54 protein-coding genes, 1 tRNA gene and 1 pseudogene are annotated in these 45,451 nt (G+C 56.1%); 9 read left to right on the top strand and 47 right to left on the bottom strand.

The genetic code is table 11. The features are described from left to right. Positions 1–170, top strand: a pseudogene (locus tag CKW38_RS30505) (IS110 family transposase); the annotation flags it as partial. A gap of 31 nt (positions 171–201) precedes the next feature. Here CKW38_RS30505 and CKW38_RS28250 read toward each other — a convergent pair. Further along, positions 202–1,203, bottom strand: a complete 1,002-nt coding sequence (locus tag CKW38_RS28250) for a GlxA family transcriptional regulator (RefSeq protein WP_095114419.1) — start codon at positions 1,201–1,203, stop codon at positions 202–204. A gap of 101 nt (positions 1,204–1,304) precedes the next feature. On the opposite strand from CKW38_RS28250, the gene CKW38_RS28245 reads away from it, so the two are divergent. From CKW38_RS28245 to CKW38_RS28215, 7 genes are all read left to right on the top strand, one after another. Then, positions 1,305–1,859 (top strand): cysteine hydrolase family protein, encoded by a 555-nt coding sequence (locus tag CKW38_RS28245; RefSeq protein WP_095114418.1) that lies wholly within the window; start codon positions 1,305–1,307, stop codon positions 1,857–1,859. 145 nt (positions 1,860–2,004) lie between these two features. After that, positions 2,005–2,673: a YjfI family protein gene (locus CKW38_RS28240; RefSeq protein WP_007917215.1), complete on the top strand. Its 669-nt coding sequence runs from the start codon at positions 2,005–2,007 to the stop codon at positions 2,671–2,673. 17 nt (positions 2,674–2,690) lie between these two features. Beyond that, on the top strand, positions 2,691–3,389 hold the full coding sequence (locus CKW38_RS28235; RefSeq protein WP_038362095.1) for a PspA/IM30 family protein: 699 nt from the start codon (positions 2,691–2,693) through the stop codon (positions 3,387–3,389). Between the two features lie 199 nt (positions 3,390–3,588). Then, positions 3,589–4,239, top strand: coding sequence for a DUF2491 family protein (locus CKW38_RS28230; RefSeq protein WP_007917219.1), 651 nt, complete (start codon positions 3,589–3,591; stop codon positions 4,237–4,239). Between the two features lie 15 nt (positions 4,240–4,254). After that, positions 4,255–4,680, top strand: a complete 426-nt coding sequence (locus tag CKW38_RS28225) for a DUF350 domain-containing protein (protein WP_007917221.1) — start codon at positions 4,255–4,257, stop codon at positions 4,678–4,680. A gap of 17 nt (positions 4,681–4,697) precedes the next feature. After that, on the top strand, positions 4,698–5,396 hold the full coding sequence (locus tag CKW38_RS28220) for a DUF1190 domain-containing protein (protein WP_095114417.1): 699 nt from the start codon (positions 4,698–4,700) through the stop codon (positions 5,394–5,396). Positions 5,397–5,398: 2 nt separating this feature from the next. Further along, positions 5,399–6,556 carry a glutathionylspermidine synthase family protein gene (locus tag CKW38_RS28215; RefSeq protein WP_007917223.1) on the top strand — a complete coding sequence of 386 codons (1,158 nt, stop codon included), beginning with the start codon at positions 5,399–5,401 and terminating at the stop codon, positions 6,554–6,556. Between the two features lie 113 nt (positions 6,557–6,669). Here the strand turns inward: CKW38_RS28215 and CKW38_RS28210 are convergent, their stop codons facing one another. Together CKW38_RS28210 and CKW38_RS28205 are read right to left on the bottom strand one after the other, a co-directional pair. Then, on the bottom strand, positions 6,670–7,194 hold the full coding sequence (locus tag CKW38_RS28210; protein WP_008081898.1) for a single-stranded DNA-binding protein: 525 nt from the start codon (positions 7,192–7,194) through the stop codon (positions 6,670–6,672). Positions 7,195–7,203: 9 nt separating this feature from the next. Continuing rightward, on the bottom strand, positions 7,204–8,601 hold the full coding sequence (locus CKW38_RS28205; protein WP_095114416.1) for an MFS transporter: 1,398 nt from the start codon (positions 8,599–8,601) through the stop codon (positions 7,204–7,206). A gap of 191 nt (positions 8,602–8,792) precedes the next feature. On the opposite strand from CKW38_RS28205, the gene uvrA reads away from it, so the two are divergent. After that, on the top strand, positions 8,793–11,627 hold the full coding sequence (uvrA, locus tag CKW38_RS28200) for an excinuclease ABC subunit UvrA (protein ID WP_007918441.1): 2,835 nt from the start codon (positions 8,793–8,795) through the stop codon (positions 11,625–11,627). Between the two features lie 65 nt (positions 11,628–11,692). On the opposite strand, the gene bfr is transcribed toward uvrA, so the two are convergent. The 44 genes from bfr to tuf (CKW38_RS27980) form a co-directional block, all read right to left on the bottom strand. Next, positions 11,693–12,160 carry a bacterioferritin gene (gene bfr / locus CKW38_RS28195; protein ID WP_007918444.1) on the bottom strand — a complete coding sequence of 156 codons (468 nt, stop codon included), beginning with the start codon at positions 12,158–12,160 and terminating at the stop codon, positions 11,693–11,695. Between the two features lie 149 nt (positions 12,161–12,309). Further along, positions 12,310–13,764 (bottom strand): catalase, encoded by a 1,455-nt coding sequence (locus CKW38_RS28190; protein WP_007918446.1) that lies wholly within the window; start codon positions 13,762–13,764, stop codon positions 12,310–12,312. A gap of 240 nt (positions 13,765–14,004) precedes the next feature. Beyond that, on the bottom strand, positions 14,005–14,391 hold the full coding sequence (gene rplQ, locus CKW38_RS28185) for a 50S ribosomal protein L17 (protein ID WP_007918448.1): 387 nt from the start codon (positions 14,389–14,391) through the stop codon (positions 14,005–14,007). A gap of 42 nt (positions 14,392–14,433) precedes the next feature. Continuing rightward, a complete protein-coding gene (gene rpoA, locus CKW38_RS28180; protein ID WP_003186012.1) occupies positions 14,434–15,435 on the bottom strand; it encodes a DNA-directed RNA polymerase subunit alpha in 1,002 nt (333 codons plus the stop codon). A gap of 22 nt (positions 15,436–15,457) precedes the next feature. After that, the gene (rpsD, locus tag CKW38_RS28175; RefSeq protein ID WP_003176404.1) at positions 15,458–16,078 is read right to left on the bottom strand and encodes a 30S ribosomal protein S4; all 621 of its coding nucleotides are present in this window, start codon (positions 16,076–16,078) and stop codon (positions 15,458–15,460) included. Between the two features lie 18 nt (positions 16,079–16,096). Continuing rightward, entirely contained in the window at positions 16,097–16,486 is a 390-nt protein-coding gene (gene rpsK / locus CKW38_RS28170; protein ID WP_002555466.1) for a 30S ribosomal protein S11, read from the bottom strand. Between the two features lie 30 nt (positions 16,487–16,516). Continuing rightward, entirely contained in the window at positions 16,517–16,873 is a 357-nt protein-coding gene (rpsM, locus tag CKW38_RS28165) for a 30S ribosomal protein S13 (protein WP_009045849.1), read from the bottom strand. Positions 16,874–17,002: 129 nt separating this feature from the next. Then, the gene (rpmJ, locus tag CKW38_RS28160; protein ID WP_002555468.1) at positions 17,003–17,119 is read right to left on the bottom strand and encodes a 50S ribosomal protein L36; all 117 of its coding nucleotides are present in this window, start codon (positions 17,117–17,119) and stop codon (positions 17,003–17,005) included. A 27-nt stretch (positions 17,120–17,146) separates the two neighbouring features. Then, positions 17,147–18,475: a preprotein translocase subunit SecY gene (gene secY, locus CKW38_RS28155; protein WP_003228718.1), complete on the bottom strand. Its 1,329-nt coding sequence runs from the start codon at positions 18,473–18,475 to the stop codon at positions 17,147–17,149. Continuing rightward, on the bottom strand, positions 18,476–18,913 hold the full coding sequence (rplO, locus tag CKW38_RS28150; RefSeq protein ID WP_003228720.1) for a 50S ribosomal protein L15: 438 nt from the start codon (positions 18,911–18,913) through the stop codon (positions 18,476–18,478). A 3-nt stretch (positions 18,914–18,916) separates the two neighbouring features. After that, positions 18,917–19,093 (bottom strand): 50S ribosomal protein L30, encoded by a 177-nt coding sequence (gene rpmD / locus CKW38_RS28145; protein ID WP_003176408.1) that lies wholly within the window; start codon positions 19,091–19,093, stop codon positions 18,917–18,919. 2 nt (positions 19,094–19,095) lie between these two features. Beyond that, positions 19,096–19,596 (bottom strand): 30S ribosomal protein S5, encoded by a 501-nt coding sequence (rpsE, locus tag CKW38_RS28140; protein ID WP_003186035.1) that lies wholly within the window; start codon positions 19,594–19,596, stop codon positions 19,096–19,098. Between the two features lie 3 nt (positions 19,597–19,599). Continuing rightward, positions 19,600–19,950: a 50S ribosomal protein L18 gene (gene rplR / locus CKW38_RS28135; protein ID WP_003186037.1), complete on the bottom strand. Its 351-nt coding sequence runs from the start codon at positions 19,948–19,950 to the stop codon at positions 19,600–19,602. A 10-nt stretch (positions 19,951–19,960) separates the two neighbouring features. Further along, positions 19,961–20,494, bottom strand: a complete 534-nt coding sequence (gene rplF, locus CKW38_RS28130; protein ID WP_003176412.1) for a 50S ribosomal protein L6 — start codon at positions 20,492–20,494, stop codon at positions 19,961–19,963. A 12-nt stretch (positions 20,495–20,506) separates the two neighbouring features. Then, positions 20,507–20,899, bottom strand: a complete 393-nt coding sequence (gene rpsH, locus CKW38_RS28125) for a 30S ribosomal protein S8 (protein WP_007918458.1) — start codon at positions 20,897–20,899, stop codon at positions 20,507–20,509. A gap of 209 nt (positions 20,900–21,108) precedes the next feature. Continuing rightward, positions 21,109–21,414: a 30S ribosomal protein S14 gene (rpsN, locus tag CKW38_RS28120; protein WP_007918460.1), complete on the bottom strand. Its 306-nt coding sequence runs from the start codon at positions 21,412–21,414 to the stop codon at positions 21,109–21,111. A 13-nt stretch (positions 21,415–21,427) separates the two neighbouring features. After that, on the bottom strand, positions 21,428–21,967 hold the full coding sequence (gene rplE, locus CKW38_RS28115) for a 50S ribosomal protein L5 (protein ID WP_003176415.1): 540 nt from the start codon (positions 21,965–21,967) through the stop codon (positions 21,428–21,430). Positions 21,968–21,987: 20 nt separating this feature from the next. After that, on the bottom strand, positions 21,988–22,302 hold the full coding sequence (gene rplX / locus CKW38_RS28110) for a 50S ribosomal protein L24 (RefSeq protein ID WP_003176416.1): 315 nt from the start codon (positions 22,300–22,302) through the stop codon (positions 21,988–21,990). Between the two features lie 11 nt (positions 22,303–22,313). Further along, positions 22,314–22,682: a 50S ribosomal protein L14 gene (gene rplN, locus CKW38_RS28105; protein ID WP_002555479.1), complete on the bottom strand. Its 369-nt coding sequence runs from the start codon at positions 22,680–22,682 to the stop codon at positions 22,314–22,316. A gap of 23 nt (positions 22,683–22,705) precedes the next feature. Beyond that, a complete protein-coding gene (gene rpsQ / locus CKW38_RS28100) occupies positions 22,706–22,972 on the bottom strand; it encodes a 30S ribosomal protein S17 (protein ID WP_003176419.1) in 267 nt (88 codons plus the stop codon). A gap of 2 nt (positions 22,973–22,974) precedes the next feature. Beyond that, entirely contained in the window at positions 22,975–23,166 is a 192-nt protein-coding gene (gene rpmC / locus CKW38_RS28095) for a 50S ribosomal protein L29 (protein WP_002555481.1), read from the bottom strand. Further along, complete coding sequence (gene rplP, locus CKW38_RS28090; RefSeq protein ID WP_007896757.1) at positions 23,166–23,579, bottom strand: 50S ribosomal protein L16; 414 nt, start codon at positions 23,577–23,579, stop codon at positions 23,166–23,168. Before rplP ends, rpmC begins: the two co-directional genes overlap by 1 nt. Positions 23,580–23,591: 12 nt before the next feature. After that, complete coding sequence (gene rpsC / locus CKW38_RS28085; RefSeq protein WP_003176422.1) at positions 23,592–24,278, bottom strand: 30S ribosomal protein S3; 687 nt, start codon at positions 24,276–24,278, stop codon at positions 23,592–23,594. A gap of 13 nt (positions 24,279–24,291) precedes the next feature. Then, positions 24,292–24,624: a 50S ribosomal protein L22 gene (rplV, locus tag CKW38_RS28080; RefSeq protein WP_003103908.1), complete on the bottom strand. Its 333-nt coding sequence runs from the start codon at positions 24,622–24,624 to the stop codon at positions 24,292–24,294. 11 nt (positions 24,625–24,635) lie between these two features. Beyond that, positions 24,636–24,911 carry a 30S ribosomal protein S19 gene (rpsS, locus tag CKW38_RS28075; RefSeq protein ID WP_003228731.1) on the bottom strand — a complete coding sequence of 92 codons (276 nt, stop codon included), beginning with the start codon at positions 24,909–24,911 and terminating at the stop codon, positions 24,636–24,638. Positions 24,912–24,927: 16 nt separating this feature from the next. After that, the gene (rplB, locus tag CKW38_RS28070; RefSeq protein ID WP_003228734.1) at positions 24,928–25,752 is read right to left on the bottom strand and encodes a 50S ribosomal protein L2; all 825 of its coding nucleotides are present in this window, start codon (positions 25,750–25,752) and stop codon (positions 24,928–24,930) included. A gap of 14 nt (positions 25,753–25,766) precedes the next feature. Next, entirely contained in the window at positions 25,767–26,066 is a 300-nt protein-coding gene (rplW, locus tag CKW38_RS28065; protein WP_002555488.1) for a 50S ribosomal protein L23, read from the bottom strand. Beyond that, positions 26,063–26,665 carry a 50S ribosomal protein L4 gene (rplD, locus tag CKW38_RS28060; RefSeq protein ID WP_095114415.1) on the bottom strand — a complete coding sequence of 201 codons (603 nt, stop codon included), beginning with the start codon at positions 26,663–26,665 and terminating at the stop codon, positions 26,063–26,065. Before rplD ends, rplW begins: the two co-directional genes overlap by 4 nt. A 12-nt stretch (positions 26,666–26,677) precedes the next feature. Continuing rightward, entirely contained in the window at positions 26,678–27,313 is a 636-nt protein-coding gene (rplC, locus tag CKW38_RS28055; protein ID WP_003228738.1) for a 50S ribosomal protein L3, read from the bottom strand. Positions 27,314–27,393: 80 nt separating this feature from the next. Continuing rightward, the gene (gene rpsJ, locus CKW38_RS28050; RefSeq protein ID WP_003186070.1) at positions 27,394–27,705 is read right to left on the bottom strand and encodes a 30S ribosomal protein S10; all 312 of its coding nucleotides are present in this window, start codon (positions 27,703–27,705) and stop codon (positions 27,394–27,396) included. Positions 27,706–27,863: 158 nt separating this feature from the next. Next, a complete protein-coding gene (gene tuf / locus CKW38_RS28045) occupies positions 27,864–29,057 on the bottom strand; it encodes an elongation factor Tu (RefSeq protein ID WP_007918472.1) in 1,194 nt (397 codons plus the stop codon). Between the two features lie 31 nt (positions 29,058–29,088). Continuing rightward, the gene (gene fusA / locus CKW38_RS28040; protein WP_007950179.1) at positions 29,089–31,194 is read right to left on the bottom strand and encodes an elongation factor G; all 2,106 of its coding nucleotides are present in this window, start codon (positions 31,192–31,194) and stop codon (positions 29,089–29,091) included. 30 nt (positions 31,195–31,224) lie between these two features. Next, a complete protein-coding gene (gene rpsG / locus CKW38_RS28035) occupies positions 31,225–31,698 on the bottom strand; it encodes a 30S ribosomal protein S7 (RefSeq protein WP_007916467.1) in 474 nt (157 codons plus the stop codon). Positions 31,699–31,805: 107 nt separating this feature from the next. Beyond that, complete coding sequence (gene rpsL / locus CKW38_RS28030) at positions 31,806–32,177, bottom strand: 30S ribosomal protein S12 (RefSeq protein ID WP_003186084.1); 372 nt, start codon at positions 32,175–32,177, stop codon at positions 31,806–31,808. Between the two features lie 216 nt (positions 32,178–32,393). Continuing rightward, positions 32,394–36,593: a DNA-directed RNA polymerase subunit beta' gene (gene rpoC / locus CKW38_RS28025; protein WP_007916472.1), complete on the bottom strand. Its 4,200-nt coding sequence runs from the start codon at positions 36,591–36,593 to the stop codon at positions 32,394–32,396. Positions 36,594–36,657: 64 nt separating this feature from the next. Beyond that, positions 36,658–40,731: a DNA-directed RNA polymerase subunit beta gene (rpoB, locus tag CKW38_RS28020; protein ID WP_007950180.1), complete on the bottom strand. Its 4,074-nt coding sequence runs from the start codon at positions 40,729–40,731 to the stop codon at positions 36,658–36,660. Positions 40,732–40,952: 221 nt separating this feature from the next. Next, a complete protein-coding gene (gene rplL, locus CKW38_RS28015) occupies positions 40,953–41,318 on the bottom strand; it encodes a 50S ribosomal protein L7/L12 (RefSeq protein WP_007916477.1) in 366 nt (121 codons plus the stop codon). 78 nt (positions 41,319–41,396) lie between these two features. Further along, entirely contained in the window at positions 41,397–41,897 is a 501-nt protein-coding gene (gene rplJ / locus CKW38_RS28010) for a 50S ribosomal protein L10 (protein WP_007916479.1), read from the bottom strand. Between the two features lie 198 nt (positions 41,898–42,095). Continuing rightward, the gene (rplA, locus tag CKW38_RS28005; RefSeq protein WP_007916481.1) at positions 42,096–42,791 is read right to left on the bottom strand and encodes a 50S ribosomal protein L1; all 696 of its coding nucleotides are present in this window, start codon (positions 42,789–42,791) and stop codon (positions 42,096–42,098) included. Further along, complete coding sequence (gene rplK, locus CKW38_RS28000; RefSeq protein ID WP_003228756.1) at positions 42,791–43,222, bottom strand: 50S ribosomal protein L11; 432 nt, start codon at positions 43,220–43,222, stop codon at positions 42,791–42,793. Before rplK ends, rplA begins: the two co-directional genes overlap by 1 nt. Positions 43,223–43,339: 117 nt before the next feature. Then, on the bottom strand, positions 43,340–43,873 hold the full coding sequence (gene nusG / locus CKW38_RS27995; protein WP_007916492.1) for a transcription termination/antitermination protein NusG: 534 nt from the start codon (positions 43,871–43,873) through the stop codon (positions 43,340–43,342). A 9-nt stretch (positions 43,874–43,882) separates the two neighbouring features. Beyond that, positions 43,883–44,251: a preprotein translocase subunit SecE gene (gene secE, locus CKW38_RS27990; RefSeq protein WP_007916493.1), complete on the bottom strand. Its 369-nt coding sequence runs from the start codon at positions 44,249–44,251 to the stop codon at positions 43,883–43,885. 45 nt (positions 44,252–44,296) lie between these two features. Beyond that, positions 44,297–44,372 (bottom strand) — tRNA-Trp (locus tag CKW38_RS27985). 53 nt (positions 44,373–44,425) lie between these two features. Continuing rightward, a partial coding sequence (tuf, locus tag CKW38_RS27980; RefSeq protein ID WP_064121020.1) for an elongation factor Tu occupies positions 44,426–45,451 on the bottom strand: 1,026 nt, incomplete at its 5' end.

Genomic DNA, 45,451 nt, shown 5'->3' with positions numbered 1-45,451 from the left:
ACGCAGCGATGTCGGCTAGCCGTACGAAAGCCTGGAAAGGGTTTTACGAAGCCCAAAGAGCACGGGGTTTCAGCACCACGCAGGCGTTGGTGATGCTGGCTCGCAAACTTGCTCGGGTGGTATTCGCCTTGCTGAAAAGGCAAAGCGAATATCAGACAAAAGTCAGTTGAGGGCTTCCCCTCAACCATAGAATCTCCCACATTAGGTGTTCGCCGGTTTAGGGTTTGGGGTCACACCAAACCGCGCCCGGTAATCACTTGGCGCCAGTCCGGTAATCTTCTTGAATATCGCGCGAAACGCCCCCGGATCCTGATACCCAACTGTCCAGGCAATGTGATCGATCGTGCCATTGCTGAACTCGAGCATTTCCCGTGCCTTGCCCACCCGCAAATGCTGGCAGTACTCGGTCGGTTTCAACCCGCTCGCCGCGCGGAACCGCCGTAGAAATGTGCGCTCTTCCAACCCCGCCCGCTCCGCCATCGCCGCCAGGGAAACATCCGTCGCACCGGTGCTTTGCAGCCAATGTTGAACCTTGAGAATCGCCGCATCGCCATGACCGAGAATCGGCGCGAAATTGCTGCCGCATTCACTGGCGCTGTCACTGTGTTCCACCACCAGAAAGCGCGCGGTGCTGGTGGCGATGCTCGGTCCGAGCAACCTGTCGACCAGGCGTAATCCGAGTTCCGACCAAGCCATCAATCCGGCCGTGGTGATCAGGTCGCCGTCATCGACAATCGGCGTATCAGCCTTGAGCTTGATTTTCGGGTAACACTCGGCGAAAGCCTTGGCAGAGGTCCAGTGAGTGGTGGCGCTACGGCCGTCGAGCAAGCCGCTTTCGGCGAGCAGCAGCGAGCCTACGCAAACTCCGCCAAGCGTCGCACCGCGGGCATGCTGATCACGCAACCATTGCGTCAGACCGACCGGCATTTGCGCCGCCGAAAAACCGCCGATCGATGGCGGAATCAGCACCGCCAGCAAAGCGCTGTCGTGCCCTGGATGGCTGGCGTAAATCCGCGTTGGCGACTGATCACCTTCGACCTGCCAATGACTCACGCGCAGTACCGGCAGTTGCGCAGCCTGATGTTCGGCGGCAATCCGGTTGGCCACCGTAAACAGATCGGTCAGACCGTGCACCGCCGCCATTTGCGCGCCTGGATAGATCAGCACGCCCAACTCAGCGATGGCGGCCCTTTCTGCGCCCATTGTCAGTTTTCCCCTGTCTATTGTCGGTGCGGCCAATCCTCGAAGCGCTGACCAGGGCCAATACTGAAGCCACTTCCAGCCAATACATCGAGGACACACCCATGGCCAAGCAAGCGCTCATCGTAGTCGATATCCAGAACGACTACTTCCCCCAAGGCAAGTGGCCGCTGGCCGGTGCTGATGCCGCCGCCGACAACGCCGCCCGGCTGATAGCCGCGTTCCGCGAGGCCGGCGATTCGGTGGTACACATTCGCCACGAATTCTCCTCAGCGGACGCGCCGTTTTTCACCCCGGGCTCCGAGGGCGCCAAGCTGCATCCAAAGGTACTCAACCGTGCCGATGAACCGGTGGTGCTAAAGCACTTCGTCAACTCGTTCCGCGAAACCGAACTGCAAGCGATCCTCGACCAACAAGGCATCAAGGAACTGGTGGTGGTCGGCAGCATGAGCCACATGTGCGTTGACGGCATCACCCGTGCGGCGGCGGATCTGGGTTACGCCGTCTCGGTGATTCACGACGCCTGCGCCAGCCGCGACCTGGAGTTCAATGGCCTGACGGTGCCGGCCGCCCACGTCCACGCCGCGTTCATGTCAGCGCTGGGTTTTGCCTACGCCAGCGTGGTATCCACTGACGAATTCCTCGCCGCCACGCGCTGAGTAATATCCTGCAAGAAATCCGGGCCCGCGCTGCAGCGGGCCTTTTTTCGTCTGTCATAAAAATCTCACGCGTGAGCCATTGATGGCACTTTGAATTGGTTGTAGTGTGGCTCACGCGTGAGATGTCCATAACCGAGCTACTGCCATGAAAAGCCGTTCCCCCACCGCGAAGTCAGAGAGCCCCAAGGGAGAGCGCGCGAAACCGTCGGCGAAAAAACCGTCGAGCTTCTATATGAAGCAGATGCGCGCAGGCCTGGCCGCTGCCGGTTATGTGAAACACGAAACTTGGGTGCTTCCCGAAAACCGAAGCTTGCTCAAGCAAATGGAGCAACAGCTACGCCAACCGATTCTGGCTGGCTCTTTCATGTCGGAGAATTACATGAGCGCAGGCAACAACTGGACCATCGATAGCCTCTTCAACGCCCTCAAGGCACTGGACGAGGTGGCTTCGCAAGAGATCACGCTGTCGCTGATCCAGAGCTCCGAACCCAGCATCAAGCTGGAAATGAACGAATTCGGCGGTCTGCCGATTCACATCGCTCTGGCCGGCCAGCAGATCATCGTCGACACCGTGCTGGTGGACATCGATTCGATCAGCGACGTGCACGCCTTCAACGATGCCGTGTTGCGCAGCCGGGAAATGTTCCCACTGTCGTCGATCGGTATCGAGTCGATGCCGAACGGGCAGACCGTTTACAACATGTTTGGCGCCCTCAGCGCCGACTCGAGCCTGACCAACGTCGTCACCGAGGTGAAAACTCTGGTCGACAACGTGCAGCGCGCGAGCGAAGCCTTCGAACACTTCTTCAAGTAATCAACAGGGAATATCCAATGACTCAGTCCATCTGGAGCAAGTTGTTCACCGCACTGCGCGGCGGCGCCAATGAAGTCGGCGAAGCGATTGCCGACCAACAGGCCCTGCGCATCCTCGATCAGGAAATCCGTGACGCCGACAGCGCACTGTCGAACGCCCGTCGCGAATTGGTCACCATCATGGCCAAACACAAACTGGCCGCCGACCGCGTAAGCGAGTACGACGCCAAGATCAAGGATCTGGAAGCCAAAGCCGTCTCGGCGCTGAACGCCGGCCGTGAAGACCTGGCGCTGGAAGTGGCCGAAGCGATTTCGACCCTGACCAACGAGCTGGATGTCGAGAAAAAGCAGAGCGACGAGTTCGGCACTTACGCCGAAAACATGCGCAAAGACATCAGCAAAGCCGAGTCGCGCATCAAGAGCCTGCGCCAACAAGTGGACATGGCCAAGGCCCGCGAAAGCGTGCAGAAAGCCCAGGTCAGCGCCTCCATCGCCAGCGGCGGCGCCAATGGCAAACTGGAAACCGCCGTCGGTACGTTGAACCGTCTGCAGGCCAAGCAGCAGCAACGCGCGGCTGAACTGAGCGCTGCCGACGAACTGGCCGACGCTTCGACCGGCAACGATCTGGAACGCAAACTGCGCGACGCCGGCATCACGCCGAACGAAGGCAGCGCCAATGCGATTCTTGAGCGTCTGAAGCAAAAGTCCGCTCAGTAAGCACTGCGCAAAAAAACCGTGGGAGCGAGCTTGCTCGCGAAAGCGGCGTATCAGTCGACATCGTTGTTGACTGATACGCCCTCTTCGCGAGCAAGCTCGCTCCCACATGGTTTGCGGCGTGTCGTTCGCCGCTGAGCCCGGTACACTAGCGACGCTTTTTCGCCGACGAACACTTCCACCCGCTTCAAGGAACGTACCCATGGGATGGTTTAAAGACTTGCTGGGCACCAGCAACTGGCAGACCGCTGCGCCAACACCGACCGTTGCCAGTGGCCCACTCGGCATGGCCCAAGGCAAGGCTGTCAGGTTCGATACGACGCTGGCGCTGTTGCTCGATGGCTCGACCACAGTGCGAGTGCCCTTCGATCAGGCGATCTGGAGCCACGGCTGGGTCGACCTCGGCCAGTCCAATAAACTGCACCGCTATTACATGAACGACGAGGATTTCTGGCTGCAGATCCACGTCACCGGTGACGATCAGATCGAATCCGTCACCCTGTTCAACTACCTCAGTTACGTGACCGTCAACAGTGACGCCGAACTGCAGCGCCTGGCCGGCCCCGACAGCCAGATCGGCTTGCCCGGTTACAACCACGACGGTGTCGAATACAGCCGTGAGTGGGGCACCGAACAAGGCCAGACCGAACTTGTGCCGATGACCGAACAGGTGGTCAATCCGGACGAGAGCTACACCATCGAACATCACTCAATGCTTTATGCGCGCGAGACCGGCCTGACCGATCGCCGCGAATTGCTGCTGTTCTCCGTCGAACAGGACGAAGAAGGCACCGTCAGCCTGAGCACCTCGCTGGGCATTTCGCTGTACACGACAGATCTGAGCACCATTTAAAAAAGGAAGTTTTTCATGCTGGAAGTGCTGGCCGTTTCCCTGAACAAAACCGCACTGGTCGGTTTCGTCGTCTATCTCATCGGCGCCGTACTGCTGTTCATGCTGTTTCAATTCGTCTACACGCGCATCACCCCGCACAAGGAATTCGAGCTGATTCGCTCCGGCAACGTTGCCGCTGCCATCGCCCTGTCCGGCGCGATCATCGGCTTCGCGATTCCGGCCAGTAACGTGATTGCGTTTTCGGTCAACGTCCTCGACTTCGTACTCTGGGCAGTGATTGCCGCCGTGGTGCAACTGCTGGCATTCCTCGCCACGGGTCTAGTGCTCAAAGGCACCTCCCAGCGCATCGCCAACGGTGAAGTGGCTTCGGGTATCTATGTTGCTGCGGTCGCGATCAGCGTCGGCATGCTCAACGCCGCGTGCATGACACCGTCCAACTGATCGGCAGGAAGCCTTAGATGAAACGCAGCAAATACGTTCAGTTGTCCCTCGCCGCCTCGGTGGCCATGGCCATTTCCGGCCAGGCGGCAGCCGCAGATCAACCACGCAGTTTCCAGAATGTGGAACAGTGCGTCGACGCCGAAGTGGCCGCCGATGTCTGCTCCAACGCCTACGTCGCCGCCCTGACCGAACACCGGCGCATTGCCCCGGCGTACGACGACAAGGCCAAGTGCGACGCGGACTTTGCCGCTGACTGGTGCCAAAAGAATTCTGACGGCCGCTTCGTGCCGAAACTCGGCGGCTTCAAAGTGCCTGCGAGCGGTGAGCCGGCGCAGAACCTCGACGCCATCGCCGATGCTCAAATGCCTGCCGGTGACACGACAGCGCAGCATGTGCAAAGCACTTCGCATGTCTCCAGCGGTGGTGGCGGCGGAGGCGGAAATGGCTGGCTGACCGGTTGGCTGATCGGCAACGCGATGAGCAACAACGCCGAGCGCACGGTTTACCGCGATCGCGAAACGCGCCAGCCGTACAACACCTCGACGCAGTACCGCAGAGCCGAAACCACGACGCGCAGCCAAACGGATTACGAAAGCAGCAAAAGCAAACCGGTCAATGTGGCCTCATCGACGTCACGCGGCGGCTTCGGCAGCCAGTCCAGTGCCCGCAGCGGCTGGGGTGGTTGGGGCAGCAGTTCTGGTCGTTCGAGCAGCTGACGATGAAGAAGATCCTCTGCGCCGAGCGGCCTGACTGGAAACAGACTGCCGAAAGCCTCGGCTTCATGTTCCACACCATCGACGACGAGCCGTACTGGGACGAAAGCGCGTACTACCAGTTCACGCTCGCGCAAATCGAAAACGATCTTGAGGACCCGACCACCGAACTGCACGAGATGTGCATGGACCTGGTCGACCGCGTGGTCAACAGCGAAGAGCTGCTGGATCGCCTGAGCATCCCGACGCCGTACTACGACATGATCCGCACGTCCTGGCGGGAAGGTCATCCGCATCTGTACGGGCGCATGGACTTTTCCTACAGCGGCGACGGCCCGGCGAAATTGCTGGAACTCAACTACGACACGCCGACCAGCCTCTACGAAGCGGCGGCTTTTCAGTGGGGCTGGCTGGAACAATGCATCGAGCGCGGCACGCTGCCGCGCCATGCCGACCAGTTCAACAGCATCGACACCCAGTTGCATAAGGCCTTCGCCGAGCTGCAACTGAAGCGGCCGTTCTACTTCGCTTCGATGAGAGACTCGGTCGAGGACAAGGGCACCACGGATTACCTGCGCTTGATCGCCGAAAAGGTCGGCATCGAATCACGGCACATCGATATCGAAGACATCGGTTTGACCGCTGAAGGGCGTTTCGTCGACCTGGAAGATCGCTGGATCCCGCACCTGTTCAAGCTGCACGCCTGGGAATTCATCTTCCACGAGCCGTTCGGCGCGGCGATTGCCGAGTGCGATACGCAGTTTTTCGAACCGGCGTGGAAGGCGATCCTGTCGAACAAGGGCGCGTTGCCGCTACTGTGGGAGCTGCACCAGGGCCATCCGAATCTGCTGGCGGCGCATCTCGATCCGAATCCGGCCAGCGCCGTGCCCAAGGGATGGGTACGCAAGCCGTACTTCTCCCGCGAAGGCGCCAACATTGAGCTGCAAACGGCAGACGGTCTGATCGTCAAAGAGGATGGGCCCTACACGGATGCGCCATTTATCCTGCAGGAATTTGCACCGCTGCCGAAATTCGGCGACAGCTACACGCTGATCGGTTCCTGGGTGATTGGCGATCAGGCTGCGGGGATTGGTGTACGGGAAGACAACAGCCTGATCACCAAAGATTCCAGCCGCTTTCTGCCGCACCTGATCCTCGACTGAACCACTGATATCCCTGTGGGATTTGGGATAACCGCAGACGAAAAAAAGCCCCACAAAAAAGGCCCGTCGCTTCAGCGACGGGCCTTTTTACTTAGAACGGGTGCAGCGACAAATCAGAACGGGATATCGTCATCAAAGCTGTCGAAATCCGGAGCCGGTTGCGGTGCGGCCTGCTGTGGAGCCGGGGCCGAACGCTGCTGTGGAGCCGACTGCTGCGGACGCGGTGCCTGCTGACGTGGAGCTGGAGCCGACTGCTGGTAGTTGTTGCCACCGCCTTGTTGGTCGCCCTGTTGTGGACGGCCGCCGAGCAGTTGCATGGTGCCTTGCATGTCGACCACGATTTCGGTGGTGTAACGCTTGATACCGTCTTTTTCCCACTCGCGGGTCTGCAGCTTGCCTTCGATGTAGACCTGCGAACCTTTACGCAGGTATTCGCCAGCGATTTCAGCAACCTTGCCGAACATCGAAACACGGTGCCATTCGGTCTTCTCGACCTTCTGACCGGTTTGCTTGTCGGTCCATTGTTCGCTGGTGGCCAGACTCAGGTTGGTCACGGCGTTACCGTTAGGCAGGTAGCGAACTTCGGGATCCTGGCCGCAAGTGCCGACCAATATGACTTTGTTAACCCCACGGGCCATAACGTTCTCCTAGGCTTCGCAAGCAGCCCCGGCCGGGTTGTTCACCAGGCGTTCGAGGGTGTCGCGATCCACTAATTCTTTGTCCAGTTTGATGTAAACAGCCGCTTCGTCAGCAACTATCACTGCATCGGTTACCCCTACGAGGGCCTTGAGGCGCTCGACCAGACCCGCTTCGCGGATCGCCTCGGGCGACAACGGCAAGCGCAGGCTCGTCACGTAGGGAGGTTCACGCATGTTAACAGCAAAGGCCAACCAAAGTGCAGCCAGCCCGGCACATCCAAGGAACACAACCGACAGACCGCCATGCTGAAACAGCCAGCCGCCGAGTATCCCGCCGAGTGCCGAACCAAGGAACTGGCTGGTGGAATACACGCCCATGGCCGTGCCCTTTCCGCCCGCCGGTGAAACCTTGCTGATCAGCGACGGCAATGAAGCCTCCAGCAGATTGAACGCGGTGAAGAACACCACCGTACCAATCACCAGAGCCCGCAGGCTGTCGCCGAACTGCCAGAAGAATAGCTCAGTCAGCATCAGCGTCAGGACGGCGCCGAGCAAAACTCGTTTCATTTTGCGTTTCTTCTCGCCATAGATGATGAACGGGATCATGGCGAAGAACGAAATCAGCAGCGCGGTGAGATAGACCCACCAGTGCTGCTCCTTGGGCAAACCGGCTTTTTCGACCAGCGCCAGCGGCAGCGCGACGAAGCTCGACATCAGCATCGCATGCAACACAAAGATACCTAAATCGAGGCGCAGCAAGTCTGGATGCTTGAGCGTTGGCATCAAGGCCTGACGCGCCACGCCGGATTCACGATGCTGCAACGGCCCGGTGGAACGCGGCACCATGAACATGATGATGGCGATACCGACCAATGCCATGGCACCGGTGGCGAGGAACAGTCCGGACAGACCGAAAGCGCGGGTCAGCAAAGGCCCGACGACCATGGCCACGGCAAACGACAAACCGATGGTCATGCCGATCATCGCCATCGCTTTGGTGCGGTGCTGTTCGCGGGTCAGGTCGGAAAGCAGCGCCATGACCGCAGCGGAAATCGCCCCGGCACCTTGCAGGATCCGCCCGGCGATTACGCCCCAGATCGAATCGGCCTGAGAGGCCAGCACGCTGCCAAGCGCGAAGACGATCAGCCCGAGGTAAATCACCGGACGACGGCCAATGCGGTCGGAAATGATCCCGAACGGAATCTGGAAAATCGCTTGGGTCAGGCCGTAAGCGCCGATAGCCAAGCCGATCAGGGCCGGGGTCGCGCCCGCCAGGTCCATGCCATAGGTCGCCAGTACCGGCAACACCATGAACATGCCCAGCATACGGAAGGCGAACACCAGGGCCAGACCGCTCGCCGCGCGGGTCTCGCTGCCACTCATGCGTTCGCTGTGGGGATCGTGCATGGAAAAACCTCGTGTGAACCGGCGGCGATTCTACCAGTCCCATCGGTAGACGGGGTATATCGCGACGCTTTGACGCGTATAGATGAAACTCTCTTCATCCAGGGTAAAAAACCCTTCGTTTGATAGTGTGCATCCATCCAGTATTTGGCCGTATACTCCTACGTTTTCGACGCCCGCCGAGCGAGGCCACTTTGGACAAGATCCTGATACGTGGGGCCCGTACCCACAACCTGAAGAACATCGACCTGACCCTGCCACGGGACAAGCTGATCGTCATCACCGGCCTGTCCGGATCCGGCAAGTCGTCCCTGGCCTTCGACACACTGTACGCCGAAGGTCAGCGCCGCTATGTCGAATCGCTGTCGGCCTACGCCCGCCAGTTCCTGTCGATGATGGAAAAACCCGACGTCGACACCATCGAAGGCCTGTCGCCGGCGATCTCCATCGAACAGAAGTCGACCTCGCACAACCCGCGCTCCACGGTCGGCACCATCACTGAAATCTACGACTACCTGCGTTTGCTTTATGCGCGCGTGGGTACGCCGCGCTGCCCCGATCACGACATTCCGCTGGAAGCGCAGACCGTCAGCCAGATGGTCGACCTGGTGCTGGCGCAACCGGAAGGCAGCAAACTGATGCTGCTGGCGCCGGTGATCCGCGAGCGTAAAGGTGAACACCTGTCGGTCTTCGAAGAGCTGCGCGCCCAAGGTTTCGTCCGCGCCAGGGTCAACGGCCGGATCTGCGAACTCGACGAGCTGCCGAAACTGGATAAACAGAAGAAGCACTCGATCGATGTGATCGTCGACCGCTTCAAAGTGCGCGCCGACCTGCAACAGCGTTTGGCGGAGTCCTTCGAAACCGCGCTGAAGCTGGCGGACGGTATCGCCCTGGTCGCGCCGATGGACGATGAGCCGGGCGAAGAAATGATCTTCTCCGCCCGCTTCGCTTGCCCGATCTGCGGGCATGCAATCAGCGAACTCGAACCCAAACTGTTCTCCTTCAACAACCCGGCCGGCGCCTGCCCGACGTGCGATGGTCTGGGGGTAAAGCAGTTCTTCGACATCAAGCGATTGGTCAACGGTGAGCTGACGCTGGCCGAAGGTGCGATTCGCGGCTGGGACCGGCGTAACGTCTATTACTTCCAGATGCTCGGCTCACTGGCCTCGCACTACGGCTTCAGCCTGGAAGTGCCGTTCAACGATCTGCCGGCCGATCAGCAGAAATCCATCCTGCACGGCAGCGGCTCGCAGAACGTCGACTTCAAATACCTCAACGACCGCGGCGATATCGTCAAACGTTCGCACCCGTTCGAAGGCATCGTGCCCAACCTCGAGCGTCGCTACCGCGAGACCGAGTCGGCGAGCGTGCGTGAAGAGTTGGCCAAGTTCCTCAGCACTCAGTCGTGCCCGGACTGCCGTGGCACGCGCCTGCGTCGCGAAGCGCGCCACGTGTGGGTTGGCGAGAAGACATTGCCGGCAGTGACCAATCTGCCGATCGGCGATGCTTGCGAATACTTCGGCCAACTGAAGATGACCGGCCGCCGTGGCGAGATCGCGGACAAGATTCTCAAGGAAATCCGTGAGCGTCTGCAGTTCCTCGTCAACGTCGGTCTCGATTATCTGTCGCTGGATCGCAGCGCTGACACCCTTTCCGGTGGTGAAGCACAACGTATTCGTCTGGCCAGCCAGATCGGCGCAGGCCTGGTGGGTGTTTTGTACATCCTCGACGAACCGTCCATTGGCTTGCACCAGCGTGACAATGATCGACTGCTCGGCACTCTCAAGCACCTGCGCGACATCGGTAACACGGTAATCGTGGTCGAGCACGACGAAGATGCGATTCGCTTGGCTGACTATGTCGTCGATATCGGCCCCGGCGCTGGCGTACACGGTGGGCAGATCGTTGCCGAAGGTACGCCGGCTGAAGTCATGGCGCATCCGGATTCCCTGACCGGTAAATACCTGTCGGGCCGGGTGAAGATTGAAGTGCCGGCCAAACGTACGCCACGTAACAAGAAGCTCAATCTGTCGCTGAAAGGCGCGCGCGGCAACAACCTGCGTAATGTCGACCTCGACATCCCGATTGGCTTGCTGACGTGCGTCACCGGCGTGTCCGGCTCGGGCAAATCGACGCTGATCAACAACACGCTGTTCCCGCTGAGCGCCACGGCGCTCAATGGTGCGACCACGCTGGAAGCGGCTGCGCACGACAGTATCAAAGGCCTGGAGCATCTCGACAAAGTCGTCGATATCGACCAGAGCCCGATTGGCCGGACGCCGCGCTCCAACCCAGCGACGTACACGGGGCTGTTCACGCCGATCCGTGAACTGTTCGCCGGCGTGCCCGAGTCGCGCTCCCGTGGTTACGGCCCGGGACGTTTCTCGTTCAACGTCAAGGGCGGTCGTTGCGAAGCGTGCCAGGGCGATGGCCTGATCAAGGTGGAAATGCACTTTCTGCCGGACATCTACGTACCGTGCGACGTGTGCAAGAGCAAGCGTTACAACCGCGAAACCCTTGAAATCAAATACAAGGGCAAGAGCATCCACGAAACCCTCGAAATGACCATCGAGGAAGCCCGGGAGTTCTTCGACGCGGTGCCGGCACTGGCGCGCAAGCTGCAAACGTTGATGGATGTCGGCCTGTCGTACATCAAGCTCGGACAGTCGGCGACCACGTTATCCGGCGGCGAGGCACAGCGGGTCAAGCTGTCTCGCGAGCTGTCCAAGCGCGACACTGGCAAGACCCTGTATATCCTCGATGAGCCGACTACCGGTTTGCACTTCGCAGATATTCAGCAGTTGCTCGACGTCCTGCATCGCCTGCGCGACCACGGCAATACGGTGGTGGTGATCGAACACAACCTCGACGTGATCAAGACGGCCGACTGGCTGGTCGATCTCGGACCCGAGGGTGGTTCCAAAGGTGGGCAGATCATTGCCACCGGTACACCGGAAGAAGTGGCCGAGATGAAGCAATCTCATACTGGTCATTACCTCAAACCGCTGCTGATCCGCGATCGGGCGTAAACGCCAGACATGAAAAAGCCCCTGTCACTTCATCAGTGACAGGGGCTTTTTTGTATCGATTGCAATCAGGAAGTGTGAGATTGCAGGTAGTTCTCAAGGCCGATCAGCTTGATCAGGCCCAACTGCTTTTCCAGCCAGTAGGTGTGATCTTCTTCGGTGTCATTGAGCTGAACCCGCAGGATCTCGCGGCTGACATAGTCTTTGTGCTGCTCGCACAACTCGATGCCTTTACACAGGGCAGCGCGGACCTTGTACTCAAGACGCAGATCGGCTTCGAGCATCTCCGGCACCGTGGTGCCAACGTCCAAGTCATCCGGACGCATGCGCGGCGTACCTTCGAGCATCAGAATGCGGCGCATCAACGCATCAGCGTGACCTGCTTCTTCTTCCATCTCGTGATTGATTCGCTCGTAGAGCTTGGTGAACCCCCAGTCCTCATACATCCGCGAATGAACGAAATATTGGTCACGCGCGGCCAGTTCGCCGGTCAGCAACGTGTTGAGGTAATCGATAACGTCTGGGTGGCCTTGCATCGCCCTACATCTCCCTACTTGAAAGTCTGTAGTTTGAACCAAGCTGACCGGAAGGTCACCCGATTAGCGCAATAAAAGCGAAGATATTCTTAGAAAAGCAGCCTAAATAACGCAAAAACCGCCCAAATGAGGGCGGTTCTGCTTCTCGTTTAGACTTCGTTAAGCTGTACGTTGAGCAGCGTTGCGATTGCTTCTCCATACGCCGGATCGGCTTTGTAGAAATGCTGCAACTGACGATCAACGACGTCACTGGAAACACCCGACATCGCGCCAGCGATGTTGCTGACAAGCAATGCTTTCTGCTCATCGCTCATCAGACGGAACAGCGCACCGGCGTGGCTGTAGTAATCAGTGTCTTCGCGGTGATCGTAGCGATCAGCGGCACCGCTCAAGGCCAGCGCAGGTTCTGCGTAACGCGGAGCTTGTTTCGGTGCTTCGGTGTAGCTGTTCGGCTCGTAGTTAGGTGCTGCACCACCGTTACTGCCGAATGCCATCGAGCCGTCACGCTGGTAAGTGTTAACCGGGCTGCGTGGAGCATTCACCGGCAGTTGCTGGTGGTTGGTACCGACACGGTAGCGGTGCGCGTCGGCGTAAGCGAATACACGACCTTGCAGCATGCGATCTGGCGACAGACCAACACCCGGCACCATGTTGCTTGGGCCAAACGCCGCTTGCTCGACTTCAGCGAAGTAGTTCTGCGGGTTGCGATTCAGTTCCAGCTCACCGACTTCGATCAGCGGGAACTCTTTCTGCGACCAGGTTTTGGTCACGTCGAATGGGTTCTCGTAATGCGCCGCTGCTTGAGCTTCGGTCATGATCTGGATGCACACACGCCATTTCGGGAAGTCACCGCGCTCGATGGCTTCAAACAAATCACGCTGCGCGTAATCTGGATCAGTGCCTGCCAAGCGCGCTGCATCGGCCGGCGCCAGGTTCTTGATGCCTTGCTTGGTCTTGTAGTGCCATTTTACCCAGTGACGCTCGCCTTCAGCGCTGATCAGGCTGTAGGTGTGGCTGCCGAAGCCGTGCATGTGACGGTAGCCGTCCGGGATGCCTCGATCGGAGAACAGAATGGTGACCTGGTGCAGCGCTTCAGGCGAATGCGACCAGAAGTCCCACATCATCTGCGCGCTTTTGAGATTGCTTTGCGGCAGACGTTTTTGCGTATGGATAAAGTCAGGAAATTTCAGTGGATCGCGAATGAAGAACACTGGCGTGTTGTTGCCAACGATGTCCCAGTTGCCTTCTTCGGTGTAGAACTTCAGCGCGAAGCCGCGTGGGTCACGCTCGGTATCCGCCGAACCACGTTCGCCGCCCACTGTGGAGAAGCGCAGAAAAGTCGGAGTTTGCTTGCCAACGGATTCGAACAGCTTGGCGCTGGTGTATTCAGTGATATCACGAGTAACGGTGAACGTGCCATAAGCACCCGAGCCCTTCGCATGTACGCGGCGTTCAGGGATGTTTTCACGGTTGAAGTGCGCGAGCTTCTCGATCAGGTGGAAATCGTCGAGCAGCAAAGGGCCACGCGGGCCGGCGGAGCGGGAATTCTGGTTATCGGCGACAGGTGCGCCACTGGCGGTCGTAAGCGTTTTGATCTGGCTCATACGGTCTTCTTCCTCTGTCAGTCTTGAAACTGCCGGCTAATCGGCTTGCTGGGAAGTATTGATCATCCATGTGACAGCCACAAATTCATTAACTTGTAGGCATCGATAGATAATTACTAATCATGTATCCCGGCACATAGTGACAACAGAACAGTGTCAGAAGCTTGTACGAACGGCGCGTTTTTCTGCGGACACAAAAAACCGGGCGCTAGGCCCGGTTCTTCGTTTCAGACTGACGTCTTACTCGGCGGATACAGCTTCGCCAGCAGTAGCACGATCAACCAACTCGACGTACGCCATAGGCGCGTTGTCGCCAGTGCGGAAACCGCACTTGAGGATGCGCAGGTAGCCACCCTCACGGGTAGCGTAACGCTTGCCCAGGTCGTTGAAGAGCTTACCAACGATAGCTTTCGAACGAGTACGGTCGAAAGCCAGACGGCGGTTAGCCAGGCTGTCTGTCTTGGCCAGAGTGATCAGCGGCTCAGCAACGCGGCGCAGTTCTTTGGCTTTTGGCAGAGTAGTTTTGATCAGCTCGTGCTCGAACAGCGACACCGCCATGTTTTGAAACATGGCCTTGCGGTGCGAGCTGGTGCGGCTCAGGTGACGACCACTTTTACGATGACGCATGGTTCATTCCTTACCAAACACTACGTTCGGTGATTACGACGATCAGGCAGTCGCCTTGTCGTCCTTCTTAAGACTTGCAGGCGGCCAGTTGTCGAGGCGCATGCCGAGGGACAGACCGCGGGAGGCCAGAACGTCCTTGATTTCAGTCAAGGATTTCTTGCCCAGGTTCGGAGTCTTCAACAGCTCCACTTCGGTGCGCTGAATCAGGTCACCGATGTAGTAGATGTTTTCCGCCTTAAGGCAGTTAGCCGAACGTACAGTCAGTTCCAGATCGTCAACCGGGCGAAGCAGGATCGGATCGATCTCGTCTTCCTGCTCGACAACCACTGGCTCACTGTCACCTTTGAGGTCGACGAACGCAGCCAACTGCTGTTGCAGAATGGTTGCAGCGCGGCGGATAGCCTCTTCAGGATCCAGAGTACCGTTGGTTTCCAGATCAATAACCAGCTTGTCCAGGTTAGTACGCTGTTCGACACGGGCGTTTTCCACCACGTATGCGATACGGCGAACCGGGCTGAACGAAGAGTCGAGCTGCAAGCGACCGATGCTGCGGCTTTCGTCTTCATCGCTCTGACGCGAGTCTGCTGGTTCATAACCACGACCACGAGCTACGGTGAGCTTCATGTTCAGGGCGCCGTTAGACGCCAGGTTAGCGATTACGTGATCGGGATTAACGATCTCGACATCATGATCCAGCTGAATATCGGCAGCGGTAACCACCCCCGAACCCTTCTTCGACAAGGTCAGCGTAACTTCGTCACGACCGTGCAGCTTGATGGCCAGACCTTTAAGGTTCAACAGGATTTCAATTACGTCTTCCTGTACACCTTCGATGGCGCTGTACTCGTGGAGCACACCGTCAATCTCGGCCTCGACTACTGCGCAGCCGGGCATTGAGGACAACAGGATGCGTCGCAGCGCGTTGCCCAGGGTGTGGCCAAAACCACGCTCGAGAGGCTCGAGAGTGATCTTGGCGCGGGTTGGACTGACAACCTGCACATCAATATGGCGGGGTGTCAGGAACTCATTTACCGAAATCTGCATGGATGCACCTATTTTCTAGCCCTTACTTGGAGTAGAGCTCGACAATCAGGCTTTCGTTGATGTCGGCGGACAGATCACTGCGAGCAGGAACGTTCTTGAAAACGCCCGACTTCTTCTCAGTGTCTACTTCTACCCATTCTACGCGGCCACGTTGGGCACACAGATCGAGAGCTTGGACAATGCGAAGTTGGTTTTTTGCTTTCTCGCGAACTGCAACCACGTCACCAGCACGAACCTGATACGACGGAACGTTTACGGTCTGACCGTTAACGCTGATCGACTTGTGCGATACCAGTTGACGGGATTCGGCACGAGTCGAACCAAAGCCCATACGGTATACAACGTTGTCCAGACGGCATTCGAGCAGTTGCAGCAGGTTTTCACCGGTTGCACCTTTCTTGCCAGCAGCTTCTTTGTAGTAGCCGCTGAACTGACGCTCGAGAACGCCGTAGATACGACGGACCTTCTGCTTTTCACGCAGTTGGGTGCCGTAGTCGGACTGGCGACCGCGGCGTTGGCCGTGGATACCAGGTGCTGCTTCAATGTTGCACTTCGATTCGATCGCGCGCACGCCGCTCTTCAGGAAGAGATCGGTGCCTTCGCGACGAGCGAGTTTGCATTTTGGACCAATGTAACGAGCCATTCTTTACAATCTCCTGGATTACACGCGGCGCTTCTTCGGCGGACGGCACCCGTTGTGCGGGATTGGCGTCACGTCGGTGATGCTGGCGATCTTGTAGCCACAGCCGTTCAAAGCGCGGACTGCGGATTCACGACCTGGACCTGGACCTTTGACGTTGACGTCGAGGTTTTTCAGGCCATATTCCAGCGCAGCTTGACCAGCACGTTCAGCAGCTACTTGAGCAGCAAACGGGGTGGACTTGCGGGAACCGCGGAAACCCGAACCACCAGAGGTAGCCCAAGAAAGCGCGTTACCTTGACGGTCGGTGATGGTCACGATTGTGTTGTTAAAAGAAGCATGGATGTGGGCGATGCCATCAACCACTGTCTTTTTAACTTTTTTACGAGGACGAGCAGCAGGTTTTGCCATGATTAATTTCCTGTCGATTCGCGTGGGCGATTACTTGCGGATCGGCTTACGCGGACCTTTACGGGTACGCGCGTTAGTCTTGGTACGCTGACCGCGTACTGGAAGACCACGACGATGACGCAGACCACGGTAGCAACCGAGGTCCATCAAACGCTTGATTTTCATGTTGATTTCGCGACGCAGGTCACCTTCAGTGGTGAACTTCGCCACTTCGCCACGCAATTGCTCAATCTGCTCGTCGCTCAGATCTTTGATCTTTGCGGCTGGGTTTACCCCAGTCTCTGCGCAAATTTTCTGCGCAGTAGTGCGACCAACACCATAGATGTAGGTCAGCGAGATAACAGTGTGCTTGTTATCTGGAATGTTAACGCCTGCAATACGGGCCATTCAGTGGGACTCCAATTGACAGCTACCTACGCCCCGGAAGCCAAGAAATAGGGCGCGAGATAATATCGCTGTAATAACAAATAATCAACCCGGCAGCGCACTAGCTGCCGGGCTTCAAGCGGATCACACTCAGCCTTGGCGCTGTTTGTGACGCGGTTCCGCGCTGCAAATTACTCGAACAACACCTTCGCGGCGAATAATCTTGCAGTTACGGCACAGCTTTTTCACCGATGCACGAACTTTCATCACCAACTCCTCGAACCTTATGGGTACTCAGCGCAACATGCCGCTGCCGTAACCCTTCAGGTTGGCTTTCTTCATCAGGGATTCGTACTGGTGCGAAACGAGGTGCGATTGTACTTGGGACATGAAGTCCATCACAACCACGACCACGATCAGCAACGAGGTCCCGCCAAGGTAGAACGGAACGTTTGCTGCAACCACCAGGAACTGGGGCAACAGGCACACGGCCGTCATGTAAAGAGCACCGAACATGGTCAAGCGGGTCAGAACGCCATCAATGTAGCGCGCAGACTGCTCACCTGGACGGATGCCCGGAATAAAGGCACCGGACTTCTTCAGGTTTTCCGCTACGTCTTTCGGATTGAACATCAACGCCGTATAGAAGAAGCAGAAGAAAATAATCCCTGCACTAAACAGCAGAATATTCAACGGCTGACCAGGAGCGATCGACTGCGAGATGTCCTGCAACCAGCCCATACCTTCAGACTGACCAAACCAGGCACCCAGCGAAGCCGGGAACAGCAAAATGCTGCTCGCGAAAATAGCCGGAATAACACCGGCCATGTTCACCTTAAGCGGCAAGTGGCTTGTCTGCGCAGCAAAAACCTTGCGGCCCTGCTGACGCTTGGCGTAGTGAACAGCGATACGACGCTGACCACGCTCAATGAACACCACAAAACCGATAATCGCTACTGCCAGCAAACCGATGGCAACCAAGGCGAAGATGTTGATATCACCCTGACGCGCAGACTCGAAAGACTGCCCGATTGCTCTCGGAAGACCGGCGACGATACCCGAAAAAATCAACATCGAGATACCGTTACCTACACCACGCTCAGTAATCTGCTCACCCAGCCACATCATGAACATCGCACCAGCCACAAAAGTGGATACCGCGACGAAATGGAAGCCAAAGTCACCAGTGAACGCAACGCCCTGCCCCGCCAGACCAATGGACATGCCAATAGCCTGAACGAGAGCGAGGACGACGGTGCCGTAGCGGGTGTACTGGCTGATCTTGCGACGGCCAGCTTCACCTTCCTTCTTCAACTGCTCCAGCTGCGGGCTGACGGCGGTCATCAGTTGCATGATGATCGATGCCGAAATGTACGGCATGATCCCCAGTGCAAAGATGCTCATCCGTTCCAGCGCGCCGCCGGAGAACATGTTGAACAAGCTAAGAATGGTCCCCTCATTCTGTCGAAACAGGTCTGCGAGTCGGTCCGGGTTGATACCTGGAACCGGGATGTGTGCGCCTATTCGGTAGACGATAATCGCCAGGAACAGAAAACGCAGACGAGCCCAGAGTTCAGACATACCGCCTTTGCCGAGCGCAGAGAGAGCACCTTGCTTAGCCATTTATTCCTCGAACTTGCCGCCAGCTGCTTCGATAGCCGCACGCGCACCTTTGGTGGCGCCGATTCCCTTGCCGATAGTGACAGCGCGAGTCACTTCACCGGACAGCATGATTTTCACACGCTGTACGTTGACGTTGATCACGTTGGCATCTTTCAGGGACTGCACGGTGACGATGTCGCCTTCCACTTTAGCCAACTCGGACAAACGCACTTCTGCGCGATCCATGGCTTTCAGGGAAACGAAACCGAACTTCGGCAGGCGACGATGCAGCGGCTGTTGACCGCCTTCAAAGCCTGGAGCGATGGTGCCACCGGAGCGGGAGGTCTGACCTTTGTGACCACGGCCACCAGTCTTACCCAAACCGCTACCGATACCACGGCCCGGACGATGCTTTTCGCGACGGGAACCCGGCGCTGGACTCAGATCATTGAGTTTCATCGATTAACCCTCGACACGCAGCATGTAGTAAGCCTTGTTGATCATCCCGCGATTCTCGGGAGTATCCTGGACTTCTACAGTGTGACCGATGCGACGCAGACCCAGACCCTTAACGCACAGTTTGTGGTTAGGGATGCGGCCGGTCATGCTTTTGATCAGCGTTACTTTAACGGTAGCCATGATCAGAAGATCTCCTTGACGCTTTTGCCACGCTTGGCGGCAATGGATTCAGGAGACTGCATAGCTTTCAAACCTTTGAAAGTGGCGTGAACCACGTTTACCGGGTTAGTCGAGCCGTAGCACTTGGCCAGAACGTTCTGAACACCAGCAACCTCGAGGACAGCACGCATAGCGCCGCCAGCGATGATACCGGTACCTTCAGAAGCAGGCTGCATGTACACCTTCGAAGCGCCGTGAGCGGACTTCATTGCGTACTGCAGAGTGGTGCCGTTCAGATCAACTTGGATCATGTTGCGGCGAGCAGCTTCCATTGCCTTCTGGATCGCAGCAGGCACTTCACGCGACTTGCCACGGCCGAAGCCAACACGCCCTTTACCATCACCAACCACGGTCAACGCGGTGAAAGTGAAGATACGGCCGCCTTTAACGGTTTTGGCTACGCGGTTAACTTGAACCAGCTTCTCAATGTAGCCTTCGTCGCGCTTTTGGTCGTTATTTGACATAACTTAGAACTCCAGCCCAGCTTCACGAGCAGCATCAGCCAGCGCTTTAACGCGGCCGTGGTACTTGAAGCCAGAGCGGTCGAAAGCCACTTGCGAGACGCCAGCGGCCTTAGCACGCGTAGCGACCAGCTGGCCAACCTTTGTGGCCGCGTCGATGTTGCCAGTGGCGCCATCACGCAGTTCTTTATCCAAAGTCGAGGCGCTTGCCAGGACTTTGTTGCCGTCGGCCGAGATGACCTGGGCGTAGATGTGCTGCGACGAGCGGAACACGCAGAGACGCACGACTTCGAGTTCGTGCATTTTCAGGCGTGCTTTGCGAGCGCGACGCAGTCGAGTAACTTTTTTGTCGGTCATTTGCTATGCCCTACTTCTTCTTGGCTTCTTTACGACGGACGACTTCGTCCGCGTAGCGCACACCTTTGCCTTTGTACGGCTCTGGTGGACGGAAGTCGCGGATCTCAGCGGCCACTTGACCTACCAGCTGCTTATCGATGCCCTTGATCAGGATATCGGTCTGGCTAGGAGTCTCAGCGGTGATGCCTTCCGGCAGTTCGTAATCCACTGGGTGCGAGAAGCCAAGGGCCAGGTTCAAAACCGTGCCTTTTGCTTGCGCCTTGTAACCAACACCGACCAGCTGGAGCTTGCGCTCGAAGCCTTGGCTTACGCCTTGGACCATGTTGTTTACCAACGCACGCGTGGTACCGGCCATTGCGCGAGTTTGTTGATCGCCATTGCGAGCAGCGAAACGCAGCTCACCAGCTTCTTCAACGATCTCAACGGACGAATGGATGTTCAGTTCAAGAGTACCCTTGGCACCCTTCACCGAAAGCTGTTGGCCTGCGAATTTTACTTCGACACCGGCTGGCAGCTTAACGGGGTTCTTAGCGACGCGAGACATGCTTATCCCCCCTTAGAACACAGTGCAAAGAACTTCGCCGCCGACACCGGCAGCGCGCGCAGCACGATCCGTCATCACACCTTTGTTGGTGGAGACGATAGACACGCCAAGACCGCCACGAACTTTCGGCAGATCTTCAACGGACTTGTACTGACGCAGGCCTGGACGACTAACGCGCTTCACTTCTTCGATAACCGGACGGCCTTCGAAGTACTTCAGCTCGATGGACAACGACGGCTTAGCGTCGGTGGTGATCTGAAAATCCGCGATGTAACCTTCGTCCTTCAGGACTTTTGCTACAGCCACCTTCAGCGTGGAAGACGGCATGCTTACGACAGACTTTTCAGCCATCTGGGCATTACGGATTCGAGTTAGCATGTCCGCTAACGGGTCCTGCATACTCATGGGCTAGACGCTCCTAATACAGAAAAATTAGCCTTGCGGCTACTACTTGTCGCCGAGAACTTCCGGGCATGAAAAACACGGGCTCAGGCGAGCCGGTCATTCTAGACACACCCCAGAAATGAATCAAGCCCCAAAAGGGGCTTGATTCAGATTCAAGGCCACCGATGGTCAGGTTCTTGCGAACCCGAACATCGAGACTTTGACAACAATTACCAGCTGGCTTTAACCAGGCCTGGTACGTCACCACGCATTGCAGCTTCACGCAGCTTGTTACGGCCGAGGCCGAACTTGCGGTAAACGCCGTGCGGACGACCAGTCAGGCGGCAACGGTTACGCATGCGCGCAGCGCTTGCGTCACGTGGTTGCTTCTGCAGAGCTACGGTAGCTTCCCAACGCGCTTCTGGACTTGCGTTCAGATCGACGATGATAGCTTTCAGCGCTGCACGCTTGGTGGCGTACTTGGCAACAGTGAGCTGACGCTTCAGCTCACGGTTCTTCATGCTCTTCTTGGCCATTTTCCTACTCCAATCAGTTGCGGAACGGGAATTTGAAAGCACGCAGCAGAGCGCGGCCTTCATCATCGTTCTTGGCAGTGGTGGTCAGGGTAATGTCCAGACCGCGGAGAGCATCGATCTTGTCGTAGTCGATTTCCGGGAAAATGATCTGCTCTTTTACGCCCATGCTGTAGTTACCACGACCATCAAAGGACTTGGCATTCAGGCCGCGGAAGTCGCGAACCCGAGGCAGGGAGATCGACAGCAGACGATCCAGGAACTCATACATACGCTCACGGCGCAGGGTCACCTTGACGCCGATCGGCCATCCTTCACGGACTTTAAAGCCAGCGATGGATTTACGAGCGTAGGTCACAACGACTTTTTGGCCGGTGATCTTTTCCAGGTCAGCAACAGCATGCTCGATGACTTTCTTGTCACCAACAGCTTCGCCCAGACCCATGTTCAGGGTGATTTTTGTAACGCGTGGAACTTCCATCACGTTCGAAAGCTTAAGTTCTTCCTTAAGCTTCGGTGCGATTTCCTTCCAGTAAATCTCTTTTAGTCGTGCCATGGTCTTCTACCTAGCAGTGTTCAAGCATCAACCGCTTTTTGGGTCGACTTGAAGACACGAATTTTCTTGCCGTCTTCTACTTTGAAACCAACGCGGTCAGCCTTGTTGGTTTCGCCGTTGAAAATGGCGACGTTAGAAGCGTCCAGTGGAGCTTCTTTTTCGACGATACCGCCTTGCACGCCCGACATCGGGTTAGGCTTGGTATGACGCTTAACCAGGTTCAGACCACCAATAACCAGACGGTTATTAGCAAGAACCTTAAGCACCTTACCGCGCTTACCTTTGTCTTTGCCGGCGATCACGATGATCTCGTCGTCACGACGAATCTTTTGCATGTCGGATCTCCTTACAGCACTTCTGGGGCGAGCGAGACGATCTTCATGAACTTCTCAGTACGAAGTTCACGGGTCACTGGCCCAAAGATACGGGTGCCGATCGGCTCTTGCTTGTTGTTCAGAAGAACAGCAGCGTTGCCATCAAAGCGGATAATGGAGCCATCAGCACGACGTACGCCGTGACGAGTGCGGACTACAACAGCAGTCATCACTTGGCCTTTTTTCACTTTACCGCGAGGAATTGCTTCCTTCACGGTAACTTTGATGATGTCACCGATACCAGCGTAACGACGATGGGAGCCACCCAGCACCTTGATGCACATAACGCGGCGAGCGCCGCTGTTATCGGCCACATCGAGCATGGATTGAGTCTGAATCATATAATTTCTCCGACCCCTAGTCCTTAGACTTCCACAGCGCGTTCGAGAACATCAACCAGCGCCCAAGACTTGGTCTTGGCCAAAGGACGAGTTTCACGAATAGTGACTTTGTCGCCGATGTGGCACTGATTGGTTTCGTCGTGCGCGTGCAGCTTAGTCGAACGCTTAACGTATTTACCGTAGATCGGGTGCTTAACGCGACGCTCGATCAGTACGGTGATGGTTTTGTCCATCTTGTCGCTGACAACACGGCCAGTCAGCGTACGGACAGTTTTTTCGGCTTCAGCCATGATTACTTACCTGCCTGCTGGTTGAGCACAGTCTTCACGCGAGCGATGTCACGCTTAACTTGCGAGAGCAGATGAGACTGCCCCAACTGGCCAGTTGCTTTCTGCATACGCAGATTGAACTGGTCGCGCAGCAAGCCGAGCAGTTGCTCGTTCAGCTGCTGTGCGGATTTTTCACGAAGTTCATTCGCTTTCATCACATCACCGTCCGTTTAACAAAGGCGGTGGCGAGCGGCAGCTTTGCAGCAGCCAGGGCAAAAGCCTCACGCGCCAGCTCTTCAGAAACACCCTCGATTTCATACAGGACTTTGCCTGGCTGAATCTGGGCAACCCAGTACTCCACACTACCCTTACCTTTACCCATCCGAACTTCGAGTGGCTTCTTGGAAATAGGCTTGTCCGGGAATACACGGATCCAGATCTTGCCGCCACGTTTAACGTGACGGGTCAGAGCACGACGCGCTGACTCGATCTGACGAGCGGTGAGACGACCACGAGCTACAGACTTCAGCGCGAACTCGCCGAAGCTGACTTTGCTACCGCGCTGAGCCAGACCACGGTTGTGGCCTGTCATCTGCTTGCGGAACTTCGTACGCTTAGGTTGCAACATTTGGCGTACCCCTTACTTAGCAGCTTTTTTACGAGGCGCTGGTGCTTGTGGTTTCAGCTCTTCTTGGCGACCACCAATTACTTCGCCTTTGAAGATCCAAACCTTTACACCGATCACACCATAAGTGGTGTGAGCTTCGTAGTTGGCATAGTCGATGTCGGCACGCAGGGTGTGCAATGGCACACGACCTTCGCGATACCATTCAGTACGTGCGATTTCAGCACCGCCGAGACGACCGCTCACTTGGATTTTGATGCCTTTGGCACCAATGCGCATGGCGTTCTGAACGGCGCGCTTCATAGCGCGACGGAACATTACACGACGCTCCAGCTGCTGAGCTACGCTCTGCGCAACCAGCATACCGTCGAGTTCCGGCTTGCGGATCTCTTCGATATTGATGTGCACAGGCACACCCATTTGCTTGGTCAGGTCCTGACGCAGTTTCTCAACATCTTCACCTTTCTTCCCGATAACGATACCTGGGCGAGCGGTGTGGATGGTGATACGTGCAGTTTGGGCCGGACGATGGATATCGATACGGCTTACGGACGCGCTTTTTAGTTTGTCTTGGAGATACTCACGCACTTTCAGATCTGCGAACAAATAGTCCGCATAAGTCCGACCGTCTGCGTACCAGACGGAGGTGTGCTCCTTGACGATTCCCAGGCGAATGCCAATGGGATGTACTTTCTGACCCATCTCTTCGACTCCGTTACTTGTCAGCAACCTTGACAGTGATATGGCAAGACCGCTTGACGATGCGATCAGCACGGCCTTTGGCACGTGGCATGATGCGCTTCAGCGAACGCCCTTCGTTGACGAAAACGGTGCTGACCTTCAGGTCATCAACGTCTGCGCCTTCGTTATGCTCGGCGTTGGCTACGGCCGACTCCAGCACTTTCTTCATGATCTCGGCGGCTTTCTTACTGCTGAAAGCCAACAAGTTGAGCGCTTCGCCCACCTTCTTCCCGCGGATCTGGTCGGCGACCAAGCGGGCTTTCTGGGCGGAGATTCGAGCGCCCGACAACTTAGCGGCTACTTCCATTTCCTAACCCCTTAACGCTTGGCTTTCTTGTCAGCCACGTGCCCACGATAAGTGCGGGTACCGGCGAACTCGCCCAGTTTATGGCCGACCATGTCTTCGTTCACGAGAACTGGGACGTGCTGACGACCGTTATGTACGGCGATGGTCAGACCGACCATCTGTGGCAGGATCATCGAACGACGCGACCAAGTCTTAATTGGTTTGCGATCGTTCTTTTCCGCCGCCACTTCGATCTTCTTCAGTAGGTGAAGATCAATAAAAGGACCTTTTTTCAGAGAACGTGGCACTGTCGTATCCCTCTATTTACTTGCGACGACGGACGATCATTTTGTCGGTACGCTTATTACCACGAGTCTTCGCGCCCTTAGTCGGGAAGCCCCATGGCGATACCGGATGACGACCACCAGAGGTACGACCTTCACCACCACCATGTGGGTGGTCAACCGGGTTCATGGCAACACCACGAACGGTTGGGCGAACGCCACGCCAGCGTTTGGCACCAGCTTTACCCAGCGAACGCAGGCTATGCTCGGAGTTCGAGACTTCGCCCAGGGTCGCACGGCATTCAGCCAGGACTTTACGCATTTCACCGGAACGCAGACGCAGGGTAACGTACACACCTTCACGAGCGATCAGCTGAGCCGAAGCACCAGCGGAACGAGCGATCTGTGCGCCTTTACCTGGCTTCAGTTCGATGCCGTGTACAGTAGAACCCACTGGAATGTTGCGCAGTTGCAGAGCGTTGCCTGGCTTGATTGGAGCCAGAGCGCCTGCGATCAGCTGGTCGCCAGCACTCACGCCTTTAGGGGCGATGATGTAGCGGCGCTCGCCGTCTGCGTAGCAGAGCAGTGCGATGTGAGCAGTACGGTTTGGATCGTATTCGATACGCTCGACAGTGGCGACGATGCCATCTTTGTCGTTGCGACGGAAATCGACCATACGATAATGCTGCTTATGACCACCACCGATGTGACGCGTGGTAATACGGCCATTGTTGTTACGACCACCAGTCTTCGATTTTTTCTCGAGCAGCGGTGCGTGAGGAGCGCCTTTATGCAGCTCCTGGTTGACCACCTTGACCACAAAACGGCGGCCAGGGGAAGTCGGTTTGCATTTAACGATTGCCATGATGCACCCCTTCCTTACTCAGCACTGCTGCTGAAATCGAGATCTTGGCCTGGCTGAAGGGAGATAACTGCCTTCTTCCAGTCATTACGCTTGCCCAGACCGCGAGCAGTGCGCTTGCTCTTACCCAGAACGTTCAGGGTAGTGACGCGCTCTACTTTCACGCTGAACAGGCTTTCGACGGCCTTCTTGATTTCCAGCTTGGTTGCATCAGTAGCAACCTTGAAAACGAACTGGCCTTTCTTGTCTGCCAGAACCGTAGCCTTCTCGGAAACGTGCGGGCCAAGCAGAACTTTAAATACGCGTTCCTGGTTCATCCCAGCAGCTCCTCGAATTTCTTCACGGCCGACACGGTGATCAACACCTTGTCGTATGCGATCAGACTAACTGGATCGGAACCTTGAACGTCACGTACATCTACGTGCGGCAGGTTACGAGCAGCCAGGTACAGGTTCTGATCAACAGCGTCCGACACGATCAAAACGTCGCTCAGGCTCATGTTGTTCAGCTTGCCCAGCAGGTCTTTGGTTTTCGGAGTTTCAACAGCGAAATCCTGAACCACGACCAGACGATCAGTACGCACCAGCTCAGCAAGGATGGAACGCATTGCTGCGCGATACATCTTCTTGTTCAGCTTCTGGGAGTGATCCTGTGGACGAGCTGCGAAAGTGGTACCGCCGCCACGCCAGATTGGGCTACGGATAGTACCGGCACGAGCACGGCCAGTACCTTTCTGACGCCATGGGCGCTTGCCGCCACCACGAACGTCGGAACGGGTCTTTTGCTGCTTGGTACCTTGACGGCCGCCGGCCATGTAGGCCACGACTGCTTGGTGAACCAGCGTCTCATTGAACTCGCCGCCAAACGTCAGTTCGGAAACTTCGATCGCTTGAGCGTCATTTACATTTAATTGCATGTCAGCTTCCCCTTAACCGCGAGCCTTGGCTGCTGGACGTACAACCAGGTTGCCGCCAGTAGCGCCAGGAACAGCACCCTTGACCAACAACAGATTGCGTTCAGCGTCCACGCGCACTACTTCCAGGGACTGCACGGTCACGCGCTCAGCGCCCATATGACCGGACATTTTTTTGCCCTTGAATACACGACCAGGAGTCTGGCACTGGCCGATAGAGCCTGGGACGCGGTGGGATACGGAGTTACCGTGGGTGTTATCTTGCCCGCGGAAATTCCAACGCTTGATCGTACCCTGGAAGCCTTTACCCTTGGACTGACCGGTTACATCAACCAGTTGACCAGCGGCGAAGATTTCAGCGTTGATCAGATCGCCAGCCTGGTACTCGCCTTCTTCAAGACGGAATTCCATGGTGGTGCGACCAGCGGCAACGTTCGCCTTGGCGAAGTGGCCAGCCTGAGCTGCTGTTACACGCGAAGCACGACGCTCGCCGACAGTGACTTGCACTGCACGATAGCCATCGGTCTCTTCAGTTTTGAACTGGGTGACGCGATTCGGTTCGATCTCAATGACCGTGACCGGAATGGAGACACCTTCTTCGGTGAAAATACGGGTCATACCGCATTTACGACCGACTACACCAATAGTCATGTTGTAAACCTCATGAGTGTACGGGGCTTTCACCCGCTATGGCCGCCCATTTCAGAGCGTTACACGACTAAGACCGAGTCTTAGCCGAGGCTGATCTGCACTTCCACACCGGCCGCAAGATCAAGCTTCATAAGTGCATCAACGGTTTTATCCGTTGGCTGGACGATATCCAGAACGCGCTTATGAGTGCGGATTTCGTACTGGTCGCGCGCGTCTTTGTTGACGTGCGGAGAAACCAGAACGGTAAACCGCTCTTTACGGGTAGGCAGTGGAATTGGACCACGCACTTGAGCACCAGTACGTTTCGCGGTTTCCACGATTTCCTGGGTTGATTGGTCGATCAGGCGATGGTCAAAAGCCTTCAACCTGATACGGATTTGCTGATTTTGCATTGGATTTCAGACTCCGGCTGCTATTCCCACCGAGCGCAATACGCCCGTTAAAAGGAGGCGCAATTCTATAGACGCCCCAGATAGGTGTCAACCCAATAAAAAAGCCCCCGCTGAGCGGGGGCTTTTTCACATCATCAAGCAATCTCTATAAAAGAGAATTACGCGATGATTTTGGCTACGACACCAGCGCCGACGGTACGACCGCCTTCACGGATAGCGAAACGCAGACCATCTTCCATTGCGATGGTTTTGATCAGGGTAACAGTCATCTGAATGTTGTCACCTGGCATTACCATTTCAACGCCTTCTGGCAGCTCGCAGTTACCAGTCACGTCAGTAGTACGGAAGTAGAACTGTGGACGGTAGCCTTTGAAGAACGGAGTATGACGGCCGCCTTCTTCCTTGCTCAGAACGTAAACTTCTGCGGTGAAAGTGGTGTGCGGCTTAACCGAACCTGGCTTAACCAGAACCTGACCACGCTCAACGTCGTCACGCTTGGTGCCACGCAGCAGAACGCCGCAGTTCTCGCCAGCACGACCTTCGTCGAGCAGCTTGCGGAACATTTCAACACCGGTGCAAGTAGTAACGGTGGTGTCACGCAGACCAACGATTTCCAGCGGATCTTGAACGCGAACGATACCGCGCTCGATACGACCGGTCACAACAGTACCGCGACCCGAGATCGAGAATACGTCTTCGATTGGCATCAGGAACGGCTTGTCGGTTACACGCACTGGTTCTGGGATGTAGCTGTCCAGAGTTTCAACCAGCTTCTTGACGGCAGTGGTGCCCATCTCGTTGTCGTCTTTGCCTTCCAGAGCCATACGAGCCGAACCGATGATGATCGGAGTATCGTCGCCAGGGAAGTCATAGGTGGACAGCAGGTCGCGAACTTCCATCTCAACCAGTTCCAGCAGCTCAGCGTCGTCTACCAGGTCAGCCTTGTTCAGGAAAACCACGATGTACGGAACGCCAACCTGACGGGACAGCAGGATGTGCTCACGGGTTTGTGGCATCGGACCATCAGCGGCCGAGCAAACCAGAATAGCGCCGTCCATTTGAGCAGCACCGGTGATCATGTTCTTCACATAGTCAGCGTGACCTGGGCAGTCAACGTGAGCGTAGTGACGGATCTTCGAGTTGTACTCAACGTGTGCGGTGTTGATGGTGATACCGCGAGCCTTCTCTTCCGGTGCGCTGTCGATCTTGTCGAAGTCAACGATTGCGGAACCGAAAACTTCGGAGCAAACGCGAGTCAGAGCAGCAGTCAGAGTGGTTTTACCGTGGTCAACGTGACCGATGGTGCCAACGTTGACGTGCGGTAGGGAACGATCAAATTTTTCTTTAGCCACGACAATTAACTCCTAGCCTAAAGGGGCTGAATCAGCCTTGTTTTTTGGTTACGGATTCGACGATGTGCGACGGAGCCGTATCGTATTTTTTGAATTCCATAGAGTAGCTTGCGCGACCCTGGGACATGGAACGAACGTCGGTCGCATAACCGAACATCTCACCCAGTGGAACCTCGGCACGGATAACCTTGCCGGACACTGTGTCTTCCATACCCTGGATCATGCCGCGACGACGGTTAAGGTCGCCCATCACATCACCCATATAGTCTTCAGGCGTAACAACCTCTACAGCCATGATCGGCTCAAGCAACTCACCACCGCCCTTCTGGGCCAGTTGCTTGGTCGCCATGGAGGCAGCCACTTTAAACGCCATCTCGTTGGAGTCGACGTCGTGGTAAGAACCATCGAACACGGTAGCCTTCAGGCCGATCAGCGGATAGCCGGCAACAACGCCGTTCTTCATCTGCTCTTCGATACCTTTCTGGATAGCCGGGATGTATTCCTTAGGAACCACACCACCTACAACTTCGTTCACGAATTGCAGACCTTCCTGACCTTCGTCAGCAGGAGCAAAACGAATCCAGCAGTGACCAAACTGGCCGCGACCACCGGATTGACGAACGAACTTGCCTTCGATTTCACAGTTCTTCGTGATGCGCTCACGATACGAAACCTGAGGCTTGCCGATGTTGGCTTCGACGTTGAACTCACGGCGCATCCGGTCAACCAGGATGTCCAGGTGCAGCTCGCCCATGCCGGAGATGATCGTTTGACCAGTCTCTTCATCAGTTTTAACGCGGAAAGACGGGTCTTCCTGAGCAAGTTTGCCCAGAGCGATACCCATTTTTTCCTGGTCATCCTTGGTCTTAGGCTCTACGGCAACCGAAATAACCGGCTCCGGGAAGTCCATGCGAACCAGAATGATTGGCTTGTCAGCGTTGCAGAGGGTTTCACCAGTGGTGACGTCCTTCATGCCGATCAGGGCCGCGATGTCACCAGCGCGCACTTCCTTGATCTCTTCACGGGCGTTTGCGTGCATTTGCACCATACGACCCACGCGCTCTTTTTTGCCTTTAACCGAGTTGATCACGCCGTCGCCGGAGTTCAACACGCCCGAGTAAACGCGGACGAAGGTCAAGGTACCCACGAATGGGTCGGTAGCGATCTTGAACGCCAGAGCCGAGAACGGCTCCGCATCGTCTGCATGACGCTCCAGCTCGATTTCCTCGTTATCCGGGTCAGTACCCTTGATAGCAGGAATGTCGGTTGGCGCAGGCAGGAAGTCGATAACGGCGTCGAGAACCAGGGGAACACCCTTGTTCTTGAACGAAGAACCGCAAACAGCCAGTACGATTTCGCCGGCGATAGTACGCTGACGCAAAGCAGCTTTGATCTCTACGATCGACAGCTCTTCGCCTTCCAGGTACTTGTTCATCAGCTCTTCGTTGGCTTCGGCAGCAGCCTCAACCATGTTGTTGCGCCACTCTTCAGCCAGCTCTTGCAGCTCAGCAGGAATGTCCTTGCGAACAGGGACCATACCTTTGTCAGAGTCGTTCCAGTAGACAGCTTGCATGTTGATCAGATCGATCTGACCCTGGAAGTTGTCTTCGGAACCGATAGCCAACTGGATTGGCACCGGAGTGTGACCCAGACGCTGCTTGATCTGACCGATCACGCGCAGGAAGTTGGCGCCAGCACGGTCCATCTTGTTTACGTAAACAAGACGTGGAACACCGTACTTGTTGGCTTGACGCCATACGGTTTCCGACTGAGGCTCAACACCCGAAGTACCGCAGAACACAACGACAGCGCCGTCGAGTACGCGCAGGGAGCGTTCAACTTCAATAGTGAAGTCAACGTGGCCCGGGGTATCGATTACGTTGAAGCGATGCTCGTCTTTGTACTGCTTCTCGGAACCTTTCCAGAAGGCGGTAATAGCAGCAGAAGTAATGGTAATACCACGCTCCTGCTCCTGAACCATCCAGTCTGTGGTCGCGGCGCCGTCATGCACCTCGCCCATTTTGTGACTTTTGCCGGTGTAAAAAAGGACGCGCTCGGTGGTGGTGGTTTTACCAGCATCCACGTGAGCGACGATACCGATGTTACGGTAGCGGCTAATCGGAGTAGTACGAGCCATAAAGCCCTCGCAAAATTAGTGAAGCTAAAATTAGAAGCGGTAGTGCGAGAAAGCTTTGTTAGCTTCAGCCATACGGTGCACGTCTTCACGCTTCTTAACAGCAGCACCTTTACCTTCAGCAGCATCCAGCAGTTCGCCAGCCAAACGCAGAGCCATAGACTTCTCGCCACGCTTACGGGCGAAGTCTACCAACCAGCGCATTGCCAGAGCGTTACGACGGGAAGGACGAACCTCGACCGGAACCTGGTAAGTAGCACCACCAACGCGGCGCGACTTCACTTCGACCAGCGGAGCGATGGCGTCGAGTGCTTTTTCGAAGAGTTCCAGGGGATCGGTGCCAGCCTTACGGGTCGCAACGGTTTCCAGGGCACCATAAACGATACGCTCGGCAACGGCTTTCTTGCCGCTTTCCATAACGTGGTTCATGAATTTGGCGAGGATCTGGCTTCCGTATTTCGGATCGTCCAGAATCTCACGCTTTGCTGCTACGCGACGTCTTGGCATGATAAGCCCTCAAGCGGTCTTCAGGTTAGCTCGGGACAGATCCAATGGATGCGTGCCCGACCTTACTCTTATCGACTCAATAAAATGAAAATCTGCAAAACGGCCGATTACTTCGGACGTTTGGTACCGTACTTCGAACGACCCTGGTTACGACCTTTAACGCCGGAAGTATCCAAGGAGCCGCGAACGGTGTGGTAACGAACACCTGGCAAGTCTTTTACACGACCGCCGCGGATCAGTACCACGCTGTGCTCTTGCAGGTTGTGACCTTCACCACCGATGTACGAGGAAACCTCGAAACCGTTGGTCAGGCGCACACGGCATACTTTACGCAGTGCCGAGTTAGGTTTTTTCGGCGTAGTGGTGTACACACGGGTGCACACGCCACGACGTTGCGGGCAGTTCTGCAGCGCAGGTACGTCGGATTTCTCGACGATACGCTTACGCGGCTGACGTACCAGCTGGTTGATAGTTGCCATCTACTAGCTCCACTGTTGTCTTGCGACGCTATTGTCTTGCAAGAAAAGCAAAATGGCAGGAACGAATTCCCGCCAAATTTAGGGGATCAAGAGTCTAAAGAGGATCTTGTCCCCAGTCAAGGCAAGGCCCCGACCTCCCCGCCCCTCGAACCTCGACAAATTGTCTCGATTCGATGAACGGAGCGACCAGGGCCTTACGCTCATTTATCGCAGAACTCAGTTACCGCTCGAGTTCAGCGCTTCGGTCAGTGCAGCTTCCACTTCACTGGCGCTTACGCGCAGCGGCTTGTCTGCTTCACGACGACGCTTGCGCTCGCTGTGATATGCCAGGCCGGTACCTGCCGGGATCAGACGACCCACGACAACGTTTTCTTTCAGGCCGCGCAGGTAGTCGCGCTTGCCGGTGACTGCCGCTTCGGTCAGTACACGAGTGGTTTCCTGGAAGGAAGCCGCCGAGATGAACGATTCGGTGGACAACGACGCCTTGGTGATACCCAGCAGAACGCGAGTGTATTTGGAGACGAACTTGTCTTCGCCGCCCAAACGCTCGTTTTCTACCAGTACGTGAGTCAGTTCCATCTGGTCGCCCTTGATGAAACTCGAATCGCCGGATTCAGCGATTTCAACTTTACGCAGCATCTGACGCAGGATGGTCTCGATGTGCTTGTCGTTGATCTTCACGCCTTGCAGACGGTAAACGTCCTGGATCTCGTTGACGATGTACTTGGCCAACGCGCTCACACCCAGCAGACGCAGGATGTCGTGCGGATCGCTTGGACCGTCGGAGATAACTTCGCCGCGGTTTACCTGTTCGCCTTCGAAGACGTTCAGGTGACGCCACTTCGGAATCAGCTCTTCGTACGGATCGGTACCGTCGTTCGGGGTAATAACCAGACGGCGCTTGCCTTTGGTTTCTTTACCGAACGCGATGGTGCCGCTGACTTCAGCCAGAATCGACGCTTCTTTCGGACGACGAGCTTCGAACAAGTCGGCAACACGCGGCAGACCACCGGTGATGTCACGAGTCTTCGAAGTTTCTTGCGGGATACGCGCGATAACATCACCGATCGCGATCTTCGCACCGTCAGCCACACCGACCAGGGCGTTGGCTGGCAGGAAGTACTGAGCGATAACGTCAGTGCCTGGCAGCAACAGATCCTTGCCGTTGTCGTCGACCATCTTCACTGCCGGACGGATTTCTTTGCCCGCAGCTGGACGATCTTTCGCGTCGAGGACTTCAATGTTGGTCATACCGGTCAATTCGTCAGTCTGACGCTTGATCGTGATGCCTTCTTCCATGCCCACGTAGGTCACGGTACCTTTCATTTCGGTAACGATTGGGTGAGTGTGCGGATCCCACTTGGCCACGATTGCGCCAGCGTCGACCTTGTCACCTTCTTTAACCGAAATCACAGCACCGTACGGCAGCTTGTAACGCTCACGCTCACGACCGAAGTCATCAGCGATGGCCAGCTCACCGGAACGGGACACAGCAACCAGGTGACCATCCACTCGCTCAACGTGCTTCAGGTTGTGCAGACGGACGGTACCGCCATTCTTCACCTGAACGCTGTCGGCTGCGGAAGTACGGCTTGCCGCACCACCGATGTGGAACGTACGCATCGTCAGCTGGGTACCCGGCTCACCGATGGACTGGGCAGCGATAACGCCGACCGCTTCACCGATGTTCACCTGGTGACCACGAGCCAAGTCACGGCCATAGCACTTGGCGCAAATGCCATAGCGGGTTTCGCAACTGATCGGCGAACGCACGATCACTTCGTCGATGCTGTTCAGCTCGATGAACTCGACCCACTTCTCGTCTACCAGAGTACCGGCTGGAACGATAACGTCCTCGGTGCCTGGCTTGAATACGTCACGGGCAATAACACGACCCAATACGCGCTCACCCAACGGCTCTACAACGTCACCGCCTTCAATGTGCGGAGTCATCAGCAGACCGTGTTCGGTGCCGCAATCGATCTCGGTTACAACCAGATCCTGCGCCACGTCTACCAGACGACGAGTCAGGTAACCGGAGTTCGCAGTTTTCAACGCGGTATCCGCCAGACCTTTACGAGCACCGTGAGTCGAGATGAAGTACTGAAGTACGCTCAAACCTTCACGGAAGTTCGCAGTAATCGGCGTTTCAATGATGGAACCGTCCGGTTTGGCCATCAGACCACGCATACCGGCCAGCTGACGAATCTGTGCTGCGGAACCCCGCGCACCCGAGTCGGCCATCATGTACATCGAGTTGAACGACTCTTGATCGACTTCAACGCCGTGACGGTCGATAACCTTCTCTTTCGAGAGGTTGGCCATCATTGCCTTGGAAACTTCGTCGTTCGCTTTCGACCAAAGGTCGATCACTTTGTTGTACTTCTCGCCCTGGGTTACCAGGCCGGAGGCGTACTGGCTCTCGATCTCTTTCACTTCGTCGGTGGCAGCACCGATGATGCGGGCTTTCTCGTCCGGGATAACGAAGTCGTTAACACCGATGGAAACGCCGGAGATGGTCGAGTAAGCGAAACCGGTGTACATCAACTGGTCAGCGAAGATCACGGTCTCTTTCAGACCAACCACGCGGTAGCACTGGTTGATCAGCTTGGAGATCGCCTTTTTCTTCATCGGCAGGTTGACGACGTCGTACGACAGGCCTTTTGGCACAACCTGGAACAGCAGCGCACGGCCGACAGTGGTGTCGACGATACGGGTACCGCTCACGCTGTTGCCGTCACGGTCGTTGACGGTTTCGTTGATACGTACTTTAACCTTGGCGTGCAGTGCGGCTTCGCCGGCACGGAACACACGGTCAACTTCCTGCAGATCCGCGAACACACGACCTTCGCCCTTGGCGTTGATCGCTTCACGAGTCATGTAGTACAGACCCAATACAACGTCCTGCGACGGAACGATGATTGGCTCACCGTTGGCTGGCGACAGAATGTTGTTGGTCGACATCATCAACGCACGCGCTTCCAACTGGGCTTCCAGAGTCAGCGGTACGTGCACGGCCATTTGGTCGCCGTCGAAGTCGGCGTTGTACGCGGCGCAGACCAGAGGGTGCAGCTGGATAGCCTTACCTTCAATCAGTACCGGTTCAAACGCCTGGATACCCAGACGGTGAAGGGTCGGTGCACGGTTGAGAAGAACCGGGTGTTCGCGAATCACTTCAGCGAGAACGTCCCAAACCTCTGGCAGTTCGCGCTCGACCATTTTCTTGGCCGCTTTGATGGTGGTCGCGAGACCACGCATTTCGAGCTTGCCGAAAATGAACGGCTTGAACAGCTCGAGAGCCATCTTCTTCGGCAGACCGCACTGGTGCAGACGCAGGGTCGGGCCTACGGTAATTACCGAACGACCGGAGTAGTCAACACGCTTACCGAGCAAGTTCTGACGGAAACGACCTTGCTTACCCTTGATCATGTCAGCCAGGGATTTCAGAGGACGCTTGTTCGAACCGGTGATAGCGCGGCCACGACGACCGTTGTCGAGCAGAGCATCGACAGCTTCCTGCAACATACGCTTTTCGTTGCGCACGATGATGTCCGGAGCGGACAGATCCAGCAGGCGCTTCAAACGGTTGTTACGGTTGATCACTCGACGATACAGATCGTTGAGGTCGGAAGTCGCGAAACGACCACCGTCCAGCGGGACCAGTGGACGCAGATCTGGCGGCAGAACCGGCAGAACGGTCAGCACCATCCACTCTGGCAAGTTGCCGGAACCCTGGAAGGCTTCCATCAACTTCAGACGCTTGGACAGCTTCTTGATCTTGGTTTCAGAGTTGGTTTGCGGAATTTCTTCGCGCAGACGGCCAATCTCGTGTTCCAGGTCGATAGCGTGCAGCAGTTCACGAACAGCTTCAGCACCCATACGGGCGTCGAAGTCGTCACCGAACTCTTCCAGCGCTTCGAAGTACTGCTCGTCATTCAGCAGCTGACCTTTTTCAAGGGTGGTCATGCCTGGATCGATAACGACATAGCTCTCGAAGTAGAGAACGCGTTCGATATCACGCAGGGTCATGTCCATCAGCAAGCCGATACGGGACGGCAGCGATTTCAGGAACCAGATGTGGGCAACCGGCGAAGCCAGTTCGATGTGCGCCATGCGCTCACGACGAACCTTGGCCAGCGCAACTTCAACGCCGCACTTCTCGCAGATCACACCACGGTGCTTCAAGCGCTTGTACTTACCGCACAGGCACTCGTAATCCTTTACCGGGCCAAAGATCTTGGCGCAGAACAGGCCATCACGTTCAGGTTTGAACGTACGGTAGTTGATGGTTTCCGGCTTTTTAACTTCACCGAACGACCATGAGCGGATCATCTCAGGCGAGGCCAATCCGATACGGATGGCGTCGAACTCTTCGACTTGACCCTGGTTTTTCAGCAAATTCAGTAGGTCTTTCAAGGCCTTTCCTCCTGGCGGAGCAGAGAGCGGGCAATCCTGCCCCGCTCTCGATTCGCGTCACGTGTTATTCGGTTTCCAGATCGATATCGATGCCGAGGGAACGAATTTCCTTGATCAACACGTTGAAGGACTCGGGCATGCCCGGCTCCATACGGTGATCGCCATCCACGATGTTTTTGTACATCTTGGTACGGCCGTTCACATCGTCCGACTTCACTGTGAGCATTTCTTGCAGAGTGTAAGCAGCACCGTATGCTTCCAGTGCCCAGACCTCCATCTCCCCGAAACGCTGACCACCGAACTGTGCCTTACCACCCAGCGGCTGCTGGGTAACCAGGCTGTACGAACCGGTAGAACGCGCGTGCATCTTGTCGTCTACCAAGTGGTTCAGCTTCAGCATGTACATGTAGCCAACGGTAACTGGACGCTCGAACTTGTTGCCGGTACGGCCGTCAGTCAGCTGCATCTGGCCGCTTTCCGGCAGGTCTGCCAGTTTCAGCATGGCCTTGATTTCGCTTTCCTTGGCGCCGTCGAACACTGGAGTGGCCATTGGAACACCGCCACGCAGGTTCTTCGCCAGATCCAGGATTTCCTGATCGGAGAAGCTGTCCAGATCTTCGTTACGACCGCCGATCTGGTTGTAGATCTCGTCCAGGAAGGTACGCAGTTCAGCGACTTTACGCTGCTCTTCGATCATCCGGTTGATCTTCTCGCCCAGACCCTTGGCTGCGAGGCCCAGGTGGGTTTCAAGGATCTGACCAACGTTCATACGCGAAGGTACGCCCAGTGGGTTGAGGACGACGTCGACCGGGGTGCCATTGGCATCGTGCGGCATGTCTTCAACCGGCATGATCACGGAGACCACACCTTTGTTACCGTGACGACCGGCCATCTTGTCGCCCGGCTGGATGCGACGACGGATTGCCAGGTAAACCTTGACGATTTTCAGCACGCCTGGAGCCAGGTCATCGCCCTGCTGCAGTTTGCGCTTCTTGTCTTCGAACTTGTCGTCCAGCAGACGGCGGCGATCAACGATGTAGGCCTGAGCCTTCTCGAGCTGCTCGTTCAGAGCATCTTCAGCCATGCGCAGTTTGAACCACTGACCATGCTCAAGACCGTCGAGCACTTCGTCGGTGATGTCCTGACCTTTCTTCAGACCTGCGCCGCCTTCAGCCTTGTGGCCTACCAGAGCGGAACGCAGACGTTCGAAGGTCGCGCCCTCAACGATACGGAACTCTTCGTTCAGATCCTTGCGGATCTCGTCGAGTTGAGTCTTCTCGATCGACAGTGCACGAGCATCACGCTCAACGCCGTCGCGGGTGAAGACCTGTACGTCGATAACAGTACCTTTGGTACCGGTAGGTACGCGCAGGGAAGTGTCTTTAACGTCGCTGGCTTTTTCACCGAAGATTGCACGCAGCAGTTTTTCTTCCGGAGTCAGTTGGGTCTCGCCTTTCGGAGTGACCTTACCGACCAGGATGTCGCCTGCGCCAACTTCAGCACCTACGTAAACGATACCGGCTTCGTCCAGTTTGTTCAGTGCAGCTTCACCCACGTTAGGGATGTCCGCAGTGATCTCTTCAGGCCCAAGCTTGGTGTCACGGGCCACACAGGTCAGTTCCTGAATGTGGATCGTGGTGAAGCGGTCTTCTTGAACAACACGTTCGGACAGGCAGATGGAGTCTTCGAAGTTGAAGCCGTTCCATGCCATGAACGCGATGCGCATGTTCTGACCCAGTGCCAGTTCACCCATGTCGGTGGACGGGCCGTCGGCCATGATGTCGCTACGCTGAACACGATCACCCTTGCTCACCAGCGGACGCTGGTTGATGCAGGTGTTCTGGTTCGAGCGGGTGTATTTGGTCAGGTTGTAGATGTCGACACCAGCTTCGCCGGTTTCAACTTCGTCATCAGCAACACGAACCACGATACGGCTGGCGTCGACGGAATCGATCACGCCGCCACGACGAGCCACGACGCAAACGCCGGAGTCACGGGCTACGTTACGCTCCATGCCAGTACCTACCAGCGGCTTGTCAGCGCGCAGGGTTGGTACAGCTTGACGCTGCATGTTCGAACCCATCAACGCACGGTTGGCGTCGTCGTGCTCAAGGAACGGAATCAGCGACGCTGCAACCGAAACTACCTGTTTCGGCGAAACGTCCATCAAGGTGACTTCTTCAGGCGCCTTAACGGTGAATTCGTTCAGGTGACGTACGGCTACCAGTTCGTCGATCAGGACTTTCTGGTCGTTCATGGTCGCCGAAGCCTGCGCGATCACGTGATCGGCTTCTTCAATAGCGGACAGGAACACGATCTCGTCGGTGACCACACCCTCTTTCACCACGCGGTACGGGCTTTCCAGGAAGCCGTACTGGTTGGTGCGAGCGTACGCAGCCAGGGAGTTGATCAGACCGATGTTCGGACCTTCCGGCGTTTCAATCGGGCAAACACGACCGTAGTGAGTCGGGTGTACGTCACGAACTTCAAAGCCTGCGCGCTCACGAGTCAGACCGCCAGGGCCGAGTGCAGAGACACGACGCTTGTGGGTGATCTCGGACAGCGGGTTGTTCTGGTCCATAAACTGCGAGAGCTGGCTGGAACCGAAGAACTCTTTCACCGCCGCAGCCACCGGCTTGGCATTGATCAGGTCTTGCGGCATCAGGCCTTCGCTTTCAGCCATCGACAGACGCTCTTTGACCGCACGCTCAACACGTACCAGGCCAACGCGGAACTGGTTCTCGGCCATTTCGCCTACGCAGCGAACACGACGGTTACCCAGGTGGTCGATGTCATCGACGATGCCTTTACCGTTACGGATGTCGACCAGAGTCTTCAGTACCGCGACGATGTCTTCCTTGCACAGCACGCCCGAACCTTCGATCTCGGTACGACCGATACGACGGTTGAACTTCATCCGGCCGACCGCAGACAGGTCATAGCGCTCAGGGCTGAAGAACAGGTTGTTGAACAGGGTTTCGGCAGCGTCTTTGGTTGGCGGCTCGCCTGGACGCATCATGCGATAGATCTCGACCAGCGCTTCCAATTGGTTGCTGGTGGAGTCAATCTTCAGCGTGTCAGAAACGAACGGACCGCAGTCGATGTCGTTGGTGTACAGAGTTTCGATGCGAACAACGCCGGATTTGGCAATTTTTGCCAGGACTTCGGTGTTCAGTTCGGTGTTGCACTCTGCCAGGATTTCGCCGGTAGCCGGGTGCACGATGACCTTGGCGGTAGTACGACCGAGGACGTAGTCCAGGGGTACTTCCAGAGTCTTGATGCCGGCTTTTTCGATCTGGTTGATGTGGCGCGCGGTAATACGGCGGCCCGCCTCAACAATCACCTTGCCCTTCTCGTCCTGAATGTCCAGAACCGCAATTTCACCACGCAGACGCGAAGCAATCAGTTCCAGGCTGAGGGTTTCGCCGCTCAGGTGGAAAACGTTGGTGGTGTAGAAAGCGTCCAGCACTTCTTCAGTGGTATAGCCGAGCGCGCGCAGCAGTACCGATGCCGGCAGCTTGCGGCGACGGTCAATACGCACGAACACGCAGTCTTTCGGGTCGAACTCGAAGTCCAGCCACGAACCGCGGTAAGGAATGATGCGCGCGGAGTACAGCAGTTTGCCGGAGCTATGCGTCTTGCCGCGGTCGTGGTCGAAGAACACGCCCGGGGAACGGTGCAGCTGGGAAACGATTACACGCTCGGTACCATTGATTACAAAGGTACCGTTCTCAGTCATCAGGGGGATTTCACCCATGTAGACTTCTTGCTCTTTGATGTCCTTGATCGCTTTGTTCGACGATTCTTTGTCGAAAATGATCAGGCGCACTTTTACCCGCAAAGGTACGGCGAAAGTTACACCGCGCAATACGCATTCTTTGACATCAAATGCCGGTTCGCCCAAGCGATAACCGACGTACTCCAGCGCAGCATTGCCGGAGTAGCTGATGATCGGGAAAACGGATTTGAAGGCCGCATGCAGGCCCACGTCGCGGAACTGATCTTTAGTCGCTCCCGCTTGCAAGAATTCACGATACGAATCCAGCTGGATGGCCAGGAGGTAAGGCACATCCATGACGTCCGGCAACTTGCTAAAGTCCTTGCGGATACGTTTTTTCTCAGTATATGAGTAAGCCATCAGCGTTCCCCAGCTTGGTCACCTGCTTGTTTGGCCCCTCCCGACGGGAGCAGCCAGAAAATCGTGCAAACCCCATGGTTTGCGCCACCGCATCGGGTGGTTACAGCGCCTTTATCAGCACCGACCCAGTCGGCTGCCAATAACGGAAAAAGGCCGGTGGCAAGAGCCACCAGCCATCAGCCTGTCGCTTGACGCTCGGGCTGGAGGAGCAAAGTCGATACTTATTTCAGCTCGACTTTAGCGCCTGCTTCTTCCAGCTTCTTCTTAGCGTCTTCAGCCGCTTCTTTCGAAACGCCTTCAGCTACAACCTGAGGAGCGCCGTCTACTTTCTCTTTGGCTTCTTTCAGGCCCAGACCAGTCAGTTCACGAACTGCCTTGATCACGTTAACCTTCTTCTCGCCAGCTTCCAGCAGAACAACGTTGAACTCGGTTTGCTCTTCAACAACAGCGGCAGCAGCAGCTGGACCAGCAGAAGCAGCGGCAGCGGATACGCCGAACTTCTCTTCCATTGCCTTGATCAGCTCAACGATTTCCAGAACCGATTTTTCGCCGATTGCGTCGATGATTTGTTCGTTAGTCAGAGACATGACTTATTTCCTGAATTGGGGGATAGCCTGGAGGCCATCGAAATAAACAAAAATACGCGAGAGAGGAAACGCTCAGCCTCAGGCTGCAGCAGCTTCTTTCTGGTCGCGAAGTGCCGCCAGAGTACGAGCCAATTTGCTGGTAGCGCCTTGAATCACGCTCATCAGCTGGGAAATTGCTTCGTCACGGGTCGGCAGGCTTGCCAGAACGTCGATCTGATTAGCTGCGAGGAACTTGCCCTCGAACGCAGCTGCCTTGATCTCGAACTTGTCCTGACCTTTAGCGAACTCTTTGAACAGACGAGCAGCAGCGCCCGGGTGTTCGTTGGAGAATGCGATCAAGGTCGGGCCGGTGAACACGTCGTTGAGAACACTGTATTCAGTGTCAGCAACAGCGCGCTTGAGCAGGGTGTTACGTACAACACGTACGTAAACGCCAGCTTCACGAGCCTCTTTACGGAGTCCGGTCATTGCGCCTACTGTTACGCCACGGGCATCAACCACGACAGCGGACAGAGCGACTTTGGCAGCCTCGTTGACTTCAGCGACGATGGCCTTCTTGTCTTCGAGATTAATTGCCACGGGTTTAACTCCTGCTTGTTACCGTTTCATTCGATCGAAACCGAATGTCGTTTTGGTGTCTGATTCGGTAAGGAACCGGGAGCACCATCTGCGTAGGCTGGTGGTTTAAGACTTGCGTCGCCTACGGTCTTGGATAGCCCCCGCCAGGCAGGGACCCCAATATTTCAACTGGCGCGAATAGTCGCGCCAATTTTTGTCTTAAGCGTCCAGCGAGCTCTGGTCGATAACCAGACCTGGGCCCATAGTGGTGCTCAGGGTAACGCGCTTGACGTAGATACCTTTCGAGGAAGCTGGCTTGATACGCTTCAGATCAGCGATCAGGGCTTCAACGTTTTCCTTCAGCTTGACGGCATCGAAGCCCATCTTGCCAACGGAAGTGTGAATGATGCCGTTTTTGTCGGTGCGATAACGAACCTGACCAGCTTTAGCATTCTTGACCGCAGTCGCTACATCTGGAGTTACGGTACCAACCTTAGGGTTAGGCATCAGACCGCGCGGACCAAGGATCTGGCCCAGTTGACCTACAACGCGCATGGCATCCGGGGATGCGATCACTACGTCATAGTTCAGGTCGCCGCCTTTCATTTCGGCAGCCAGGTCGTCCATACCTACACGGTCAGCGCCGGCAGCCAGAGCGGCCTCGGCAGCTGGACCCTGGGTGAACACAGCAACGCGAACAGTCTTGCCAGTGCCGTGTGGCAGCACAGTAGCGCTACGAACAACCTGGTCGGATTTACGCGGGTCTACACCCAGGTTCACAGCAACGTCAAACGACTCGCTGAACTTGACAGTCGACAGCTCGGCCAACAGGGCAGCGGCGTCTACAATGTTGTAGGCCTTGCCTGCTTCGATTTTGCCGGCGATAGCCTTTTGACGCTTGGTCAGCTTAGCCATTACACACCCTCCACGTTAAGGCCCATGCTACGAGCAGAACCGGCGATAGTACGCACGGCTGCATCCATATCAGCTGCAGTCAGATCCGCGTTTTTGGTTTTCGCGATTTCTTCCAGCTGAGCACGGGTAACAGTGCCAACCTTAACGGTGTTCGGACGAGCGGAACCGCTGGTCAGACCGGCCGCTTTCTTCAGCAGAACCGAAGCAGGGGTGGATTTTGTTTCAAAAGTGAAGCTACGGTCGCTGTAGACAGTGATGATCACTGGAGTCGGCAGACCTGCTTCAAGACCCTGAGTACGGGCATTGAAAGCCTTGCAGAATTCCATGATGTTCACGCCGTGTTGACCCAGAGCAGGACCAACAGGTGGGCTTGGGTTAGCCTGAGCGGCCTTCACTTGCAGCTTGATGTAAGCGGTAATTTTTTTGGCCATGAGGCACTCCAATTACGGGTTCGATCGCCTCGAAAGGCTCCCCGGTTACTTGCGCGTTTATCCCAGTGACGACAAAACCCCACAGCCTAGGGCTGCGGGGTTGGGATGCTTGTTCAGCTAGACCTTTTCGACCTGACTGAACTCCAACTCTACCGGGGTAGAGCGACCGAAAATAAGCACAGCCACTTGGATCCGGCTCTTTTCGTAGTTAACTTCTTCAACAACGCCATTGAAATCAGCAAATGGACCGTCATTGACTCGCACCGTTTCACCTGGCTCAAAGAGAGTCTTCGGCTTCGGCTTGTCGCTACCATCAGCAACACGACGCAGAATTGCTTCTGCCTCTTTATCGGTGATTGGTGCAGGCTTATCAGCGGTACCGCCAATGAAACCCATCACCCGAGGAGTATCCTTGACCAAGTGCCAAGTACCCTCGTTCATATCCATCTGAACCAGCACGTAGCCTGGAAAGAACTTACGCTCGCTTTTGCGCTTCTGGCCGTTACGCATTTCAACCACTTCTTCAGTGGGAACCAGAATCTCGCCGAAGCCATCTTCCATGCCAGCCAGCTTTACGCGCTCGACCAGCGAGCGCATCACATGCTTCTCGTAACCCGAGTAAGCATGCACAACATACCAACGCTTAGCCACGGGACACCCTTAGCCGACAATCAAGGAAACAAGCCAGCCGAGCAGGGAGTCAAGACCCCACAACAGCAACGCCATAACAAGAACAACAGCCACCACAATAAGGGTGGTCTGCGTGGTTTCTTGGCGAGTTGGCCAAACGACTTTACGAATCTCGGTGCGAGCTTCCTTAACCAGTACAAAGAAAGACTTGCCCTTCGCAGTCTGCAGGCCTACAAAGGCAGCTACAGCAGCAATGACAAGCAAGGCGAGTACACGGTACAGGATCGGCGAAGCAGAGTAATACTGATTGCCAACAACGCCAACAACCACCAAAGCGACAACTACAAGCCACTTGAGCAGATCGAAGCGAGAGCCTTGAGCTTCAGCTTTAGGAGTCATCTTTGAAGATCCTGTGAAAAGAAAGCCAGACACACCAAGTGAATCTGGCAGGTCAGGAGGGAATCGAACCCCCAACCTACGGTTTTGGAGACCGTCGCTCTGCCAATTGAGCTACTGACCTAAAACAAAATCAGGCCGACCATTATGCCGGCCCGAAAAATACATTACAACTACTTACTCGATGATTTTAGCTACGACACCGGCGCCGACGGTACGACCGCCTTCACGGATAGCGAAGCGCAGACCATCTTCCATTGCGATGGTTTTGATCAGGGTAACAGTCATCTGAATGTTATCACCTGGCATTACCATTTCAACGCCTTCTGGCAACTCGCAATTACCAGTCACGTCAGTAGTACGGAAGTAGAACTGTGGACGGTAGCCTTTGAAGAACGGAGTATGACGACCGCCTTCTTCCTTGCTCAGAACATAAACCTCTGCAGTGAACTTGGTGTGCGGCTTAACCGAACCCGGCTTAACCAGAACCTGACCACGCTCAACGTCGTCACGCTTGGTGCCACGCAGCAGAACGCCGCAGTTCTCGCCAGCACGACCTTCGTCGAGCAGCTTGCGGAACATTTCAACACCGGTGCAAGTAGTAACGGTGGTGTCACGCAGACCAACGATTTCCAGCGGATCTTGAACGCGAACGATACCGCGCTCGATACGACCGGTCACAACAGTACCGCGACCCGAGATCGAGAATACGTCTTCGATTGGCATCAGGAACGGCTTGTCGGTTACACGCACTGGTTCTGGGATGTAGCTATCCAGAGTTTCAACCAGTTTCTTGACGGCAGTGGTGCCCATCTCGTTGTCGTCTTTGCCTTCCAGAGCCATACGAGCCGAACCGATGATGATCGGAGTATCGTCACCTGGGAAGTCATAGGTGGACAGCAGGTCGCGAACTTCCATCTCAACCAGTTCCAGCAGCTCAGCGTCGTCTACCAGGTCAGCCTTGTTCAGGAAAACCACGATGTACGGAACGCCAACCTGACGGGACAGCAGGATGTGCTCACGGGTTTGTGGCATCGGACCATCAGCGGCCGAGCAAACCAGAATAGCGCCGTCCATTTGAGCAGCACCGGTGATCATGTTCTTCACATAGTCAGCGTGACCTGGGCAGTCAACGTGAGCGTAGTGACGGATCTTCGAGTTGTACTCAACGTGTGCGGTGTTGATGGTGATACCGCGAGCCTT

The sequence above is a fragment of the Pseudomonas sp. Irchel 3H7 genome (genome assembly GCF_900187605.1).
GTDB lineage: Bacteria > Pseudomonadota > Gammaproteobacteria > Pseudomonadales > Pseudomonadaceae > Aquipseudomonas.
This window is presented reverse-complemented; position numbering and strand designations above follow the sequence as displayed.

Coding starts and splice junctions, on each gene's coding strand:
- CKW38_RS28250 (WP_095114419.1), bottom strand. CDS start 1,203: ATGGGCGCAGAAAGGGCCGCCATCGCTGAGTTGGGCGTGCTGATCTAT.
- CKW38_RS28245 (WP_095114418.1), top strand. CDS start 1,305: ATGGCCAAGCAAGCGCTCATCGTAGTCGATATCCAGAACGACTACTTC.
- CKW38_RS28240 (WP_007917215.1), top strand. CDS start 2,005: ATGAAAAGCCGTTCCCCCACCGCGAAGTCAGAGAGCCCCAAGGGAGAG.
- CKW38_RS28235 (WP_038362095.1), top strand. CDS start 2,691: ATGACTCAGTCCATCTGGAGCAAGTTGTTCACCGCACTGCGCGGCGGC.
- CKW38_RS28230 (WP_007917219.1), top strand. CDS start 3,589: ATGGGATGGTTTAAAGACTTGCTGGGCACCAGCAACTGGCAGACCGCT.
- CKW38_RS28225 (WP_007917221.1), top strand. CDS start 4,255: ATGCTGGAAGTGCTGGCCGTTTCCCTGAACAAAACCGCACTGGTCGGT.
- CKW38_RS28220 (WP_095114417.1), top strand. CDS start 4,698: ATGAAACGCAGCAAATACGTTCAGTTGTCCCTCGCCGCCTCGGTGGCC.
- CKW38_RS28215 (WP_007917223.1), top strand. CDS start 5,399: ATGAAGAAGATCCTCTGCGCCGAGCGGCCTGACTGGAAACAGACTGCC.
- CKW38_RS28210 (WP_008081898.1), bottom strand. CDS start 7,194: ATGGCCCGTGGGGTTAACAAAGTCATATTGGTCGGCACTTGCGGCCAG.
- CKW38_RS28205 (WP_095114416.1), bottom strand. CDS start 8,601: ATGCACGATCCCCACAGCGAACGCATGAGTGGCAGCGAGACCCGCGCG.
- bfr (WP_007918444.1), bottom strand. CDS start 12,160: ATGCAAGGCCACCCAGACGTTATCGATTACCTCAACACGTTGCTGACC.
- CKW38_RS28190 (WP_007918446.1), bottom strand. CDS start 13,764: ATGAGCCAGATCAAAACGCTTACGACCGCCAGTGGCGCACCTGTCGCC.
- rplQ (WP_007918448.1), bottom strand. CDS start 14,391: ATGCGTCATCGTAAAAGTGGTCGTCACCTGAGCCGCACCAGCTCGCAC.
- rpoA (WP_003186012.1), bottom strand. CDS start 15,435: ATGCAGATTTCGGTAAATGAGTTCCTGACACCCCGCCATATTGATGTG.
- rpsD (WP_003176404.1), bottom strand. CDS start 16,078: ATGGCTCGTTACATTGGTCCAAAATGCAAACTCGCTCGTCGCGAAGGC.
- rpsK (WP_002555466.1), bottom strand. CDS start 16,486: ATGGCAAAACCTGCTGCTCGTCCTCGTAAAAAAGTTAAAAAGACAGTG.
- rpsM (WP_009045849.1), bottom strand. CDS start 16,873: ATGGCCCGTATTGCAGGCGTTAACATTCCAGATAACAAGCACACTGTT.
- rpmJ (WP_002555468.1), bottom strand. CDS start 17,119: ATGAAAGTTCGTGCATCGGTGAAAAAGCTGTGCCGTAACTGCAAGATT.
- secY (WP_003228718.1), bottom strand. CDS start 18,475: ATGGCTAAGCAAGGTGCTCTCTCTGCGCTCGGCAAAGGCGGTATGTCT.
- rplO (WP_003228720.1), bottom strand. CDS start 18,913: ATGAAACTCAATGATCTGAGTCCAGCGCCGGGTTCCCGTCGCGAAAAG.
- rpmD (WP_003176408.1), bottom strand. CDS start 19,093: ATGGCTACCGTTAAAGTAACGCTGATCAAAAGCATGACCGGCCGCATC.
- rpsE (WP_003186035.1), bottom strand. CDS start 19,596: ATGTCAAATAACGACCAAAAGCGCGACGAAGGCTACATTGAGAAGCTG.
- rplR (WP_003186037.1), bottom strand. CDS start 19,950: ATGACCGACAAAAAAGTTACTCGACTGCGTCGCGCTCGCAAAGCACGC.
- rplF (WP_003176412.1), bottom strand. CDS start 20,494: ATGTCTCGCGTCGCTAAGAACCCCGTTAAGCTGCCAGCCGGTGTCGAA.
- rpsH (WP_007918458.1), bottom strand. CDS start 20,899: ATGAGTATGCAGGACCCGTTAGCGGACATGCTAACTCGAATCCGTAAT.
- rpsN (WP_007918460.1), bottom strand. CDS start 21,414: ATGGCCAAGAAGAGCATGAAGAACCGTGAGCTGAAGCGTCAGCTCACT.
- rplE (WP_003176415.1), bottom strand. CDS start 21,967: ATGGCACGACTAAAAGAGATTTACTGGAAGGAAATCGCACCGAAGCTT.
- rplX (WP_003176416.1), bottom strand. CDS start 22,302: ATGCAAAAGATTCGTCGTGACGACGAGATCATCGTGATCGCCGGCAAA.
- rplN (WP_002555479.1), bottom strand. CDS start 22,682: ATGATTCAGACTCAATCCATGCTCGATGTGGCCGATAACAGCGGCGCT.
- rpsQ (WP_003176419.1), bottom strand. CDS start 22,972: ATGGCTGAAGCCGAAAAAACTGTCCGTACGCTGACTGGCCGTGTTGTC.
- rpmC (WP_002555481.1), bottom strand. CDS start 23,166: ATGAAAGCGAATGAACTTCGTGAAAAATCCGCACAGCAGCTGAACGAG.
- rplP (WP_007896757.1), bottom strand. CDS start 23,579: ATGTTGCAACCTAAGCGTACGAAGTTCCGCAAGCAGATGACAGGCCAC.
- rpsC (WP_003176422.1), bottom strand. CDS start 24,278: ATGGGTCAGAAAGTACATCCCATTGGCATTCGCCTGGGAATCGTCAAG.
- rplV (WP_003103908.1), bottom strand. CDS start 24,624: ATGGAAGTAGCCGCTAAGTTGTCGGGCGCTCGAATCTCCGCCCAGAAA.
- rplB (WP_003228734.1), bottom strand. CDS start 25,752: ATGGCAATCGTTAAATGCAAACCGACTTCCCCTGGCCGCCGTTTTGTG.
- rplW (WP_002555488.1), bottom strand. CDS start 26,066: ATGAACCAGGAACGCGTATTTAAAGTTCTGCTTGGCCCGCACGTTTCC.
- rplD (WP_095114415.1), bottom strand. CDS start 26,665: ATGCAATTAAATGTAAATGACGCTCAAGCGATCGAAGTTTCCGAACTG.
- rplC (WP_003228738.1), bottom strand. CDS start 27,313: ATGACTATTGGTGTAGTCGGTCGTAAATGCGGTATGACCCGTATTTTC.
- rpsJ (WP_003186070.1), bottom strand. CDS start 27,705: ATGCAAAATCAGCAAATCCGTATCAGGTTGAAGGCTTTTGACCATCGC.
- fusA (WP_007950179.1), bottom strand. CDS start 31,194: ATGGCTCGTACTACTCCGATTAGCCGCTACCGTAACATCGGTATCGTC.
- rpsG (WP_007916467.1), bottom strand. CDS start 31,698: ATGCCAAGACGTCGCGTAGCAGCAAAGCGTGAGATTCTGGACGATCCG.
- rpsL (WP_003186084.1), bottom strand. CDS start 32,177: ATGGCAACTATCAACCAGCTGGTACGTCAGCCGCGTAAGCGTATCGTC.
- rpoB (WP_007950180.1), bottom strand. CDS start 40,731: ATGGCTTACTCATATACTGAGAAAAAACGTATCCGCAAGGACTTTAGC.
- rplL (WP_007916477.1), bottom strand. CDS start 41,318: ATGTCTCTGACTAACGAACAAATCATCGACGCAATCGGCGAAAAATCG.
- rplA (WP_007916481.1), bottom strand. CDS start 42,791: ATGGCTAAGCTGACCAAGCGTCAAAAGGCTATCGCCGGCAAAATCGAA.
- rplK (WP_003228756.1), bottom strand. CDS start 43,222: ATGGCCAAAAAAATTACCGCTTACATCAAGCTGCAAGTGAAGGCCGCT.
- secE (WP_007916493.1), bottom strand. CDS start 44,251: ATGACTCCTAAAGCTGAAGCTCAAGGCTCTCGCTTCGATCTGCTCAAG.